Source organism: Rhodococcus sp. T9N (assembly GCF_024436645.1).
In the GTDB taxonomy this organism is placed as follows: domain Bacteria; phylum Actinomycetota; class Actinomycetes; order Mycobacteriales; family Mycobacteriaceae; genus Rhodococcus_F; species Rhodococcus_F qingshengii.
Genome location: NZ_JAMSKS010000029.1, coordinates 7,172 through 64,842 on the forward strand (window position 1 = coordinate 7,172; position 57,671 = coordinate 64,842).

Genomic DNA, 57,671 nt, shown 5'->3' on the forward strand with positions numbered 1-57,671 from the left:
GATTGAAGCATCACCGCGAGCGAGGTACGGCCGCTTCCCCACCATTGGCGGCCGCGCCGACTACGCGACCGCACGGCGGATCGTGACCAACTACAGGTCTCCGCGAATCCTTGCAGCCTGACGGCTTCGGACCGACGCGATTGCTGGCACTGTGTCTGCACACACAAAACATCAAATGAGTGTTTGCGTGTTTGAGTGTTTGGGCTTTGCGGTCGTTGCATGCATCCGGCGTAGTTGCGGGGAATGCGCAAAAATCATTGCGGGGAAATCAATTGGCAACTGAAACCGCTCCTTGATGGGCAAAATCCGCAATCGAGACTTGCACCATGACTCTCCGGCTCCCCCGTAATTGGTGACTTATATTCAGGCGCTCGATCGGCTCCCCTCCTGTCCGTGATCGATGTGACGAGGTTCTGGCGGCCGTCGCGCCACGTGCGCGGTTTGTGGCAAGTCCGGTCGGAGGGACTTTGCGGATCGACCAGCGATTTTGCGGACTTTGTTTTGCTCATTTACTCAAACACTCGAACACTCATACCCTCATACCCTCATAGACTGCTTTGCTCCGAGCCTGCAAGGAGCGTGCTCGCAAATGGGTGTCTGACCCGGTAACGCAGTGTCGAGTGCGACCCAAAGACACAAACACTCATACGAGTGTTTGTGTCTTTGGGTGATAGCGCATAAGATGTTATGAGTACGTCCGCAACGAATGCGGGCGCTGGTGAGTATCTACTCGGAGGTGGCATAGATGACGGTCATTGCAGTGCTGAACCAAAAGGGTGGTGCAGGAAAGACGACGATCGCCACTCACTTGGCGCGCGCATCCCAGCTTGCCGGGTACGAAACATTGCTCGTGGACTCCGATCCGCAGGGGAGTGCGCGAGATTGGGCGGCGGCCTGCGAGGAACAGCCTGTTCCGGTAGTCGGGATCGACCGACCAACGATCGAACGTGACCTCAAGAGGGTCACTACGCATCCAGTCATCATTATCGACGGAGCCCCTCAGGCGGCTGATCTGGCGGTATCGGCGATAAAGGCCGCTGATGTAGTACTCATTCCCGTACAGCCATCGCCGTACGACATTTGGGCGGCAGAGGATCTGGTCAAACTCGTGCTTCAGCGGATCGAGATCACCGACGGCAAACTCAAGGCTGCGTTTGTTATCAGTAGGGCGATCACCGGCACCCGTATCGGTCGTGAGGTGACAGGTGCGCTCCGCGACTACGGACTGCCCGTGCTTGACGCGCGGATCACTCAACGCATCAGCTACCCCAATACTGCAGCCACAGGTACGACGGTATTGGACGCAGAACCGGATTCGGTGGCGTCCGACGAGGTCAAGTCGCTCTTTCGTGAACTTGCGGCCTTTGCAGGGCTGACGGACGAGACAAAGGCGAAGCTCGTCGTATGACCGAGCAATGACGTCGAGGGGCGTAGATCCCCGGTTCATGCGAACTCAACTGGCAAACCACTTTCACTCATTAACTCAAAACTGGCTATGAGCGTATGAGTGTTTGACGAAATGAAAGGCCACGTCATGGCGACAGGCAACCTCCGAGCTGGCCGACCATCCGCCACTCGCGCTCCACAATCCATCGAAGACATGATGAGCGATTCCAGTGGACGGACGAAAAGGATCCAGGTGAACGTCGACGCAGACCTTCACCGACGTTTCAAGGAGTACGCGGTCCGCAACGAGACCGCTATGCAGGACCTGCTCATCAAGCACATTCATCAACTGCTCGAGGACGAACAGAAGTAGCGCTTGCAAGTAAAGGGAGCCCCGCCGGATGCACCCGACGAGGCTCCAGACCGGGAACCCCGCTGAAAGACATCTCACGGGGTGTAGGAGTCAAGCCGCGATCGGGAGGGGAGGTGGAAATGCGTGCAGTTCGTCGAAGAATTCGCGGGTGGTAAGGCAGTGGTGGAGTTGGCCGAGGAATCGGTTGAACAGGTGTCGTTGGGCTTGGTGGTTCCAGTCTCCGCCGGCGCGGCGAGCGTCGAAATGTCGTCGGGCGCCGGGGGACGCTTGCAGGGCGCTGAACGCCCAGATCGTTCCCGCTGCTGCCAGTCGCCGGTTCTTGACGTGCCGGTGCAGGACGAAGGTTTTCTTCCCGCTGGCACGGGTGATCGGGGCAGCACCGGCGTAGGCCTTGAGGCCGCGCGCGGTCGCGAACCTGTTTCGGTCGTCACCGATCTCGGCGAGCACGCGAGCACCTGCGAGCGGCCCCAGACCGGGAAAGCTGGTGATGATCTTCGCATCCGGGTGCTCGGAGAAGAGCACGCTCACGTGCGCGGCGAGGGTCTCGGCGGCTGTGCAGGCGGCGTCGAACTGCCGCAACAGGGTCATCAGGCTGATTCCCATCGCTGCTTCGATCTGCGGTGGCTGGCGAAGCGCCGGGGCGCGCATGATGGCCCGCAGTCGTTCGACGTCTCGGTCGAGGAATCGGGAACGTCCGGCTCTTTTGAGTGCTGCTTTGAGTTGGGGCCGGGTCAGGGCGGCAGCTGCGGTCGGAGTCGGAGCTGCAGCGAGCACGCTTCGGGCATCAGGGCGGGTCAGCCCGTCTTCGAGCGACTGAAACGCGGTCAACGCTGCCGGGAAATATTCCTTGAGCAGCGAGCGGATCTCGTTGCCGAAGCGTTGCCGAGACCAGACGGCGTCCTGCTGGGCGCGGGCGAGAACCCGAATGGCCAGAGCGCTGTCGGTATCCGCCGGCAGTGGGCGGTGCGCGACGGCGTCGGTGCGCACGATATTCGCCAGCATGACCGCGTCGGCGGAATCGGATTTCGATCCGGAGACCGAATGCCGGGACCGGTACCGGGAGGCCGCGAGCGGATTGATCGGGTAGATCACCCGGCCACTCGCGCGCAGTCCGGCAACCCACAGGCCGTGATCGGTTTCGATCCCGACTGGGATCGGATCTTCGGCGGTGTCGCCGGCTTCGGCGAATGCCTCGAGCAACCGGGCGAACCCGGCAGCGTCGTTGTCGACTCGTCCCCGGCTCACGACTTCGCCCAGGTCGTTGAGGATCGCGAAGTCGTGATGGTTTTCGGCCCAATCGATTCCGCAGTACAGTCCCACCGCGCCTCCCAATGTCGATGTGCAGGTTGCGAACCCGTGTGGTGCACGCGGCGACCTAATTGCAGGACTCGACGGTCCGTCATCTCACCAGCCGTTCGTGACACCAGCGCACCGCAGGGCGCTCGATCTGCCGAAGAGCTCACGGCTCGGGAACACAGAAGAAGAGATCATCCCTGCGGCGGGCTCGTACCACGACATTTCACCACGCCGAATGGTGCACTGCCCGGCGCTGCCTCTCTTCCAGAAGGCGTCGCATGCGCCGGGAAAACCCTGGAGTCCGCCTGGCAGTGCACCCGCAGAAACAGCAGACCAGCGTGAGCGTTGTTGCCCGTCGGTCCGTGCTTCTACACACCAATTAGGAAAGAACCCAGTCATGACCGACTTTAGCCTCCGGGCAGCTCGTATTCAGCTAGGCGCATTGCTCGCCGCACTCGCACTCGCGATTGTCATTGCACTCGGTATCACCACCGGCGCATTCGTACTTTCCTTCGCCGTGCAACGAGACCTCGCCAGGCAAGCTCTGATCCCAGAACACCTGACCTGGATTTTCCCTGCGATCGTCGACAGCGCAATCCTCGGCGCCACCATCGCCATCGTCATCATCAGCAAGCTCAACATGAACAAGCGCGACCGAGGCTTCTACATCGCACTCGCCGTCAGCGTCGTCGTGATCAGCATCCTCGGAAACGCGTACCACGCCTATCACGCAGCAATTGCCGCACGGGAGTTCATCGGTGGTGGGGGAGACCTCGGGTTCATCCCACTCGCACCGGCCATTGCAGCGGCCATAGCAATCATTCCGCCGGCCCTGGTCTTGGCATTCACGCACGGAATCACGATCCTGGTGAAGGCAGTTGGAATGGCCTACGCCGCTTACCGCTCGATCGTTGAAAACGCCACCGACAGTGACAGTGCAAAGAGCGTTGCGCCTGATCTGACTGCCGACTGGGGGTCGATCCGAAACCCTCGCCTCCGCGACCGGGCAGCCCGAAATATTGCGGAACAACTGGAAGCGAAACGCAACGAAGACGTCGCAACGGAGGATGTGCAGGCCGACCAGCACGACGTCATTGCGGACTTTGCGGAGCCGTTTTTCGTCGACGAAATGACGGATGAGGGCCTCGACGCCATTGATGCCCAAGACACCGTTACGGCATTCGGTCGCGGCCGAGATACCGAAGAAACGCAGACCGGCACGGATACCGGCATAGACGACCTCATGGCTTTCATCGCCGGGTCTGATCTTGCGGCGAACGTGAAGGACACAGCAGTCCGCAAGCTCACGAACCCGAACCTCACGTGGGAGATGATCGCTCAGGAGTCGAAGCCGCCTGTCGCAATATCGACTGCATGGCGCCGGTACGAGAAGTTCGATACCGCAGCCCGCGAAGCAGGATTCACAAGCCCGCCACTGCCCGACCTCCGGTCCGCCGAGAACATCGCCGACCGCGAGCTCACCACCGTCTGAACAAATCCCACCAATAAAGGTGGCCCCGACAGTGCGCTAACACCGTCAGGGCCGATGACCACAGAATGGACCTGTGACCAATGAACGATCATAACGACCTCGCAGAAAGCGTCGACCACGGAAAGACCGGCCGACCGCCTATGCAGCCACGAGCGAAAATAACCCGAGAAGCGATCCTCGAGGTTTCCGCCACCCTGTTCAGCCGAACCGGGTACGCGGGCACCAGCATCAACGACATCCTGGCGATCTCCGAGACCACCAAAGGTGCGATGTACTTCCACTTCTCGAAAAAGGAATCCATCGCGAGCGAGATGCTCCGCCGCTGGTCCGACGCAGTCTCCGAGACAGTCGGGAAAGCCGCCGCAACCGGACAACCCGCCGACCGGCAAATACTGATGATCTACCGCGAACTCGCCCGCCGCGCCCAAAACGAGGCGATCGTCCGCGCCGGACTCATCCTGAGCCTCGATCAGTCGCTCAGCGAGGCCCACGCCACCTACGAAGCGTGGACCGAAGCCCTCACGCCGATCGTCGTCGACGCGATCCGCTGCGGCGCTCTCGACTGCGCGGAAAGCATGTCCAGGCTCGCGGACACTCTCTGCGCCGGATTCGTCGGCGCTGTACAGGTTGCCGCTAGCCTCGACGAGAATCACTCCATCACCAAACGGGTCGACGATCTGCTGCTGATGTGGCGCGGAACCGATCCGGCCTCCGCCCGCATGGTCGAAGGAGCATCCCTGTGAACAGCCCCAACGAACCGGCACACACCTCGGAAAGCCCGGAAAGCACTGCCACCACGAGAATCCGTCCTCGGATCGGCCGCGCTCCCGGCAGTAAGAACTCGGCGCCCCAGGCCCGCGCAGTGCGAACACGAGAAGCGATCATCGCCGTTGCGGCACGGCATTTCGACACCGATGGCTACGGCCAGACCAGCATGAACACCATCACCCACACTGGAAAATTCGCCAGAGGCGCAATGTACTACCACTTCCCATCGAAGGAAGCGATCGCGCAACAGCTCATCTCGGACTGGAACCTGGCGGTCGACGAATCCATCAACGACGCAGCGGTAGATGCCGCCGTAGGGACCGGATCCGATCGGTTGACTGCGATCTTCTCTTCCCTTGCCCTCAAGATCGCTGACGACACCAACCTGCGCGCTGGGATGAAGCTGACCCTCGAACCCAGCATCGACAACGGTGCAGCTTTCGCACGCTGGGTCGATGCCGTCAGTGGCATCGTCGAAACGGCGATCAGCGCCGGTGAGTACGCGGACGGCCCGATCGCGCACCGGCTCGCATGGAACCTGTGCTCGGGCACTGTGGGAGCGGTCCAGGCCGCAGCCACCCTGCGGGAGGACGTCGACGTGGCCACGCGGGTCCAGGACGTCGTCAGCGCCCATCTGCGGTCCATAGGAACCACGTAGGACTCCACCTCTACCTGTCGCAATCGTGGCAGGTAGGGGGTGGTGCAAGGGCAACGATGACAGGGAAACGAATGTGGACGCTACCGGCGAGTAGGCATCTCGGTCCGCGATCCCCGACGCGGAGACCCGCCAAACGGGCCTACGGGTCGGTTACGGGCATGATGGGACCTTGTAGTGGTGCTCACCGCCCGCGGATCTGCTCGGGGCCGGCACTGAATCTGCTCGGTGTCGGTGAGTGCCGTGCGGGGGGAACTCGTGGGGATCTCTGCTGTGGCGTCCAGCAAGAACAACAACGATCAGTTCGACCTTTTCGACATGGAGGAACACAATGAGCGGACAGATATTCGCCGAGGTCAGTCGAGTGTGGACGGACTTGATCGGTCTTCCGGAGTCGATGACGGAGTCGGAGAAGCAGGAGTTCCTGCAGGAGCGGACCGCGGAAATATCGGCGCAGATCGAACTGTCGATGGGGACGGCGCAGGGACCGTTGGTGGCGAGCTTCAAGAGCGAGCACGGCCGGGAGCCGGACTTTCCGACGAAGCTGGCATTGATCGAAACGGCCCGAGCGCAGATCACCGCCCAGGTTCTACAAGAGATGCTCTACGAGCAGATCCCGGAAGCTCTGGATCCGTTCCCGGAGGAGGCGGACAGCGGGAACGTACCCGAGAAGTCGGCCGAGCAGAATCGCAACGATCCGCAGCGGTGGCGCAAGGCACTGGTTCGGAGCGAACCGCCGAAGGAGATCGAGGAACTGACCGATCAACTGTTCCCGACCCGTTCGACGCTCTACCGGGTGATGGCGGCCTATTTGATGCAGACACTCTCGGAGGATGGGCAGCCGATTCCGACGAGCAGCAGCGACCCGCTACTTCCGTCGTTCATCAGCCAGCTCGAAGCGGCAATGGTCGAGGACGGCCAGCCGCTCGACGGCCCCGGCGCACTCGTCGAGCGGAAGTAGAGCAGAGCCAGCTCGGGCTCTTCGACGAGGCCGGCGCCAGTCCTGTCGATCCCGCAGCCGTCGATCCTGGGGGCACACCGCTGCCTCTGACGGCCGCAGAAGCTCAACCCCTACAGAGTGTCGCCGAGGTGGAGCTTTTGGCGGAGACGGTATTTGAGACCACTGCCGTCGAGGTCTCGGAAGCGTTAGGTTCCGCGGAAGCGGGGGAGGAGACGCAACCGGGAACGGCCGCGCGAATCCTTCCCGAACCGGTTGATTTCGCCCCCGGGGTCGAGGTTCTGCCGCCGTCCGGAGAGAAGGCGCGGGCACGGGCGAACATCGCCGCTATCGAAATGCTCGGTGTCCTCGACTCCGAACAGCGCTACGCCACCGCAGAAGAGCAGCAGATCATCGCTCAGTGGTCGGGGTGGGGAGCTGTCCCCAACATCTTCGACACCTCGAAATCGGAATGGGCGCAAGACCGCTCACGCCTGGAATCGTTGTTGACCAGTCAGCAGTGGAATCAAGCTCGCTTCACCACCGTCAACGCCCACTACACCGATCCGGCCATCGTCTCGGTGATGTGGGATGCACTCGAGCGCGCTGGTTTCAGCGGTGGACGGGTACTCGAACCGGGTTGCGGTGCAGGCACGTTCATCGGGCACGCGCCGGAATCCGCGACGATGGTCGGTGTCGAACTCGACTCGACGACGGCCCGGATCGCGGCGGCGCTCTATCCGTCCGCGCAGATCCGCAACGAAGGTTTCCAACACACCCGCGTACCCGAGGACAGCTTCACCGCGACCGTGGGCAACGTCCCGTTCGGTGCGCTGCGCCTGCACGACCCCGCACACAACAAGAGCAACCTCTCGATCCACAACCACTTCATCAACAAGTCCCTCGCCCTCACCGCGCCCGGAGGGTACGTCGCGGTGATCTCGTCGGCATTTACCGCCGACGCCGCAGATCCGCGTGCGCGCAAGGAAATGGCCGAGCGGGCCGACCTGATCGGTGCAGTGCGTCTGCCGACCGGTGCATTCGCCCGAGTGGCCGGCACCGAGGTCGTCACCGACGTGCTGGTCTTCCGTGTTCGTGAAGAGGACCGCGAACGCTCGGAAGCGACAGCACAGTTCGTCGCCACCGGTGAGACGGGAGTCCGCGACGACGACGGCCGCTACCTGGATCGGTCCGTCAACGGATACTTCGCCGCCAATCCGCACAACGTTCTCGGTGAGATGGTCATCGGGTCCGGGATGTACAGCAACGAAACCCTCAAGGTGAACGGCCCGGTCGGTGCGCCCATGGTCGAAGCTCTCTCGCAGCGACTGACCGCGATTGTCGACCGCGCCCGCGCCGAGGATCTGGCGTTGACCGCCACGATCGAGTCCACGGCCGTCGCCGGGGTGAACGCCTTCGATCAGGGGCTGATCAACGGCGCCGAGCGCACTGGCGACGACATCGCCGTCGACACTCTGCGCTGGAACGAAGAAGAACAGCAGATCCAGGTCTACGGCCGCGGCGGATGGGAACAGGCCACCGTGCGAGGGGCCAAGAAGCACGACGAATGGCGCCAGCTCCTGCAGATGCGTGACGTCGCGGTCACCCTGGTGCGCTCTCAGCTCGAAGAGCGACCACGCAGCGAAAGGATCGCCCTTCGCGGCGAATTGAACTCCCGCTACGACGAGTACCTGGGCCGATACGGATTCATCAACCGGTTCGAGTGGAAGATCCCCGCCGACCTCACCGACGCCCAGCACGACCGCAAACTCGAAAAGAGCATCGAGCGGTGGAGGGCGAAGGAAGGCAACGAAGACGGACCGTGGCAGGGCGAGATCCCCGACGCCGTCTACGAACGCCTCAACGACGAAGCGTGGGAAGACAACCGCCGGCCGTGGAAGAAGCAGACCCACCTCGAAGGCATCCTCCGCAACGACCCGACCATCCACGTCGTGTTCGCCATGGAGAATTTCGACGACGAAACGATGCGCGGCAGCAAGGCCGCGATCTTCGCCACCGACGTGGTCTCTGCACGTGCCGAACGCCGCGAGGCCGAAACCATCGACGATGCACTCGCGATCAGTCTCGACGAGACTCGCAGCATTGATGTCGATCGCATCAGTGAACTGCTCAGCGTCCCGCGCCCTGACGTCGAGGAACAACTGGTCGGGCGAGCATTCCGCTCACTGCACGATCCGAACACCTGGATCCCCGCGACGTCGTACCTGTCGGGGAACGTCCGCACGAAACTCGCGGACGCCAACGCAGCGGCGGAACAAGATCCCCGGTACCGGCCCAATGTTCAAGCCCTCAACGAGATTCAGCCGCCGCGCAAGAACGACATCGACATCAAACTCGGTGCCCCGTGGGTCGATCCCGCCGACTACGCCCAGTTCATCCGGGAAACCTTCGAGGTTCCCGAGGGCACCACGATCAAGGTCGAACGCTTCGACGCCCAGTGGTCGATCCACGTTGCGGGTTATCGCGGCGACAAGGGCATGGCCGAGAAGTGGGGCGTCGTACCGAAGACGTGGACCGGGCAGGCCGGCGGCTTCAACTTCGAGGACGAGACCGCCGACCGATTGGGCATCAAGTACTCCGGATGCGCCCGCGGGGACTACGACCACATCACGTTGCTGACGTCGCTGTGCAACATGGAACCGATCCGCATCAACAAGTCCAAGGAATACGCCGAAGCAGCAGGTGGGGACTTGCTGCACGACAAGGCAACTCGCGCCGCGCAGAACAAGGCCCGCCGGATACAGCAGGAGTTCCGCACGTGGGCACTCGACGCCGATCCGGATCGCCGCGAACGGCTCCTCGACACCTACAACGAACTGTTCAACTCGACAGTCGCACCGCAGTGGGACGGCAGCTACCAGACCTTTCCCGGCCTCGGCGACAAGTATGCGCCCTACGAGTACCAGCGCAACGCCGTCGCCCGAATCGTCGGTGAGCCGTCCGTACTGCTCGATCACGTCGTCGGTGCCGGCAAGTCCGGAACCATGTTCATGGGCGCCATGGAACTCAAACGGCTCGGACTCGTCCGCCAGCCGTGGATCGTGGTTCCGAACCACATCGTCGAACAGATCGCCATCGAGGCATCGCACTGGTACCCCGGCGCCCGCATCCTCTCCGGATCCGCCGCAACCGATCTCGAATCCCGCAGGCGGTTGGTCGCGCAGTCGGCCACCGAGGACTGGGACATGGTCATCGTGCCGCAGTCCGCGTTCAAGCTGATCGGCGTCTCGAATCAGACCAAAGCCGATTTCATCCGCGACGAACTCGACAAGCTTTACGAGCACCGCACCACGATGGAGACCCGCGAGTCGGTCAAGAAACTCGAAATCGCGATCGCCAACGCCGAGGAACGACTCAACGACACCCTCGATCAAACCGGAAAAGACGCTGGTCTGAGCTTCGAGGAGAGCGGCGGCGACTACCTGTTCATCGACGAAGCGCACATGTACAAGAACCTGCGCCGTCAATCGAACGTCGACGAGCTGGCCTGCGCCAAGGGCGCCGATCAGGCCATGGACCTGTCGATGAAGCTGCACTACCTGCGAGGTGTGCGCCGCGCCGAAGCCACCTCTGCCGGTATCCCCGAGGACAACTACGTCGAACGAGTCGCGACCTTCGCCACCGGCACACCGGTGGCGAACAGTCTCGGTGAGCTGTGGGTGATGACGAACTACCTGCGCCCGGATCTGCTCGAGGCTGCCGGTGTTGCCGCGCTCGACTCGTGGGGCGCGACATTCACCGACACAGTCGAGAGCGTCGAACTGAACTCGAGTGGCAGCAAACTCGTTCCCAAGACCAGGGTCGGAGAATTCACCAACGTCGGTGACCTTGTCGCCATGACCAGTGTGTTCACCGACGTCGTCATGCGCGATCAAGTGCCGGTGACTCTTCCGGTCCTCGACGACGGGCAGCGCACCGTCATCTCCTTCGAGCCCAGCCAGGAAGTGCGGGACTTCATCAGCGACCTCGGTCACCGCGCCAGCGCCGCCGACCGCCGACGCCCCGACATCGACAACTCGCTCAAGATCGCGAGCGACGGCCGCAACGTCACCCTCGACCCGAGGACCGCGCACCTGGACGCACCCGAGACAGGCGGTCGAGCTCGTATCCTCGCAGATCAGATCCTCGAGGTCCGCGAAGACACCAAGGACAACGTCTACCTCGACAATCTAGGAAACGAGTCCCCCCTACGAGGAGGGCTCCAGATCGTTTTCTGCGACCGATCGACCCCGAAAGCCAAAAGTCGAGCGTGGAACATCTACACCGGAGTCAAGGACGAACTCGTCGCCGCCGGCATGGACCCCGAATCCATCCGGTTCATCCACGACTACGCGAAAGCATCGGAAAAGGCGAAGCTCTACGCGGACTGCCGAAACGGTCGCGTCGCCGTTGTCTTCGGCTCCACCGAAAAGATGGGAACCGGCGCCAACATCCAGCCACGCGCCGTCGCCCTGCACCACATCGACGTACCCTGGCGACCCGCTGACCTCGAACAACGAGAAGGCCGCATCATCCGGCAGGGCAACCAGAACAAGCGCGTCCAAATCTTCGCGTACGTCGCCGAACGCACCTTCGACACCTTCATGTGGCAGACCGTGCAACGCAAAGCGCACTTCATCGAGCAACTCAAACGTGCAGACCGATCCGTGCGCCGAGTCGAGGACCTGGGAGGGGACGACCTCGCCAAGAACGCAGCAGCGATCAAAGCGATCGCCACCGGAGATCCCCGCTACATGCGCCAAGTCGAACTCGACGGCGCCGTCGCCGACCTACAGGCCGACGCCGACGCGCACTTCGCCGCAGCTCGAAGCCGTGAACGCGAACTCGGAGCCCTCACCACCGCCATACCCGGACACCAGCAGGCAATCGCGGCACTGACCGCGGCCGTACCCGCAGTCGAAACGCACCTCGCGGCCGAAGGATTCTCGATGACCATCGCCGGCCAAACCTTCACCAAACGCACCGAAGCGTCGAAAGCGCTGGTCCATCACCTACGAGAGACCTACGGTCACCTCAAAGGGGCAGGACTCGACAAGGTCGTCACCGTCGCAACCAAGGGCGGCCTCGACATCGAGGTCCGCCGATCCATGGCCGATGCCGCGCTCTACGTCGGCGCGAAAGGACTGCCCCTCTCGACGAGAGTCATTCCCCAAGAAGACATGTACGTCAGCGTACGAGCGAACACCACCATGACCGAAGAAGAACGCGAAGGAGCATTCGGTCACCTCGCGAGCGGCATCATGAGCCGCATCGAACGCATGGTCGCCGAAGTGCCCGACAAACTCGACTCCCGCACCTGGCAACTCGACACCGCCACCGCCCGACTCGAAGAATTGCAGAAGCAGTCCAGCGAGGACTTCCCGCGAAGCGCGGAACTCAAGTCGATGTACGCCGAACTCTACGACCTCCAACGCCAGCTCCGAGAGGAAGAAAACAGCCCCGAAGCGATCGCCCGCCGAGCAGAACTGCAAGAGCGTCTCGAATACAAAGGGCGAGAACCCGGCTGGTCGCTCATGCTCAACGCGACACCGGCACTCGTCGAACAACTCGAATGCGTCGACGCCGACGAGGTCCGAGCGATCATGGCCCGCCGGGAAGCCGAAGCAGCCATGGAACGCAGCCGACTGGCAGCAATGGCCGAATCTGCAACCGTCTCCGACGCTTCGACGGAACAAGAACCGGCACCTGTTGCGGCAGAGCAGGAAACACCAGAACCCGGCAACGCCGACCTAGCTATCGCGGAGGCAGCCGAGTCGTCTCCGGAACCGGATTCACCGTCAAACGAGGCTCCTCCCACGGTGATCGACCTCGCGCACCCGACATCAATACGGGACATGCTCAACCGGCGCCGAGCATCACCCGACCGGCCCAATCCCGCCCGTCCGTCGACCGATCCATCTGTCGAACGTGACCATGGCCAAGAGCTGTAAACGCCATGCACAGGAATGCGCGAAGTGGTTGAGCGGTACGAAAAATGTTGAAATACAATCAATTTGAATTATTCGGCACTGAAATGGAGAAACAATGGCAAAGACCCGCGTATACCTGAACGGACCGATCCCAGGTCTCGAGAGGCACTTCACCGGGGAGGATCTCGCGGCGCTGACCCTCCTTGTCGCGGACCTGCGCAAGGGGCGTGCTGCCACCGATAAAGCTGCGTCAACGGCCGAGGGTTACATGGAAGTCGTAACGCAGGCTGCCGTGATCCTGACGGAGTCCACCGAGTATTCGTACATCGATGTCAACGTCAGTCCCGACTTCGTCACGGCAAACCCGGAGCCGGGATGGAACCGCGTACTTCGCGAGGAAGCAACCGACAATCCCATCCACAATGTGGTGTTAGAACTCAAGCTTGCCAGCGAATTCTTCGGTATCTCCGAGCTTGACCTCAAAACGATCGACGTGAAGGACTACCTCACTGGAACCGATGTTCGTGAGTTCTTCCTCCCGGACCGGGCAGTGGCCGCTCTCGAATTGATTCAGGCCTGACGGAGCACAGCAATTGAGAGACCCCCTCAGCCTCGGCCGATCAAGGGAAAGATCATGATCGGAAAGACCATGGTCAACTCTGCGATCGCGCGAGTTCATCGCCAGTAGCGCCGCAAGCACGGGCGATCACAGTAGCCAACCTGCACTGACGACGGACGGCGTTCCGTTCGTCGTCAGTGAGCCTGCTCTCGCCGGCAACCCGATCCTGCTCGCACGCGTCCCGAAGATTTGAGAGTGCTTGGTCCTTTGTCAGGTCGAGTACCGCCGGCGGGAGTTCGATCCCGTGCTCACCGTCGTAGATCAAGCACCACTCGTACACCTCGTCCAATCGTTTCTGCGACCCCCACCCGTTGCTTACCACCAGGTCAGCGGACTCCCCATCAGCAGAGGGGACGGGTGCGGTCGTCGACGGCAGCGCCGCGAGACGCCCGACCGTCGCCTTGCTTGAATCGAGCATCGCCGCGGTCTCCCGTATGGAGACACCGCTCGCGAGCAGCACTTTGATTGCCTGCATCAGCACGACATCGCTCGCTTCTTTCGCCTGGCGGGCGGCCTGCTTCGAGGTCGACACTGCATCGGAAGCGGCTTTGAACAGCTGATTCATACCGCAACCTTACCCAAAGACGGGACGCGCAGGACCATTGAAAGCCCGGTGCGTCCCACAGGTAGGACGTTATGGGCTACCGTGGGGACATGAAAGGTGACGAACCTGCTCAACTCGACCTGTTCGACTTTCCCTCCGACGCAGACCCGGCACTCGAGGAGTTCCTCGCAGACTCCGAGACCATTCCCGCCGCGTGCGTGTGCGACAAACACGTGGGACGCATCATCTGGCTGAACAGAGCCTGCCGGATCCAGAACTGGTGCACCGAAGACGACGGCTACACCGGCCGTGCAGTCCGCATTGAAGCAATTGCCCTCGACGACAACAGCTCTCACGTAGGGCGTTTCCTACTGGGTAGACCGCATTCCGTAGGTCACGGAAACACCCTGACTCTCAAGCGAGAAGAACAGTGAACAACACGGTGGGCCGCTCCGCCCGCACACTCACGACGGAACCCACATCTGTCGTAGGTGTGCCGCACAATGAGCCAACACACTCATACACAGTGCGGGGGAACGAACATGAGCATCCTGATTATCGGCGTAGTGGTCCTGGTGGCCTGGAAAATCGGATCATTCGTCGCCAGATTCCTCGGCGGCCTGCTCATCATTCTCACCATCGCCGGCCTCATCTGGGGCGGCCCCCACTTCGGGGAGATGAACGCACCGTTGGCCCTGGCAGTGGGGCTGGGCCTGTGGCTGTTCGGACACTGGTTGTTCGCCTTCAAACACAAAGGATGGCGCAGCTCCCTCGCCCTTCGAGTTTTCAGCTTGCCCATCCTGCGCCTTCTCGCACCCGTTCCCACCAATCACATCCCCGCCCAGCCTGCCTGGGTCGACTGAGAGCAAATCGACGAACGCGGCCCTGACCCAATTGGCTGTCTGAATACGGTCTTACCGCATCCGAAAACGGTCAGACATCGGTCTTTGCCTGTTTCGGGTTGGGTCGGACCTGTACGCGTCGATCTTCAGCATCGCCATCGAACCGGACCATCGAGGCGTGGATATTGCTTTCCGCTGGTTTGAAACGAACGGTTTTGTCGGAACTTTCTACAACCACCGCTCGCATCAGCGCTGCTTGTTTGCCGACGACGTGCCGGACGCCGTCGATTTCTATCTCGATATTACGGATTACACGCAAATCAACTTCATCTTCCAATCCATACTTGATCCAATCGGATTCGATATTGGGATCACGATTCACTTGGAAGGGTTGCCAGGTGGCGGAAATGGGCGTACCGGACAGTATTCGGGCTGCATCAAGAATTTCACGAGCCTGGTCCCCGGTGTATGACTTGGGAAAAGCGAGTCGAGTAGATGTGTGTTCCTGGATGGATGTTAATGCTCTCGCTATTCTAGCCCATCTAACGAAGTCAAGATCTTTCTCACGGTCTTCGTTAATCGTGCCGATGGTGAACTCGCGGGGTCCAAATGTTTGCGCGAGCCCTATCATGTTGTCGCTGTGCATGTTCGCCAAGAACTCCAGGCTGGTTACGATCTTGCCAGGATTTTTTCCTGCAACGTCGACCGTAATTGAGACATTGGCAGTGAGGTTAGGGTAATCCATCGCCAGGATTTCAATCGATATGAACCCTGGTTTATCCTTCCAGACTGTTCGGCGACCGCCAGCCTGGCCCACCGTCGCTTCATCCAGTTTCAACTCGATTTCTGCTAGCGATTCCCTTTCCGGAGACAACATCGCGAAGATGAGTTCTCGATCCTCAAAGTGGTCCGTGACCTCAGTTGATGCACCGAGGGAGACGGCTGCATCAAATAGATCGCCCCCGAGCCCACCTGGTAGGTCTAGTTTGACCTTGGCAGATCCGGGAGGTAAAGAGACTGGTGTTCCATAGTTGATGAACTTCTGGAACTCCTGCTGGTATGGTCCGTCGTCAGGAATTTGTAGTTGAAATTCCCCCGTGATTGGACGTTTTATTGTGGCGGCGAGAGACCGCGCAAAGATGCTGACATTTACCCAGCCATCATTACTGGACCCGTAACTAGCAACCCCGACAAGTCCTGGGGATTTTGGCGAGCTTTCCTGACTCGGTGGCTCGCTAGTCATTGATAGTTCGTATCTGTAATGCGGATCATACTCGTTCATTGCTTTATATATGTCGCGAAGGTCACCGATGGTGTCGAAGGGTTGAAGCGGTTCCCCTGACTGTCGGTCGATTCGTCCTGAAATTATCGCTGTTAGGCGATCTGTCTGTTCTTGAAGACGTTCACGGCCATCTCTAAGGTAGTAGTCGATCACCTGAGGGTGTTTTGCGGCGAGTAATTCTACTCGATTGAGTCCAACCCAGTGGGCATCAAAGGGTAGATCCTTCATCAGTTCGGTAAACCAAGAAAGATTACCGGGGGTTGGATTGAGGGGGACTACCAGCCACCATGATGAGATCGTCCAGTTCTCTTCTTTGGCAGTCTTTATTGATTGATGAACGGATCCGGCAATTTTCCTTTTCTGGCTGTTGGTCAGGTTCTCTGCATAGCGCTTCACCTGGTAGACGTCACGGCGTGACCAGTCTGCTGCGGCGGGCACGAACACATCAATGCCGCCATCACCTCTTCCGGGGCGGACCTGGGTAGCGTCAAAGTTCTCTCCGCACAACAGCATTGCGATAGCATCTTCGACAGCTTCGCCTGATAGCCGTGTCCACTCAATCAAGGGCATACGGTCATCGTCTCATGTCCCGTGAGAAGAAGGTTCTGGATTGGAGAAGGACCCCTTGCACTGTCGCAGGCCGTCTGTTCTCACTGTTAATCGGCCTGTATCGACGGCGTCTGGCTCCCAGAAGTGTTGTATCCCAACCGTCTAACCAAGATTGCGGTACAGGGTTGATCGTGCCACCCCGAGGGTTTCGGCAATGGTGGTCATCGAGACGCCGGCACCTTTCATCTTGCGTGCGATCGCCTTCTGTTTGTCGTCGAGTACGGGTGGTCGTCCGCCCGTGCGTCCCTGCCTTTTGGCTGCTTCCAGACCTGCAAAGGTTCTCTCTCTCAGGAGGTTTCGCTCGAACTCGGCGAGCGCTCCGAAGATCGTGAAGATCAGCCGGCCACCGGAGGTGGTGGTGTTGATTTCTTCGGTGAGTGAGGTGAACCCGACGCCGATCGATTCGAGGTGGGCAACCGTTTCCAGTAAGTGGGGAAGGCTTCGCCCGAGGCGGTCCAAGCGCCACACTGCGAGGGTGTCACCGGGTCGAAGGTATTCGATGACTGCGGCCAGCTGAGGGCGGTCGTCTTTGGAGCCGGATGCGACATCGGTCCAAATCTTGTAACAGCCCGCGGCTGTCAGAGCGTCCGTCTGCAGAGTCGGGTTCTGGTCGGCGGTCGAGACCCTGGCGTACCCCAAAAGTGTGCTCACAAGGGCACAGTTGTCAGTTTCAGAAGTGGGCGTCATAATTTCCTGGGGTTTTACCTCCGATTGCAGTCGTCTTCTGACATTCTGACTGCAGAAGTGGACTGCACAATCGGTCGATCACACAGGCCTGGCGTTCGGAGGCTGCGATGGACGCGGACAAGTTCGACGTCGCAGAGACTGGTGTGCTGACCGCGTCGGCCGAGCAGTGGGAGCAGGCACGGTCACGGTTCGCAGTGCTCAGCGAACTAGCGGATCGATCCTCGATCGGCACCGCAGTGGTCGAGGATGCAGCACAGCAGTTGGGGGTCTCGCCCCGGCGTGTGTACGTGCTGTTGTCCAAGCTCCGGAATGGGGGAGGGTCGGTCACAGATCTGTTGGTCTCCGCTCCTGCAGGCGGGCGCGGCCGTTCCCGCGTGCCGGCCGAGGTGGAAGAAGTGATCGCCGAGCACATCAACCGCGAGTTTCTGGCTCGCCAGAAGCTCAGTGTCGCCGCACTGCATCGACATATCGCGCTGGCCTGTCACCGTGCGGGACTCCCTATTCCAGCCCGCAACACAGTCGCCGCGCGGATCGCAGCAATGCACCCGGGCCGCGTCGCACGGTCACGTGGCGGACCGGATGCCGCTCGATCGCGGCAATCCGCTGGCGATGTCCCGCCGCCGGTGACGGCGGTTCTCCAGCAAGTCCAGATCGATCACACCGTGGTCGATCTGATGATCGTCGACGAATACGACCGGGTGCCGATCGGACGTCCTTATCTCACGATTGCTATCGATGTCTTCAGCCGCTGCGTGCCGGGCTTCGTGGTCACACTCGACTCGCCGTCCGCAGTGTCGGTCGGGTTGTGTCTGGGCCGGGTGTGCTCGGACAAAAGCGTATGGATCGACGCTCTGGGGCTCGGCGCGGATGTGCGGTGGCCGATGGCCGGAAAGCCGCGCGCCTTGTACGTCGACAACGCCGCCGAGTTCAAAAGTGAAGCGCTACGGCGGGGTTGCGAGCAACACGGTATCGACCTCGGCTACCGCCCACCCGGCAGGCCGCAATACGGCGGGATTGTCGAACGCATCATCGGCACCGTCATGACCCAGGTTCACGAGCTCCCTGGCACCACGTTCTCGAATCCAACGCAGCGGGGCAGCTACGACTCGGAGGGCGCGGCAGCTCTGACGTTACGAGAACTGGAACGCTGGCTGATTTTGGCGATCGCGGCCTATCACGCGGACGTGCACACCGGCCTGAGCCGGAGCCCGGCTGCGCAGTGGACCAGCAGCACCGACGCCGATACCGCTCTGGCGAGCTCGACAGTGGTGGATGAGACCGCATTCTTAGTGGACTTCCTCCCCGTCATCCGGCGCCGACTGACCCGGACAGGGTTCGTCATCGACCACATCCAGTACTTCTCGAACGCGCTGAAACCATGGATCGCCAGGCGAGAGAAGTTGGGTCAGTTCGTTATCCGGCGTGATCCACGTGATCTGAGCAGGGTGTGGGTCCTGGACCCCGACAGCGGCGGCGGGTACGTCGAGGTGCCATACCGGACGATGTCACATCCGGCCGTGACAGCGTGGGAACACCGGGCAGCGGTGGTGCGCCTTCGAGAACAAGGCCGAGCAAGTATCGACGAACACGCTCTGTTCGCGATGATCGAGCAGATGCGTCAGATAGCCACGTCCGCACAGAGGTACACCAAGCGGGCCCGCCGTAATCGCACTCGCCGTTCTCATCTGAGCAGCATCACCACACCACCGGACACGCAGAGCCCGCCCGAGCTCGGCCCAGGCACCGACGACGTGCCGGTTCCGATCTTCGACGACATCGAAGAGTGGTGAATGGATGAACCACGACCCCCGAAACGCTCCCGCCGGCGACGATGACGACCGTAGTTGCGAAGACATCGACGTCGTTCGTGCGGACCTCACCCACCTGCGAAGTTCGGTCAGATCGATTGCGGTTCTTCCTGCCGCGCAACGCATCAGGCATATTCGTACTGAACGGTGGATCGGGTATCCGCGTGCACGGTCGGTGATCGAGCATCTTGAGACGTTGCTGGTGTGGCCGGATCGGCAACGTATGCCGAACGTGCTTCTGATCGGACCGACGAACAACGGCAAGTCGATGATCATCGAGAAGTTCCGGCGTGCGCACCCTGCTGTCAGCTTGCCCGATCGCGAGCAGATACCGGTGTTGTGTATGCAGATGCCTCCAGACCCAGCACCCGCACGGTTCTACCTGGCGATGCTTGCTGCACTCGGAACGCCGATCCGCCCGCGGAGCCGAGTCCACGAACTCGAACAGCAAGCAATCTCGCTGCTGCGAGCGACCGGGGTTCGGATGCTGATCATCGACGAGCTCCACAATGTTCTCGCCGGCCGCGACAACGTGCGCCGAGAATTCCTGAACCTGTTGCGGTTTCTAGGCAACGAACTGCGGATTCCTCTTGTCGGAGTGGGCACCCGAGAGGCGTACCTCGCGATCCGTAGTGATGCACAGTTGGAGAACCGTTTTCACCCCATGACGCTGCCGATCTGGACCAACGACATCGACACCCGCTCCCTGCTGGCGAGCTTCACCGCCAGCTTCCCGTTGCGTGCGCCCTCGCACCTGACGTCGGCGGAGATGACCGATTACCTCCTCACCCGGTGTGAGGGCACCATCGGCGAACTGGCCACGCTGTTGACCGCGGCCGCAGTGACCGCAATAGAGGCTGGCGAGGAAGCGATCACCTCGCAGGTGCTGACGCAGACTGCCTACTCCGGGCCCACCGAACGCCGTCGCCACTTCGAACGGCATCTGGCATGACATCAGCCGATGCCTCGCCAGCGCCTACAGCGTTCGACCACAGTGGGCATCCGCGGTGGCCGCTGCACCCGCAACCATTACCTGGTGAGACTCTGATGTCGTGGCTTGCCCGGACTAGCAGACTGTATTCGTTGATCGGTACAGCGGATCTTCTCGACGGGCTCGGTGTCGACACTTCGGGCGTGGACCTCGACCGCTACACACCCGAGCCGGTGCTATCCGCGCTTGCCCAGAGGAGCACCTGCACAGCGGAACGGCTGCGTGAGATGACGTTGGCGGGCGGTACGCCCTGGCTGCTCGACAGCACCGACCCCGGCGGATGCGACTTCGACACCTACGTCCATCAGTTCTCTGTCCTACTACCGGCGGGTCTGGCAAGGTCAGATCGACGTCGACGCGCACCGCCCGCCGGCACGTGGCTTCCCTGGGTGAGCAAGCTCGATACGCGGGCATGCCCCTTGTGTATCGACGACCTCGACACAGACGCCGACATCGCGGTCATGATGGCTCATCAGTACCCGATGCTGACCAGCTGCACGAAACACCTCTGCCGGCTCGAATTCTGTGCTGTCATACCCGGCCGACTGGTCTTTTGGGACAGGACACCGCCAGGCTCGGACGAACACGCACCACCGATACCCGTACCGGCAGTCGTCGCAGAAATCGACAGACGCACCGCCGTCGCGTTGACGTGCGGGTCGGTCGAGCTCGGCGGAGGCCGTGTTCATGCCGGAGTGTGGTTCAGGCTGCTGCGTACCGTCGTCGACGAGGTATCGACACCGCTGGTCCGCACCGGATGGTGGGCGAAGCCACTGAGCGCGATCTGGAAGTCCACCGGCCATTCTCGCCCGCTGCGGACATCGTGGGTTCCGTTCGAGCAACTGCGGTGTGACGAGCAAGCGAAGGTTTTGTTTGCTGCCGCGACCGCGATCAATGCGGTCGAGAACGATGAGATAGCCGCGAGCGGTGCTGATGCCTGCTTGCTGCGGCCGCGACGGTACGAGCCGGTCGATCCGGGGGCCGCTCCGACGAGGTCTCGCAGTCCGGTACCCGCCCGCAGCGCTTGGGACGGTGTGATTGCGGCGATCGATGCCGCTGTCGCCGCCGCCCGCGTCGACAGCGATGCCGCCCGATCTTTGTTCGGATTCGCTCGAACGGGGTGCCGCACCGAAGATGACGTCGATGAGCTGGCCTATGCCTTCGTCGAGCTCGGTATTCGACTGGACTGGGACTGAAGCGCGCTAGATCGCAATCGCCACACGTTTCTCTGCGCTTTCAGGCGGAATTCGATCGCACCCTGTAGTCACCCACGGTTTGTGTGCGGTGACCCACGAGAATTTTCCTTCCCGCACCATGATCGCGAAAAGGCCTGCTCAGCGTGTTTTCGGCTCGAGAAGTCTGTCGGAGGTGCTCGCTACAGTGCTTGTCATGGCAGAACGGCAGCTCGGTGAGGTCGGGGACGCGGATTCACTCGTCTCGGTGGGTGGTGTGGCAGTGTTCCCGGACCTACCGGTCGAGGTCGCCGCTCGGATAGAACAGTCGATCGCAGCTTCTCGTTCGGCCGGAACACGCCGTGCCTATGCCTCGGCGTGGAGTCGATTCGAGAACTGGTGCATCGTCCTCGGGCACCAGGCTTTGCCGGCGCATCCCGCAACGGTGGCGGCGTACCTCGTCGGCGCCGCCGATACGCTCACCGTCGACGGGACGCGGGCGTATGCGCCGTCGACGTTCGACAAATGGATCGCGGCGGTCGCGGACCGCCACCGCGCTACCGGCCACGACAACCCGTGCGGGCACGAGATGGTCCGCGCCACTCTCTCGGGTATCCGGCGGGATTACGCGTCTGCGGGGGAGCGGCCCCGCAGACCCCGTGCCCCGCTCCTCACCGCTGACATCACTACGATCGTCGACCACGCCCGACGCACTGCAGCGGGCTGGGCGTCGGAGGTCCTCGAACGCCGCGACACCGCGCTACTGCTGATGGGCTACACCGGCGCATTCCGCCGCAGCGAACTCGTAGCGCTCGAATGCCGCGATGTCCACCGCGACCGCCTCGACGGCGCGCACGTACGTATCCGCAAATCGAAGACCGACCAGGACGGCACCGGAACCGTGAAAGCACTCCCGTTCACCGACCGCCACGAGTCATGTCCGGTCTGCGCGTGGGTGCGATGGCTGCAGATCGTCGCAGCGTTCGACACCGGCGGCAGAGTTGCTGTCATCCGAATACTCTCCCGCGCAGTGGAATTCGACTCCCATATCTGCCGCGGCACCCTTCCTGTAGTCGAGAAACGGTCCCCTCTGTTTCGGTCCGTCCGCAAGAACGGCAACCTCTCCGACACAGCCCTGTCCGGAGCCGCGGTGCACGCGGCGATCCGCCGCCGCGCTACTCGAGCTGGATACGGCCCCGACACCGTCGCCCAGCTCGGCGGGCATTCCCTCCGTTCCGGCTTCGTCACGCAGGCCTTCCGCAACGGTGCCGACGCGCATGCGATCATGCGCCAAACCGGGCACACCACACCCGCAATGGTCGAAACATACGCTCACGAGAATGCGCCACTGGTCGGCAACGCCGTCACCGAGCTCGGCCTATGACCAGGCACCCGACCGAACCAGTGAGCGGCGACGGGACGACAGGGGTAGATGCTGACCACGACGACCGCCCTTGTCCGATACGTGCATCGGACATCACGAACACGTCGATACCGAGGCGGGATCGGCACACGTGGTCACTGTTCGAGGACTGGTGCACCGCCCATGGCGAACCCCCATTGGCGGCCTCTCCTGAGTCACTTGCTCGGTTCCTGTATGCGCACCCCGCCGCGCCGACGACCCAACGCCGCCGGATCGCGGTGATCGACTCCGCTCATCATCGGCATCTATTACCTCCTCCAGGGCGCGCTGAGACCGTCCGGGCTGCGCTGGATGGGGCCCGCACGTCGCGCCTGCAGGAGGTGGCAGCCGTGATCGGCGGAATCATCGCCCGACTCCCCGAATACGGTTGGCCGTCAGCGTTGTTCGCGCGCAGAGACGCGCTGATCCTCACGCTCGCTACGACAGGTCTGCCGTACACGCAGATCGCGGCCCTGCGGGCATGCGATGTCACCGCCGATGCGGGTCTCGACGCCCTTCGCATCGAGACAGGCCGCGGCGTTCATACCCTCACCTCCCTCGCGCTGGCGGGGACGGGCATTTCTCCGCGCACGGTGTACCAGCGCTGGTGTGAGGTGCTCGGCCATCAGGCCCGGTATCCGAGCACCCGAATGCTCGCCGACGCTTTCGATGCCGTGGACGGCACCGGGCTCGGCGGATACGACCGGTATTTCGACCCGGCCGGTCAACATCCGCTGTCGACTGCGATCGACCGGTGGGGCCACACCCCGTTGGCTGCGACCCCGCTGACCGCCCGCGCGGTAGCGGGCATCGTGCGAATGCACTGGGACGGAAGGGCACCCACCCACCTGCAGCCCACTGCGCGGTCACAACAGCCGGAGCAGAGCACTGCACCGGATCCAGTACCGCGGGTCGTGCTCGACCCCGGCTACTACGAACGCGGAACGCTTGCGCGTAGACACGCCCACGGTCTTCTCGATGACCTGGACTCTGTCCTGGCCGATGTCGAAACCCGCGCGGACAGCCTGTTGGAAGCACTCGTCGACTTTCTCGCATCGGAGACCACACGCGTGCCGACCGACACCGTCGAGTGACTAGTGGTTGGTACTCCGGTTTGCACACACTCTTCTTCTCATGGCACGGAGGCGGCGACGTCTCCGTCATCTCCGAGACGAAGATCGATCAGGTTGCGGACGAACGGAGGCATCGATCTCGACCCCGTTCTGCGGGGTCTACGTCGAAACCGGGTCGTCTGAGAGTCGGGGATTTCGGAAATCTTTCGGAGAGCGTCCGGTCCAGCGTTTGAAGGCGTGAGAGAAGTTGGCGAGGTCGCTGTATCCGAGTTCGGTAGCGATCTCGCTGACCGAAACCGATCGGTCGAGGAGCCGTAGCATCGCGCGCTCGTACAGCAGCGAGTGGCGCACCTTGCTATAGGTGGTTCCTTCTTCGGCAAGCCGCCGTTTCAACGTGCTACTCGACATCGACAATGCTTGTGCAACATCATGGTTGGTTCGCTGTCCGAGGTCCTTTTCCAACTGTTGCCTCACCTTCTCGGCGGATGACATGGACCCACTCCGCTGGGCGAGTGTTCGCTGCAGATCAGCGATAGCGAGACGATATGCGAGGGGGTCCGAGAAGCGACAAGCCTTGTTGAGGGTCTCCTCGGGTACGTGGATGAAGGAAATCGGAGCGTCGAAGAACCGGCGATTCGCCCCCGGACCTTCGTCGTGGCTCACCTCGGCCGGCTCCGGCCAGCTCAGATGGAGTGTCACCGGCGATATGTCACCGGCGAGCATGTCCAGCAGTCGTAGTAACGCCGACCCACCGTAGGTGATGACCAAGCAGTCCAGTGCGGAATCGCCTGTGTGCGCAGTGAGCCCGACGATCAGACCGTAGTCGCCGGTGTGGAACTGCGACTTCAACGCCGTGGAGATCAATGGTAGGTATGTCAGGAGATCGACGATCTCGGCGACCGAACCAGCGCTGATCAAAGGTGAACTCAGAGGCCCGAACGATGTCAACTGGGCCTGCTCGGCAAACGCAAATCCGAGTCGAGTGGCCTGGGCGATATCGAGTTCGGGATAGACCTCCCGAAACCACCGTATCGGTGCCTGAACGTCATGCTGAATGAGCGTCGCTTCACTGGTTCCTTCGCGGTGCATGATCACACGAAGCCGCGCGGCGGCGTCAGGGTCGAGTGCGCGGCGTTCGAGCAACTGAACGAACGCAAGCGGTGGCACGCCCTCGTCGCTCAGCTTCACGGTGACCCCTTTGACCCGAATTCACAAGTTTATGACTCCACCGAACATAGCCGTCACCCGCGTTTGCGACGACACTTTCGTCAATCACGCCGGAAAACGAGGAGTTGACATGGCAGCTGTAATTTTCGTCGCCCACGATGGTGAGAAGCACGAGGCGGCTCTGGTCGAAGGTCGCTCGCTGATGCAGATTGCAACCGACAATGCTGTGCCGGGGATCGATGGAGACTGTGGGGGCGAAACGGCCTGTGGCACCTGCCATGTGATCGTCGACCCGCAGTGGTCAGGAGAGGTGGGTCTGTCCGGCGCCGACGAGGAGGAGATGCTGGCGATGAACCCCGAGCGTGAACCCACGTCTCGGTTGTCGTGCCAGATGGTGGCCTCGGAAGCGTGGGATGGCCTGATCGTTCGAACACCTGAATTCCAATTGTGATGTGCGAAAGGCAGGCACGACAGCATGAAAGTTTCTGAGTCGATCGCCGACAAGGTCCAGTCGACCATCCCGATAGGGCTGCAGATCCAGGGCGCTCATTTGTACGACAAGACCCGACGGTGGGTGACTGGCACGAATGGCAAGAAGATCTTCGTCGAAAGTCCCATCCCACCGGTCGAGGATGTCGAGCTCGCCGACATCGACCTCAGTAACCCCTTTCTTTACAGACAAGGGCGGTGGCAGTCGTACTTCGAGCGCGTGCGGAACGAGGCACCGGTGCACTACCAACCCAATAGTCCGTTCGGCCCGTTCTGGTCGGTCACGCGCCATGCCGATATCGTGGCCGTCGACAAGAATCACGCTGTGTTCTCGGCCGAACCGTTCATCGTCATCGGCGTTCCGCCCCGGTTTCTCGATATCGAGATGTTCATCGCGATGGACCCACCACGCCACGACAAGCAGCGCGCTGCCGTCCAGGGGGTTGTCGCACCGAAGAACCTCCGGGAGATGGAGGGACTGATCCGATCGCGCGTACGGGAGGTATTGGACGACCTCCCCTTGAACGAGCCGTTCGACTGGGTGCAGAATGTCTCGATCGAGTTGACAGCTCGGATGCTCGCAACTCTTCTGGATTTCCCCTACGAACAACGCCGCAAACTCGTCTACTGGTCCGATTTGGCAACCTCGATGGAGCAAGCCAACGGTGGGCCCTCGGACAACGACGAGGTGTTCGAAGGCATGCGTGACATGGCCCGTGGCCTCAGCGCTCTCTGGCATGACAAAGCAGCCAGGAGGTCTGCAGGGGAAGAGTCCGGTTTCGATCTGATCACCATGTTGCAGAGCAACGAGGACACCAAGGATCTGATCGATCGTCCGATGGAATTTCTGGGCAACCTCGTCCTGCTGATCGTCGGTGGCAACGACACCACGCGAAACTCGATGAGCGGTGGCGTTCTTGCGTTGAACCAATTCCCCGACCAGTTCGAGAAATTGAAGGCCAATCCCGATTTGATCCCCAACATGAACTCGGAAATCATCCGATGGCAAACACCCTTGGCGTACATGCGCCGAATCGCCAAAGCCGACACCGTTCTGAACGGACAATTCATCCGCAAGGGTGACAAATTGGTGATGTGGTATGCCTCGGGTAACCGCGACGAACGCGTTTTCGAGAATCCTGATGATTTCATCATCGATCGTGCCAATGCGCGCAATCACATCGCGTTCGGATTCGGTGTGCACCGGTGTATGGGCAATCGGCTGGCCGAAATGCAGCTGCGGATTCTGTGGGAGGAGTTGCTTCCCCGCTTCGAGAACATCGAGGTCGTCGGCGACCCCGAGTATGTTCAGTCGAATTTCGTGCGGGGCATCAGCAAGATGATGGTGCGCCTGACGCCTACTTCCAGCGCATGACATCGCAACGGGCGATCATCGTCGGCGCAAGCCATGCTGGGGCACAACTGGCAGCTAGTTTGCGCCAAGAAGGTTGGACAGGCGACATCGTCCTCATCGGTAACGAGTCTGCCGCTCCCTATCAACGCCCCCCGCTGTCGAAGGCATACCTGGCGGGCAAATGCGTACTCGACGATATCGCCATTCGCAGCACGGACTTCTACTCCAAGCAAGGTATTCAGCTCCTGAACGCGCAGGTGGAGACCATCGTTCGGTCGGAAGGCAACGTCGTTCTCGACACCGGGGAGAAGCTGGCCTACGACAAGCTCGCGCTGTGCACGGGAGCCCGCCCTCGTCGGCTCACCGTTCCCGGGGCCGATCTCCACGGGGTCTACTACCTGCGCACCGCAGCGGACGTCGAGAGGATCCGTATGGCCACCGGCCCTGGCCAGCGGGTGGTGATCGTCGGAGGCGGCTACATCGGACTCGAGACAGCGGCATCGCTGCGCGCACTGGGCGTACAGGTCACAGTCCTCGAGGCAACTGGGCGTGTGCTCGAGCGGGTCACTGCTCCCGAGGTATCGACGTTCTTCGAGCGGATACATCGCGAACAGGGAGTCGACATCAGAACGAACGCGATGGTTCAGGGCCTGTCCGGGGACCGTGAGGTTCGTGAAATCACCTTGGCCAGCGGAGAATCGATCCCCGCAGATCTGGTCATCGTCGGTGTCGGCGTCGAGCCGAACACCGACCTCGCCGCCGATGCGGGTCTTGTCATCGACAACGGCATCGTGATCGACGATCACACTCGGACCAACGACCCCGACATCATGGCGGCGGGGGACTGCGCGAGCCACGACATGGCCCGTTACGGCCGTCGACTACGGTTGGAGTCCGTCTCGAGCGCAGGAGAGCAGGCCAAAGTCGCTGCGTCGACCGCCTGCGGGAAGTCCAGAAAAATCGAAGCGTTGCCGTGGTTCTGGTCGGATCAGTATCACTTCAAGCTGCAGATCGCCGGCCTCAACACTGGATACGACGAAGTGGTTCTCAGCGGTGACCCCACCCGCGACAGTGATTTCAGTTGCTTCTATCTCCAGGCCGGTGAGCTCATTGCCGCCGACTGCATAGGTCGCCCGCGCGAGTTCATGTACAGCAAACGGGTGATCGCCCAGCGACTCCCCGTCCAACGCGAAGACCTGATGCTCGGCGGACTCGCGCGCAACTGACCGATCCTTCGGTCGTTGTGCACACAACAGCAACCGGTTTGCTCAGAGAAGGGAACATCAGCGATGACCATGACAGACCGCCCGCCCGGAGCACATACTACGCAGCCACCACACGCATACCTGGGAGCAACGGACTTCCTCGACATCGAGCACGAATCCGTGCGGGCGTTCACCGCCGCGGCAATCGGAGATGCGAGCAGCGACCGTGACAAGGCCAGACGCCTCTTCGCCGCCGTCCGCGACCGAATCTGGTACGACCCATACACCGTGTCGGACGATCCGGCCCACTATCGAGCGAGCTTCGTCCTCGAGGCCGGGCGCGCTTACTGCGTCCCGAAGGCGGTGCTGTTGACCGCAGTGTGCCGGGCGGCGGGTATCCCAGCACTGCTCGGCTTCGCCGACGTCCGAAATCACCTGCAGACCGAGACGTTGCGCACGCTGATGGGCGGCACCGACCTGTTCGTCTACCACGGCTACAGTCGCCTCTACATCGAGGGCCGGTGGTTGAAGGCCACGCCGGCATTCAATGTCGAGTTGTGCGCTCGTTTCGGCGTGCCGCCAGTGGAATTCGACGGCGATCGCGATGCTCTCATGCATGCCTTCACCGCAGACGGAGCCCAGCACATGGAGTATGTCCGCGAACGAGGAGTCTTCGACGACCTACCCTTGAACGCGATCTTGACGGTGCTTCGGCACGCCTACGGCCCCACGATCTTCACGGGCGCTCACCCACTCGATGATGTTTTCACCGGCCGCACCCGGCCGGACGAAACTCCCGGGGATCGAAACCTTCCGCGGGAGTCTCGATGAACACAAGCGGTGAGAACATACGTCTTGAACCCCGTATCGCGGCCGACTGCCGATCGGTCGGAGCTCTCTCCGCGAACAACCACGGCGTGACCACTCGGACTACCTCGGACACCTTCGAATCGGGTGAGCCGATACCTGCTGGCAGAGCTGTGCCGTATGACTGTCTCGTCGGCGCGGCCGTGTTGAGGCCGACACCGGAAGTTACACCGAACAGACGAGACTCGCTCTGCCGCTGGAATTGCGGCTGCGGGCGATGAACGACCGATCCGAACGCCTCCCCGGGCACGAGACGCCGCGCGATACCCATATCCCTCATTCGTGTGCGCAGCCACCACCGCGAGAGCGGCCCGAACGGCGTCTACCGATGTCTCTTATCTATGCAAGGAGCGCAGCAGATGACAAACAACGCACCTCACACCCCCGCCAGGACCGTGGCGATCACAGGTGGAGCTCGAGGCATCGGCTATCAGACAGCGAAGGAGTTGATTCGACGAGGCCACCGGGTCGCCATCGGCGACATCGACGAGGCACGTGCGAAGGAGGCCGCCGCCGAACTCGGGGTGAAGGTCGTCACCCGACTCGACGTCACCGAACCTGACTCGTTCACAACGTTTCTGGACCTGGTCGAACGTGAACTCGGACCCCTCGACATCCTGATCAACAACGCGGGCATCATGCCTACCGGCCACGCCCACGAAGAGGACGATGCAATAACCCGGAGGCAAGTCGAGATCAACATCCTGGGTGTCATCTTCGGGACCAAACTGGCTCTTCAGCGAATGCTGCCACGCCGCACCGGACACATCATCAACACTGCGTCATTGGCCGGCGAGCTCGCGGTACCTGGTTTGGCGACCTACTGCGCTACCAAGTTCGCAGTCATCGGATTCACAGAGGCCGCACGACTGGAGTACCGCAAGTCAGGGGTTCGACTGTCCACAGTCCGCCCGACGTTAACCAACACCGAACTCGTCGCCGGAACCGCCGGCGCAAAGGGATTACGCAACGCCGAGCCGGAGGAAATCGCCCGCGCGACAGCAGATCTGATCGAGAATCCACGCCCCTTCGTCCGCGTCACCCGTCTCGCAGGCGCAATGGTCGCGGCGGTGAAATTCGTCCCCCGGCGGCTGGCGACCGGACTGGGTGCGGCCCTGAACACAGATTCGGTGTTCCTCGCGGACGTCGACATGACTGCTCGCCGAACGTATCTCGACAGAATCCAGAACAGCTGAGCATGCCGACACGCGCGCTCGACCAACCACCCGAAAGGCAGCCACAGTGCCCCACACGACTCTGATCGAGAACTATCCCCACCGGATGGGAGGGCACTGCGGGTCAGGTGCAATGCGAGACCTTCTCCATTGGCACGGTCTGGGATGGGACGGACCACCCGACGAGGGGTTGGTGTTCGCACTGGGTGGTGATCTCGGTTTGTCCTACCTGCGATCGGACGACCTGGTCCCACCGATGTACCTGGTCGGCCGCGGTGCCGACTTCGAGATCGACTTACCGCGCAGGCTCGGCGGACAAGTCGAGGTTCTCACGACCGACGATCCCGGTGAGGGATGGTCATGGGTTCGCGACGACATCGATGCGGGACGACCCAGTCTGGTCTGGGCCGATATCGCTGAGCTGCCCTACTTACGGGTGAAACTGCAGATGAGTCGCCACGACATCGTGGTGATCGGCTACGACGAGATCGGGGGGACTGCCTCGGTCGTCGACAACGATCGGGCCGACGTGCAGAAGATCCCGCTCGACGCGCTGGCTCGGGCGCGATCTTCCACCTCGTTCCCGCAACCGACACGTCACTGCACGTACCGAATCACGTGGCCGCAGACACTGCCGCCCGTGTCGACTGCCGCGGCCGCGGCCTTCGCCCGATCCGCCGCCAGCATGCACGCCCCATCGACACCGGGAATAGCCGACCACATACCAGCAGCCGGTGCCGACGGTTTGGCCGCGGTCGACCAGCTGGCAACCGACGTCAAGAGCTGGGTCGACCTTCCGCCCGATGACCTCGAGACGCTGCTGTTCAGTCTCGGTATCTTCATCGAAAAGGCCGGAACCGGAGGCGGGCTCTTTCGTCGGCTTCTCGCCGACGGCTGTACCGAAATTGCACGTCTGACCGGTGATCCCGCTACCGCAGACCTCGCGGCGGCCGCCGATCACTGCGCCCAGGCCTGGACCGAAACTGCCCGCGCCGGAACACAACGCGGTCTCGATGCACGAACACGCGCAGCTGCGGTGGCCGTGTCGGCTGCCAGACTGCCTGCACTCGAGCTGATCCTGGCGGAGTCCCTGGAGTCTGCTTCACGCTCGCTGTCCGCCATCACGAGATGATGCCCACCGTCGTCCAATGGCGCGCGGTACACGGGGCGCATCGCACTGTGCTGCAGCTGTCGTCGCCGACACCGTACGCCCTGGCGACCTCACTGATCGGCTTGGAAGAGTCGATGACCTCTCGGCACAGTTCGTCTTTGAACTCGGTGCTGAACGATCGACGCGATCTGCTCATGCTTGTTGGACTCATGTCGGTAGATCCCTATTCCAAGCGGGTCCAGTGTCCGAATCCTTGGGCCGACCAGATCACGACGCCAGCCACTGGGCTGCGGGGTGGATGACCCTCATCTGCAACCTCGCCGACGTTTTCAACGCTCGACGAGGCGACCTTGGCAGGTCCCCGATAAGTCGGGCCACCGTGTTCTAGATCCACGGTGTAGTTGATTCAGCGACCTCCCAGCCCTCGACCGGTTGGTGGTTGTGGGTGCATCGGGCAGCGTACGCCCCCGCAAGCGGGAGGGACCCCCAGGACGGCGTGAGGTATCCGAGTGATGAGTGCCGGTGTCGATGGTTGTGGTGGTCTTTGAAGTCCTCGATCACGACCCTCGCTTCGAGCAAGCTCGTCCAGTGATTGCGGTTGAGGCCCTCCGTAGTCGATTGTTGACGGATTCGATGTGTCCGTTGTTCCACGGCGTCCCCGGCTGGATGTAGGAGATACCGACACGGTCGCGGCAGAAATGTTGCAGCACATGGGAAATGAACTCCGGACCGTTGTCCATCCGCAGCACTTGCGTCCCACAGCGCGAACGTCTTGTCGAGCTCGTCGGTAAGCCGCTGTGCGGTGATCGACCGCTCCACAATGTTCAACAGGGACTGCCGGGTGTGTTCATCGATCATCGACGCGATCTTGATCGCCTTACCATCGACGGTCGAATCGAACTGAAAGTCCGTAGGCCACACCACTTTCGGGGCATCGGCTTCGATCTGCGGTCATTAGCTGACGCCGGCGCGTTTGCGGGGATGGTAGATCCGAACCTGCAGACCCTCCTCCTTCCAGAGCCGGTGCACCTTCTTCTTGTTCACCGACAAGCCCCTCGTCGTGCCTCAGATGCGCCCAGTCGCGTCGGAAGCCGTGCAGTGGATGCGAGCCTGCGTACGTCCGCAACGCGGCCCTCAGGGCTGCGTCGGGGTCCGCGGGTGTTTCGGCGATCGGTGTTCGTGCGTAGGTGGAGCGGGTAAGCCCAGCAGCTTTGCACGCCCAGTCGTTTCGACAGACTCATGGTGTTCACGAGCATGTCGACAGCGCTGCGCTTGGCGGCTGGGCTCAGAATCTTCCCTTCGCTACCTCCCGCAGTGCATCTTTCTCCAGCTCGGCCTTGGCGAGCAACCGTTTGAGCTTGCCGTTCTGCTCGCGCAACTCTTTGAGTTCCTTCGCGGCATCGGTGGCCATCCCGCCGTACTGACGCCGCCAGTTGTACAACGTCGCCGCCGACACCTCGAGCGCCGCCGCGATCTCCTCCTGCGTCTTGCCCGCAGCGGTCAGTTCGTCGGCACTGCGCAGCTTGCGCACGATGTCCTCGGCAGAGTTGCGTTTCCGTCCAGCCATGTTTTCCATCGTCCTATCCGCCCAGCTCATGGGCAACAAGGCTCTAAATCGAGATGGCTCCGTTCACTTGGGGACACGCCAACCTGTCAGCTGATTAATCCGACGGAAGTTCCCGAAACCATGTATCAGGTACTGCACGTACCTGATACTGTGTGAACACCTTATCGCGACGAGCTGCGCAGACAGAAGAGGAGAGACCGGTATCTATACAGAAATTGCTGGTCGAGCGACAGCCAGTCTTGTGACCTTTGGAAATTCGATTGCCCTCGCCGGCCAGGCACTGCGGTGGGCCGTGCGCGATATTGTCACCGGACGGTTTCCGTTTCGGGAGTTTGTCACACAGACGTGGTTCGTCATCACCGTAACGACGTTGCCAGCGATCCTGGTCGCGATTCCCTTCGGCGTCATCGTCTCGGTGCAGGTCGGAAGTCTAACCCAGCAGGTCGGGGCCACATCTATCGCCGGAGCCGCCGGTGGACTCGGGATCATTCAGCAGGGGGCACCGATCGTCACCGCGCTCCTGCTCGGTGGTGCGGCAGGGTCGGCCATCGCCTCTGACCTTGGCGCACGCACCGTCCGTGAAGAAATCGATGCCATGGAGACGCTCGGACTAAATTCGACACGTCGACTCGTCGCACCTCGATTCGTCGCGGTTCTCATCGTCGCTCCGATGTTATGCATGCTCATCGTGTTTACCGGTCTCGTGGCCGGCTACATCCTTAGCGTCAACGTCCAGGGCATCACGCCGGGGAGCTACGTCGCATCGTTCGCATCGTTCGCATCATCGGCGGACATCCTTGTAGCGCTGATCAAGTCAGTGGTGTTCGGTCTCGTGGTCGTGACAATCGCGTGTCATCGGGGCCTGTCCACGAAAGATGGCCCTAAAGGTGTGGCTACATCTGTCAACGCCACCGTGGTCCTAGGGGTGGTGGCGTGCTTCGTCATCAACGTGTTCATCACCCAACTGACCATCATGTTCGTCCCGCAGACCATCGGATGACGGAGAACACGTGACCGCAGTACCATCCACCCGTTATACTTCGGTTACTCGTCCGATCGTGCGTGCTGTGACGCCCCTCGCTGAGGTCCCCGCGCAGCTCGGGCACATTACAACATTTACCATCGACACCGTCGCCGGAATTCGGCACGTCGCAACCACCTATCGACGACAGACGTTTTTATTCATACAGGAGTTTGCCTGGGGACGAGGCGCTGTACTGGTCGGCGGGGGTACCGCGATCGTGCTTGTGATTCTCGGAATGGCTGTCGGGGCGTCCATCGGCATCCAGGGCTACGCCTCGCTAGACCTGGTCGGGATGGGGTCTCTTACGGGATTCATTTCGTCATACGCCAACACTCGAGAGTTGGCACCGATGATCGCCGCGATCGGCTTCGCAGCCCAGGCCGGCTGTCGCCTCACTGCGGAAATAGGTTCGATGCGTATCGCTGAAGAGATCGATGCGCTCGAGTCGATGGCGGTGCGGCCGATTCCGTACATCGTCAGCACGCGTGTAGTCGCGGCGATCACTACCATCATCCCCCTCTACATCGTAACGCTGATACTCAGTTTCGGCGCGGCCAAGCTGGTCGTCATCCTTCTACACGGCCAGTCAGGTGGCACCTACGATTTCTATTTCAATGCGTTCCTCAAACCGCAGGATCTGGTGTTCTCGGTCATCAAGGTCCTCATTTTCGTAGTATCGGTCGTCATCGTCCACAGCTACCAGGGTTTCTACGCCACCGGTGGAGCAGAGGGCGTCGGCCGCGCGTCTGGTCGAGCGATCCGTAGCAGTCTCATCATCATTGTTGTGGAGGACATGATCTTGACCCTGCTGATGTGGGGCTTCGATTCGGGCGTCAGGATTTCGGGGTAGGGGTTGAAGTGGCTGTTTATAAAGATCCGTCAGGGCGCGCGCCATCAATAACAAATTTGACCCTGCGTGGGATCGGTGTCCTCGTCGTCGTGACGGTTGCCGGCTATCTTCTGGTGGGAAACGCGACCGGAAAATATGAAGACAACACGACAGTGACGATCACCACCGACGCGATTGGTGACGGGCTGAAGGGCGGATCGGAGGTGAAGTATCGGGGCTTCACGGTGGGCAAGGTGTCCTCGGTGTCGGGGCGCGACCAAAGTGTAAATGTGAAAATCGAGCTCACCGGAGCTAACGACGACATCCGGTTGCGTCAGGGCCTGGCCGTGAATTACACGTCCGCCAGCGCGCTGGGGCCAACGGCACTGGAGATTGTTGACCCCGGACGGGGAGAGTTAATCGGTGATGGCGGCAGTGTCTATGTCAACAAGCAGCAGTCCGAACAAACGTCGGTATCGACCCTGATTCGAAAACTCTCGAAGCTGGTCGATGCTCTCGATCAGCCGGCGTTCAATTCTGTGGTGAAGTTTGTCGTCGATGATTCCCAAACGTTTGCCGACGCCGGCAAGCTCATGTTCCAGATCGCGCAGCTCACTCGGGACGTTCAACAGCGTCCAGTGGGCCAGGATTTGGCGATCGCAGCAGACCTGTCCCAGGGTGTAGCCGATTTCATGACGCCGTTCGTTCCGGGCATCCTCATAAACGTCGACGTCGCTGACTTCTTCGCCACCGACGAGGCCATCAAACAGGCCACAGGCAACCTCAACAGCACCGGCGAGGTTCTGTTCGGGGGACTGGGAGGACTGTTGAGCGAAAACTACCCGGCGTTGAGTTCACTACTGGACGTCGGCCTCGATCTGGCGAGGCCGGTCGCCAGATCGGCATCGGGACTCGCGCAGACCATTTACACCATCCCGCAGATCCTGGACAGCATCGACAACGCCACGCCGCAAGTCGGCGAGCGAGTACAACTTCAGGTCGCCCTGGTAGTGCAGACGTCACCTGCGCTGCAGAGCGCGCTTGCAGCAGGAGGACCAAGAAGATGAAGCTCAAGTCGTTAACTCCCACCATCGTCAAGATCGTCGCGTTCGCCGCAGTCATCGGCGTTCTCACCTACGTGATCATCGCCATCCTCGAACCCAGCTCGGACGGACCGAGTTCTGAACGATCTGCGGTCTTCTCCGATGCATCCGGGCTCAAGCCTCGCGACGGTGTGCGGTTGGCGGGAGTCAAGGTCGGATATGTGACGGCGATCGACCTGAAAGGGCCCACCGCGGTCGTTCATTTCCAACTGAACAACGACGTCGCGATCACGTCGAGCACTACCGCCGCCGTGAGGTATCAGAATCTTCTCGGACAGCGATATGTCGAATTGATCGGTGCGGCACAGGGAAAGACACAGGGGGCGGCGCTTACACAGGTGGCGCTCGACAAGACCGTTCCCTCATTTGATGTGTCCACCTTGTTCAACGGGTTCAAGCCGGTGTTCGACACGCTTAACGCCGACGAGATCAATGAACTGCAGTCCAACTTGTTGCGCGTTGCTCAAGGTGATGGGAGGGGTATATCGCCTGTTCTGGAGCAGGTCGCCAACATCACCGCCTACGGGGACCAGCGGTCTGAGATCATCACGAATATTGTGACGAGCCTCGGCCAGGTCTCCGACCAACTCGAAGGCCGCTCGGCGCAGCTGGTCGAACTCGTCGACAAGCTGGGATCGATCGTCGACGCCTTCAGCCGCGTGAGTGACCGGTTGCGGGAGTCGCTAGGCGAGGTCAACCGGTCCATGGAGAAAACTGTCATCGCCGGGGAGCAACTTGAGTCAACGTACGACCAGAGTTTCGCGACGATCTATCAGCGTCTGGCGCGAGAACCCGGGGAGTTGGAGGGGCTACTGAATGGCGCGGTACTGCTCAAGCCCCTTATGGACTCGCTGAACGCTTCGACGAATTCCACGCCGACTGAGGCACGATGTTCGAAAGGCCTTCTGCCCCTGCCGGATACAGCTACGATTGCGCTTATGGGGCAACGATTGGTGGTGTGTAAGTGAGGTTGTTCAGTCGAAATCGACCGCATCACCAGTCCGAACGCAGACGCGACCTCATCGTCGCCGCTGTGGTGGTGGTGACCGTGGTGGTCGGTCTGGTAATCGCCGGGACCGTGTATATCGCACCGCCCGGCCAAAAGGTGTACTCGGCGCAACTGGTCAACACCGGAGGGCTGGAGTCGGGTGATCAGGTGCGTATAGCGGGGATAAGACAGGGAACGGTGTCGTCGGTGGACCTCGCGGGAACGTTTATCACAGTCGAATTTCGACTCGACGACTCAGTGCCAGTCCGTTCGGATGCCACCGCAGCGGTTCGCCTGATCACGCCGATCGGCGGGCGAGTTCTGGATCTGGACCCAGGGTCAGGACCGACCTCGCTGTCGGGGGCGATCCCCCTTGTTCAGACATCGAGTACTTACGACATTTCGGACACGCTCGAGACGACGACGCCGGTGTTCCGCGATGTAAAGGGCGTCGATCTCCGTCAGACTGCGTCGCTGCTGCAGAATGCGTTCTCCGACGGCAACACAAACATTCCCGACGCACTGAGGAACACCAGCAGTTTGATGGAACTCTTAGAGCGACAGTACGGTCAGCTCGACAAAGCGGTCGCTCTATCCGATGAATACGTCAACGCTTTCGCCGATCAAAAGCAGGTGCTGGTCGACTTTCTCCGTCAACTCAGCTTCCTTGCCAGTACGCTGGGACCTGATATCGAGAACGTCCGCGGCGGGTTCGACCTTCTCAGTCGTCTGTTCAAACTTCTCACGAGGCCGCTCGTGGCTTACAGCGATGGAATCGAACCGTCTGTCCAACAATACAAGACGCTCCTCGACAAGGTGTCGTCAGAGCTGCCAGGCTACTCCGATGCCCTGGCCCAGGTTGATCAGATCACTCAGCGCCTCGGCGTCCTCCTCCAGGCGCCGGTCGGTGCGTCGACTACCACAGAACCAGAGGTTCGTGTGTGCATTCCGAGTGGTGACGACAAATGTTGACTACATGGATCCGAAGACTGTTGCTCCTGATCGCCGTGGTGGTTGTGGTGGTCGCTAGTGTGGAAATAGGGGGGAGGGTGTCCGACGACACGCGCTCCCTGTGTGCCGAGTTCACCGACGCATCGGGCCTCTTCGAAGGCAACACAGTAGCCATGCTCGGCAAGAAGATAGGCAGCGTCGTCGGGGTGCAACAGAATAGTGATCAGTCCGGTGTAAGGATCGAAATGCGGATCGACAAGAGCGTGCCGCTGCCCGCCGACGTCGGCGCGACTATGGTGTCGACATCCATCGTGACCGAACGTCAAATCGAGTTCACCAAGCCGTACTCCGGTGGAGCCCGATACGAGACGAATCAGTGCATTCCGTTGAGTAAGACGAGAACCCCGCTGGGAATCAGTCAGACGCTCGACTCGATCAGCAACTTGTCCGAGGACCTGGTCAAGGACAACGGCAGGAACACCGACGCGATCTTGCAGTCCCTCGAGCTCGTCTCCCGCAATCTGGAAGGAACGCAGGGCGACGTGGCCGGGATCATCAAGGACTCAGCCACGCTCATCAACGACCCGGCCAAGCGGGATGGACAGATTCGCAGGATCGTCGGGAACCTCGCAACACTGACGGGGGTGGCAACCGAGAACGACAAAGAGCTGACCGCCCTCTTCGACAACTTCGTCGGTGCCATCGAGGTCATCATCGCGTTCGGCCAGACCTTCGGCGCGGCAGTCGAGTACGCGGGGACGTTCGTACCGATCCTCTCGCGGCTCGCAACAGATTTCGGTCCCCCGATATTCGCGATCGGTGATGCTGCCGTTCCGCTCATCGCCGACATGGGAGAGCAGCCGGACATGATGGCAGCAGTAGCAGCCCGCACGGCAGACCTCATCGTGAAACACCCCGATGCCAAGTCAATTGTGCAGGCGTTCGCAGTGTCGCTGCCTTTGCGAAGCCTGGTCGGTGGCTGCGCCGCGCCGGTGGCAAACGGCGTCTGCAGGTCCAGCGATGCATCAAGGACGATCGCCGGGATGATGGGTGGAGGGGCCTGATGATCTCGGTCAACCGGGCACGCCTCGGACCCACGATAGTCGCACTGATGGCAACGATAGTTTTCGTAACATCGTGTGGGATCAACGCCGACAATCCGCCGACGATAGCGACCTCCGACGCGGACGGCTACGACATCCAGATGGAGTTCACCAGCGCACTCAACCTGCCAGCCCTCGCAAAAGTTCTCTCGGGGGGAATCAGCGTCGGGTTCGTCGAAGATGTCACGTACGAGAACGGGCATGCGGTCGTGAAAGCTCGCATCGACAACACGACTCAGCTGCCGGGCGAATCGCGAGCCGAGCTACGTCAGGACACTCTCCTTGGTGAGATCTACGTTGCCATCCTTCCCCCAGCCGAGCCGTCGACGGGTGCCTTGCTGCGGTCGGGTTCGGTGATCCCGCTGGCACGGACCGAGCCGGCAGCAAATGTCGAGGACGTCATGCGCGGAATGGCGAATGTCCTCGGCGGCGGTGAGCTCGACAAGATCCACACCGCCATCTCGACATTGAACACCACGTTCCCCAAGGACCCGCAGCAATTCGACGCCCTGTATCAGACAACGCTGGAGACCGTCTCGGAGGTCTCCTCGAATACCGACAAACTCGACGTAGTGTTGAGGTCGGCTGATCAGACTCTGAAAGTGATCTTGGACGATCCGTCGGGAATCGACCGGATGCTGACCAAGGGCGGACGCAACTTTTCTGGCCTCGGCTACTCCCTGATCGAGGTCGCGTTACTCATCGCCAACTTGCGTGATTTCGCTGTGTCCGCGGGCAGGATCGTGGATCCGGAGTACTTACGGATCAAGGAGTCAGTGGCCGGGATCGCCCCGGTGATCGATTCGATCGCCAACTCCGACATCTACTCGAAGTCCGTCACGGAGCAGGCAACGAGCGTCATCCGCGACAAACTCATTCCATTCGTGCGGTCGCCCGACATCAACCTCTCGGACATCTCCATCGATGGTCGGGACCTAGCGCGGCGTGACGCCGAATCCTTCATAACCGTGTTGAGATCAATCGGAATGATGCCGTGAACCGCAGCAGCACGCTCATATCGATACTGGCTCTCGCCGTCGTGTTCGTCGTAGGGCTCGGCTACCTCGTCGTCGGCGTGGCACACATCAACCCCACCCGCTCCGAGTACTCGTTAACCGCCATCATCGACAGCTCAGGCGGTCTGCTGGACACATCGCCGGTGATGGTGCGGGGGGTACCCGTCGGAAAGGTGTCCTCGATCAACGTCGCGGATTCGGCAATTAAGGTCGAGATGACGATCGATTCCGACCACAAGATCCCCCAGGACAGCGAGATGTCTATCCAGAATCTGTCGCTCGCGGGGGAACAGTACATCAACTTCGTGCCCGCGGGCACGGCAACCGGTGGGTACTTCGATAACGGAGACGTGGTGCCCGCGGACGCGGTGCACGTGTCGCAATCGGTTCCCCAGGTGTTGCCAAAGTTGGCTGCAGTGGCAGATGGGCTCGACCCGGAATCGATCGAGTCCATCAACAAGACCGTCGCCGAGGCCGTCGCCGGACGGCAGGACGACCTCGACACGATCGGCGACATGATGCACCGTGTAGTCGATTTCGTCGGCAAAGATGGGTCCGTCCGGGTGACCGCGGACAACGCCGAGTTCCTGCTCGGCCTCTTGTCCAATGCCGGGGACGTCCTCACTACGGCATCTGTACGCACCCCTGACGCCGTGAACGGGCTGGCGCGGATTCAACGGGCGTTCATCAGGTTCACAACCACCTCGTACGACAAGTGGCCTCCCGTGTTGAAGCTTGTGGAAAAGCTCAACGGCTATATTCAGATCCTGCAGCCGGATCTGCTGACGATCACCCGGGCGGTGAAACCGGCGACCGAGAAAGTTGCCGACACATACGTCGACTTCGGGTCGATCGGCGACCTCCTCGGCCGAACTTTCCCGGCGTCGCGACCAGGTCGCGCCGAGGTCCCCGTCACCGTGTCGCCGCCACTACGGTGACGCCCCGTCCGCAAGCGACTGTCACCGTAAGTACACAGAAGGTCCCACATGACAAATGACGACCGAACGAAACCGCACCCCGAGCCCACTGAGGTCGAGGACAGCGCGGCAGCAGCGACGCCGGATGGCGATCTACTGATGGACGAAAACGCCCCAGCCGCGTCCGCCGTAGCCACGGCTGGGGCTGGAGACAGCGACGTCGAACCCCCCTCGCCAGGTGGGCACCGCTGGTCAGCATCGCCGCGATCACGTGCCGTGGTGGTTTCGGCCGTGATCGTGGTGCTCGCTGTGCTGGCCGGCGTGTTCGCCTACCTCTACCTCGAGGCCGACGAAGCGAAGTCGGTATTGGAAAACGACGCCGCGCAACGGGCCGCCGCGGCGAAGGCCGCCTCGGATTACACGACCAGATCCCTGACCTACAGCTACCAGAACACCGACGCCTTTTTCGCGGCAGTCAAAGAGGACGCGGGTGAGGCTCTAGTCAAGCGGTATGACGAGGTTCGGCCGACGCTGACCCAGATTATCCAGCAGGCCCAGGTGCAGGCGTCGGGACGCGTTCTGGCCACCAGCGTCACCAGCGTCACCGGTGACACCGGTGACACCGACGAAGAATACACGGTGATGGTCTTCGCGAGCCAGAAGACGCAGAACGTGCAGAATCCACAACCGAGTGAACTGCCGACATTGTTGAAGGTGGTCGTGACGAAAACCGCCCAGGGCTGGCAAATTCAGGACTATGGCCCAGCTGAATGAGGCGGCGGCTCCGCAGAAGGAGTTCCACGAAGAGCAAGATGCAGGACGGTACTCATTCTTCGACGCGGTCGCAGATGTCGGAGATGTCGGCGGGGTCGACGCCGGTGAGGAGTTGGGTGATCTCTTCGGGTTGCGGGTGCCACTCGATCGGGTCAGTTTGCGAGTGGTCGAACACCGACATAATCGGGAATGTCGGGATTTTGCAGGCCTCCTCGCCGTGCCGACGGTCAAAGACACAGCGATGGTCACCACGGCGCTGAAGATGGCGTTGTGACGACGAGATCACGGTGGACGCCGCGTCGGCTCAGGGCTCATCCATCACAGCGGTGCCGGCAGTCAGGGCGGATTCAACCTGTCGTCGCAACACAGTGCCGTGAAGCCGAGCGTATCTGCTCTGCAAGCACTTCCGCTGGGGTTCGCCACCCATGTGTTTTGCGCGGGCGGTTGTTGAGTGCATCCGTCACGGCCTGAACGTCACTTCGACGGTATCGAGCGAGATCGGTTCCCTTCGGAAAGTATTGTCGCAGCAATGCATTGGTGTTTTCGTTCGGTCCTCGCGGCCAGGGGCTGTACGGGTCGCAGAAGTACACACGGATCCCGGTTTCTGCGGTCAACTCCGCATGACGTGCAAGCTCCGCCGCGGTCCCAGGTCACCGATCTGCGCAGGTGCTCCGGCAGCGGTGTCATCGCAGCCTGGAGTGCATCGCGGACCGACTCCGATCCGTAACCGGACAACGCCGGCCCGTTCTTCACCGGGGGCGCATCCCCGTACCCATCCTTACGTGGCAGATGCAGCAACGTGGTGAATCTGCTGGTGCGTTCGACAAGCGTACCCACTGCGGACCTGCCCAGCCCGATGATCAGACCTCACCGTTTTCGTCGCGGATCACGCCCGAGAGCACTTCCTGCACGTACTCTCGAAGAGGTTCGTGTTCAACGAGTTTGGCTACCTTGGGTCGCCTTGCCGCAAGATCGGCTTTCCATTGCGCCACTGATGTGCGGTACTCGAGCTTGCCGTCGCGGGTGGCAGCGTTGCGAGGGGATTGCGGCATCGATCCGCTGTGTCGGGATGCGTACGACAATGCGTTGGCCGAGAGCACAATTGGGTTGTTCAAGACCGAGGCAGTATCGAAGAGAAGCCCGTTCCTGAACGGCCCGCTCAAGACCATCGACGATGTCGAGTTCGCCACGATGGGATGGGTCGACTGGTTCAACCAACGCCGCCTCCCACAGCACCCTCGACTACCTCACACCAGACGAATTCGAGAAGGCCTACCGCAGTCAAGAATCGGCTGTCTGGTGGCGTTGCTTCACCCGCCTGGGCGCTATCGGACTGGATGCTGGGGAACGCCCAGGGCGCAAAGCGGGTCGGTCAACCCTGATGTTCACTCTCTGCTATCGACTCAACTTCCTCGAGCGTGGTGGGGATGTGGTACGGCGGTCTGCTCGTGCCCGAGATGCGATAGCGGTCCCAGAAATCAGGGTCGCCCACGACGCACTCGGCGCGTCCCTCTGGTGTCGCAAAGACGGCAACCGTGCGCCTTCCCGAGAGGGCGGCGTGGAGCGCATCATTCTTGTCGATCCTGCCGTACCAGGTGTATAAGCCGTTGAGGGGCTGGAAATAGCCTTTGATCTTCACCCCGACAGCAATCTCCTTGCCACGGCACACCAAGGTGCCCTCGCCGGAGTAGTCGAGATCGTGGTCGTCAGACACGCAAGGCTCACTTTCTTCACTTCGAACATTGACAAAAGAACGCATTGGCGCAGACACTATCAGTATCTGGTACCCGGAGTACGGGTATGAAGTCGAGACTCAGCTCGGCCCGGAACGCAACGGAGGTCACATGACCGTTCAAAATGTGGAGACCAAGCCCGACGTCTCAACGGAAGGCGCTGCGCGTGTCAGCGCCCGCAAGCCCGTCGACATGCAGAGATCTGCCGGCCGACTGCTGCGGGCGGCGGCCGAAAAATTCTATGACGCGGAGATCGACATCGATTGGGACTCACCCTGGGAGGAAGGAAAGTACTACCTGCCAGAGCATCGGGTCTCGCTCTACGGCACCAAGCTGTGGGAGAGAATGAGCGATGAGCAAAAGGCGGAACTCGGGCGCCACGAAATCGTCAGCATCCTCAGCTTCGGTATCTACGCGGAGAATCTGCTCAGCTCGGCGCTGCTCCGAACATCCGCCAAAGGCGCCCTGACAGATCAAAGGTCCCTCTACGCCCTTAACGAGATCGGCGACGAGGCACGTCACTCGACGATGTTCGCCCGACTGATCAACAAGACGGGCCTGGCACCGTACAAGTTGCCGAAGGGGTTCTTGAGCATCGCGAAGATCTTGCACTTTGTGCCTCTCGGCCCGTCCGTGTCCGGCGCGACTCTGCTCATCGAGGAGATCCTCGACCGCGCTCAGCGCGAGGCGATGAATGACCCGAAAATGCAGCCGCAGCTGCGCCAGCTCATGAAGATCCACGTTCTCGAAGAGGCCCGTCACATCACGTTCGCGCGGCTGGAAATGGTGGAAGGGATGCAGCGTCGCGGACGCATCTCGCGCGCCTGGCATAGAGGCACGTTGGCGGCCATTGCGAACTTTGCATACCCGTTGCTCATCAATCCGAAGGTATATCCCGATGTCGGAATCAGCCGTCTGCGCGGCCTGTGGGCGCAGCAGACGAGCCCGAACTATCGCGTCAACTTGCAGTTCATGTCCGAGCCGATGATCCGATTCTTCCACGAGGCCGGAATGATGGAGGGGAAGTTCACGATGGCGATGTGGCGCGCAACGCGCAGCCTGCCCGACGATCTGCGCTAACACGCCCGGCCCGGTCCGCGCGTCCCACAGCCCATTCCTCGACCCCACGACCGGATTCCTCGGTTCGTGGGCTTGGGCGGATGACATTCCCACACCTGCCACGCGTCACGGCGCGCCGTGCGGGTCCGTTTTCTGCATTCGATCAGGAGTTTTTCACAATGCCGTCCTCCAACGCCAAGTCCGCCGCCACGGCGACAGACCCGGGAATAACCGAGCCCATCACTACCAAAGTTCTCATCATCGGCAGCGGCTTCTCTGGCCTCGGTATGGCCGTCCAGCTCCGACGACGCGGGTACAGTGATTTCATCGTTCTAGAAAAGGCCGACTCCGTCGGTGGGACGTGGCGCGACAACACCTATCCGGGATGCGCGTGCGACGTACCGTCACTGATGTACTCCTACTCGTTCGAGAGTCGCGGTAGCTGGTCGAAGGTGTGGTCCTCGCAGCCCGAAATCGAGCAGTACCTGAAAGATATCTCCAACAAGCGTGGTGTCACTCAGAAGATCCACTTCGGGCAGAAGTTGGTCTCCGGATACTGGAGCGAGTCCGAATCTCGGTGGCACCTGCGTACCGAGTCGGGCCGGGAGTACGTCGCGCAGTACATCGTGTCCGGTGTCGGCGCTCTGCACATCCCGAATTTTCCGAATATCCCCGGAATCGACGAGTTCGCCGGTCAGGCGTTCCATTCGGCACAGTGGGACCACACGGTGGATCTCCAGGGCAAGCGGGTGGCCGTCATTGGCACCGGTGCCAGCGCGATTCAGTTCGTGCCGTTCGTGCAGAAGGACGCCGGCACACTCACGGTCTTCCAGCGAACCCCGGCTTGGGTACTTCCACGCAAGAACTTCGCGGTGCCGCCGGTACTTCGGACGCTGCTCAGCAAGATCCCTATTACTCGCCGCCTCGCTCGGTGGTCGGTCTACTGGGGCGCAGAGAGCCTGGCCTTCGGGCTTAACGGCCACTCCAACCTTATGCGACCGATCGAAAAGGTGGCGAAATGGAACATCGAGCGTTCTATCACCGACCCCGAGCTCCGCCGGAAGCTGATGCCGTCCTACCGCATCGGATGCAAGCGCATCCTGGGATCGAACGACTACTACCCTGCGCTCGCCGCCCCCAACACGACAGTGATCAGCGATCGGATCGAAAAGATCACTGCCGATTCGATCGTCACCCCTGACGGCGTGTCACACCCTGTGGATGTGATCATTTACGCCACAGGGTTCCATGTCACGGACGGGTTCGATCAACTCGCGCTCAAGGGCGCTCGGGGCGAGGACTTGCCGTCGCACTGGCACCGGACGGGCATCAATACCCACCTCGGCATCACCACCGAGGGCTTCCCGAACCTGTTCTTCCTGCTCGGACCTAACACGGGTCTTGGGCACAACTCTGTCGTGTTCATGATCGAGCAGCAGATCAAGTACATCATGAAGGCCATCGACGCCGTCGACAGTCGAGGTGCGGAGCGTGTTGATGTGCGGGCCGAGGTTCAAGAACACTTCAACAAGAGCATCCAACACAAGCTCGCCAAGGGCGTGTGGACCAACGGCGGATGTACGAGTTGGTATCTGGACTCGCAAGGTGTCAACCGTACGGTGTGGCCCGGGTTCACCTGGCAGTACTGGCGAGCGACGAAAGACTTCGATCCCGCCGAGTACGAGATCGCCTGACAATCCAACCGTAGGTCATCGAGAAGTGAGTATCCGACAGTGAGTAGTTCGACAGCAGGCAATTACGCGACCCAGGTCGCAGTCGTCACGGGAGCCGCCTCAGGGATCGGTCGGTCCCTTGCCCTCCAACTGGCCGAACGCGGGGCCAGCCTTGCCTTGTCCGACGTCGACGAAGTGCATCTCGAGGAGACGGCGGACATGTGCCGTACCGCGCATCGTGCGACCGTGGAGACCGCGGTGTTGGACGTGGCAGATCGTGCTGCGTTCCAGGTTTACGCAGAGAGCGTGCAGTCGTCTTTCGGGCGCGTCAACATGGTGTTCAACAATGCCGGCGTCGCCCTCGGCGCCGACGTTGTCGACATGTCCTGGGAGGATTTCGACTGGCTGATGGGCATCAACTTCGGTGGTGTCGTCAACGGGACCAAGGCGTTCCTGCCTTATCTGATCGCCTCTGGTGATGGTCATCTGGTAAACACCTCCAGCGTCTTCGGTCTGGTCGGGATCCCCAGTCAAAGCGCTTACAACGCCGCGAAGTTCGGTGTGCGTGGCTTCACCGAAGCGCTTCGGCAAGAGATGAAAATCAGTCGGCATCCGGTCACGGTGACATGCGTTCACCCCGGCGGCGTCAAGACTAATATCGTCAACAACGCTCGTGGTGTATCCGGTATGGGGGCAGATACCGCCACCATTGCCTCGATGTTCAACAACATCGCCAGGACCACTCCGGAGAAAGCTGCGTGCGCCATCCTCAAGGGAATGGACAAGAAGAAGCCCCGAGTGCTGATCGGCGCAGACGCACGTGGCTTCGACTTTGTCGCACGCGTTGTCGGTCCGCGCTACCAGGACATCTCTGCGCCTGTCACACGCGCGGGCTACGCCTTGGCTCGTAAGCGGGGGATCATCAAATGACCCTCGAACAGGAGAATCGGCCGGGCACCACCGCGCGATCGCGAACGCTGACCGTGTCGGAGGTCGTGCAGGAGACCAAGGACTCCGTGAGCATCGCCTTCGAAGTGCCTGACGAGATCGTCGACGATTTCAAGCATCTACCCGGGCAGTTCATTACGTTGAAGATCCCGTCCGACCAGACGGGCCACGTCGCACGATGCTACTCGCTGAGCAGTTCGCCTCATGTCGATGACTTCCGCCTCGAGATCGGGGTGAAGCGCACCGCTGGGGGGTATGCGTCGAATTGGTTGTGTGACAACGTTTCCATCGGCATGGAGGTGACCGTCCTCACGCCATCGGGAAAGTTTACCGCTAAGAGCCTCGACGTCGACTTGCTCTTCTTCGCTGGCGGAAGCGGCATCACTCCGGTTCTGTCGCTGGTGCAGTCGGCTCTGGTGTCGGGCAGTGGGGAAGTTGTCCTGTTCTACGCAAACCGTGACTCCGATTCGATCATGTACGAGTGCCGGCTTGAGCAGATTAGATCTGAATTCGCCGAGCGGTTCACTTTGGTTGACTGGCTTGAGTCGGAGAACGGGATTCCCACATCAGAGGCTGTAGAAAAGATTATTCGTGAACACAAGGGATCGGCAATTTTCACCTGCGGGCCCTCCCCTTTCATGGATCTTGTGGAAAGCTCTGCCGCCGCATGCGGAGTGGATCATTCGGATGTACATCGAGAGGTATTCCAGTCGCTGACGGGTGACCCGTTCGACACCGCAACACTGCGTCGACTCAGTGACGACGAGGGTGTAGCTACGGCCACGGTTTACCTGAACGGAGAGTGCATCACCACGGAGTGGCCACGTAACACGCCTCTGCTCGATGTGCTGCTCTCGCGAGGGCACAATGCCCCGTACTCGTGCCGAGAGGGCGCATGCAGCGCGTGTGTGTGCAAGCTCATCGATGGCGATGTCGAGATGGTGCAGAACAACATCCTCGTAGACGACGACATTGAGGACGGCGAGCGACTCGCGTGCCAGGCACTTCCGCTCACCGACGCTGTGACGGTGAGTTTCGATGACCTCTGACTCCTCGAAAGCTGGCCTATTGTCGCGGCGGTCGCGGGAGGTTCTCTCCAGTGACGGCACGAGGCTGTTTGTCGAGGAGTACGGGCTCGGTGATGATGCGCCGCTGCTGGTGTTCAGCCACGGGTGGGCTTGCCAAGGTCGGTTCTGGAGACCTCAGATCGAGCACTTCGCCACCACACACCGTGTGGTGGTGTATGACCAACGAGGGCATGGCTGGAGCGACCGGGGTCGCGCGCCCTTCTCTTCGTCGGTGCTCGGCGACGATCTCGAGGCTGTCTTGCGCGCTGTTGTCACGTCTAATCGTAAGGCATTGGTGACCGGTCACAGTATGGGCGGGATGTCCATCATGGGTTGGGCTGCCGAGCACCCGGAGTCGGTGCCCGTCTTATCCCGCGGTGCCGTCTTGGCGAGTACCGGCCCCTCGCAGTTGGTGAGTAAATCGACGCTAATTGGGTCGCCACGTCGATTCCGCGCCTCACTGGAGCGGGCCTTCGCAGCCGGGCTCGCCACCGCGGGACCGGAGATGCTTGACACTCGCTTCAACCGACGGTTGGTGAAATACGGGACGATGGGTCCACACGCGCCAGCAGACGTTGTGGCTGAGTGTTCCGACATAGTACTGCGGTGCCCCCCTGCGGTTCGGGGAATGTGGGGCAGGGTCCTGGCCACCATCGATGTAAGCAAAGGAATCGACTCACTTACGGTTCCGACGACCGTGATCGTGGGCTCGGCCGACAAGTTGACACCCGCGGTTCATTCCATTGATCTCGCCGACCGACTGCAGCAGCGCCGCCGGTTGCATGAGTTCGTGGCGTTGCCACAGATCGGTCACATGATCAACATGGAGGCACCAAACTATTTCAACGAAGCAGCGGCCCGATTGGACGCAGCCACGGTAGGCGATGGCTTTTGAACCGTCGACCGGACACACATGAGCTCGTGAGACGGCCACGATCGTCGACAGGCCGCGCGTGTCCGAGTTGGGAGGGGTCCATCGAGGCGTACAGCATCGATGGCATCGCCACGGTGATCTTTTTTGCGTCGATGGTGCGCAGCACCTCGGCGGATAAAACTTCGGCAGCACCATCATCGGGCCGCCTTTCGTCAGGGTCGGCACGAAGAACGCAGCCCCAGCATGCGACAGCGGGGTGCACAACGAGAATTTAGGGTACCCGGCCATTCTCACTCCGGAGAGTTGAATCTGCGTCATCGTGAACAATGCCGAAGCCTCCGATGGCTCCCTTCGGCTTTCCGGTCGTGCCGCCGGTGTATGTGATCGACACGGTGCGATCCGGCGGCCGATCGGCTGCTTGAGGGAGGGTGCCGAACCGCTGCGAGCGAACCGAGAGGTTTCAGCGAACGGCTCTCCAGCCCGACTCGCTTGAGAGGACCCTTCAGGGTATTGTTAACCCCACAATGTCATTCGTCCGCCGCGTTTCATTTACTCCATCTCAGGTGCAGCGTCGAGTTACCGATGCCCGTAGCACCCGCTGGGATGAGCATAGAGTCGAGGTACGCGCGCAGCTGGTCGACGCGACCATACGGATCATCGAACGGTATGGTGCAGGCGTCAGCATGGACGACATCGCTGCGGAGGCCCGTGTATCTAAACCAAAGCTGTACCGCTACTTTGGCGACAAAGCGGGCTTGAACGCGGCGGTGGCGGCGAAACTCGGTGCGTTGATGTGGGATTCGGCGAAAGCCACTATTCTCGCCGACCAAGATTATGCTTCGGTTGACGACATGGTTCGCTCGTCCGTCCAGAGCTACGTCACGATCGTCGGGCGGTATCCCACGGTCGTCAGATTCCTTATGGCGAATCACTTGTTTCAGTACTCCGGATCGGGAAATGGCGGAGTTGCTGACGAACTGAGGTCGGTGATGGAGGTCGTCGCCGATCGGTTCAGTGAAAGTCTTCAGCGTGTTCACGCAGATACTTCGGTCATTCCCTTGGCCGTGGCGTCCATTCTGGGTTCTGGTCTATCTGCGACTCAGTGGTGGATCGACAACGGTCGTGAGCAAGGGGTGGACGATACGTTCTTCGCCGCACACCTATCAGAGACGACGTGGGGGATCGTCGACGGCGCGGCCGCAACCGTAGGCGTGGCCTTCTCACGCAGTCTGCCATTCAGCCATCCCGGTTTCGCGTCCCGCCACAAAATGGACTGAATCACCCTAGATATCCCAGAATTGTACCTTGTCAAGCTGCGTCGGGTTGTTGCGCGGTGCGGTATGCCCAAGCGGTGTGTTCGTCGTATTCGGTGCAGTGGCGTACGCACCCGTGCAGTGGCCCGACAAGTCTGTTGGCGAGTGCGCGGAGCGCTTGGTGGTGGAGGTCTCCGGTAGCACGGTGTTGGTCGTAGAACGCGCGAGCGGCCGGACTCTGGCTGAGGGCGCAGAACGCCCACCGGTCGATGGCATCGTAGAGCCGCCCGTTGCGGATATGTCGAGCCAGTACGGCCCGCTTCTTGCCCGACGAAACTGTAGGGGTGACGTACCGGCGTAATTCTTGCGAGACTCGGCGTTGGTGTAGCGGTCGACGTCGTCGCTGAATTCACCGAGCCCCGGGCGGCGAGGATGACACCGATTCCTGGCAGGGAGAGGTAGACGGCGGCGTTGCGTGTCAGCGTCCGGGTGTGTTCCAAAATGGCGGGTCAGTTCGGCTTCGAGGTCGCCGATCTGACGGTTCAACTCCGCGATCAGCGCCAAGAGTGCGCCGGCATCGCGCTCGACCTGCGCTGCGAACGCCTGCAACCACGAAGGGCGAACGCTACCGAGCCCGTTTCTGCGCCCGCTGCGCACTCCGCGACGACCTCCATGCAATCTTGATATTCGATAACGAGGACATCGCGCTGGACGCGCTCCTTCAAGCGTTGGGCGCAACAAATCGACCTCAGAGCGCGGTCATCTTGATGCGAGGCGCGCGGGCCTCGCCTGCCGCCGCGGAGCGGCAGAGATTGGGGTCGTCGCAGCATTCGGCCGAGGCAGGTCGGGTGTGAGATAGTTGCATTCGCGAGATGCCCTTCGTGGTGGCTGGAATGTTCCCTAGACAAGAACTCAGTTACGGGCAGTCCGCAAACGCGGCCTCAGAATAGTCATCTCCAGGTCCGAAATCCTCGCGGGAGATCACTTCTCTCTTTAAAGCTATGTCGGCTTGGTCGATCCTTTAGTGCGGTTCACTTCTGACATAGTGCAGTTTATCTTTCGAAACTGACAGCGGTGCAGGCCGAGCGCACGAAGACGCGACAGACTCGGCACAGTTTTTTCACGACAGAGAGGTCCGACCATGAAGAGAATTCCGGACGAGGTCAGCGGGTCGGCCGGCCCCACTATCGAGAACTGGGTGCGCTCGTTCTGGGGCACGACTTCCGAGTCGCCTGATTTACCGCCCCACCACCCCGACTGTCTTGGTTGTGGGCCGCAGAACCCGCACGGCCACGCCCTGTCGGTCCAGCGTGACGAGAACGGCGTGGTGGCTCACCATGTGTTCGATCAACGTCATGTCGGGGCACCCGGGATAGCACACGGCGGCGCGGTGGCGACCGTTCTCGACGATCTGTTCGGCTTCCTGCTCTACACAGTGGGTGAGCTCGCCGTGACGCGGCGTCTCGAGCTCGACTATCTAGCGCCGGTTCTGCTCGGCACTCCCTACGTGTTGCGTGCTGCCGTTCGGTCTCGTGATGGGCGCAAACTGGATCTCACGGCCACGATGGACGATGCGCAGGGCCGCTCGGTCGCCACCGCTACTGCCCTGTTCGTGGTGGTCGAGGTCGAACACTTCATGCAGTCCCAAGCCCGAGCTCAACTCCGGGCCACAGACACGAATCACACCGAAGAATAGACACCCTGGCCGACCTCATCGACGTCCATCACCCGCGGTGGCTGTCGTTCGGCTGCGTCTACCTGGCGCAACGACGGCGAGCACGAGTGCCCCAGCGGCGGTCAGGGCCGCCAACGCCAGTGTCGCCTGACCACTTCCATGTACGAATGCGGCTTTGGCGAACTCGGCCAGCGGCTGGCCAGCTGGTCCTGCGCGGTCGGCGACCTGCAATGCGGCGGCCAGAGAATCGGCCACCGGACCACGGGCTGGCTCGGGTAGCTGGGGCAGAGCCGGCTGGATGTGCTGAACGTAACCGGCCGCGAGCACGCTACCGGCTACCGCAATCCCAATCGCGGCACCGATTTCGCGAGCCGCGTCGTTGACCGCGGCAGCCACCCCGTGCTTGGCCTCTGGAGTGTCCGAGACGATGGCGAAAGTCGCAGGAGCGGTACACAACCCCAAACCCGCGCTCATGATGAGCAGGGGCCACAGCAGGTCAGGGTAAGTCGCAGCGACGGTCAGTCTGCTCACCATCACCAGTCCCGCCGCGATGGTGAGCAGACCTACAGTGGTCATCACCCGCAGCCCAACAATGTTCGACAGCCAGGGTGCAATCACCGAGATCACGATGAGCGGCACGACCATAGGGGTCAACGCCAACGCGGCGGTGAGCGGTCCATAACCGAGAATCAACTGCAGATACTGCACCAACAGCAAGAACACCCCGAAGGTCACCAGAAATTGGATACAGACAGACAGCGCGCCGGCACCGAAACCACGGCGGGCGAACAACCGGACATCGAGTAGCGGTGCCGAGGAACGTAGTTCTACGACGACGAACACCACAACTGCGAACAAGCCCACCGCAGTGCTGATGGCGACGAGCGAATCCGACCAGCCACGGGCCGGAACCTCGATCACAGCGAAGACGATCGCCCCGACTGCCACAACTACGGTCACAGCGCCCACCCAATCGACCGGTGGATGCTCCTGCTGGCGGGACTCCGCGATACTGCATGCCAACCCGGCCAGAACCGCTCCGGCGACGGTCAACCCGACGAACACCGAGGTCCACGACCACTGCTCGAGCAGCACTCCAGCCCCGAGGATGCCCAGGACCGCCCCGGATCCAGCAACCCCGGCCCACACCCCTACAGCGCGACCGCGATGCGCCGGTGGAAATCCCGCGGTCAGTATCGACAGCGTCGAGGGCATGACCAGCGCCGCACCCGCCCCAGCCAACGCGCGAGCAGCGATCAGCCACGCCGGGTCAGCAAGAAACAAGGGCAATGCCGACGCGAAAGCGAACAACGCCAACCCCGCCACGAGCACCCCCCGGCGACCGTAACGATCACCGATCGCACCGGCAGGCAGAACGAAGCACGCCAATACCAACGTATAACCGTCGACTATCCAGGTAAGTTGAGCTTGCGTCGCCCCTGTCGCGACCGCGATCTGTGGCAACGCTGAATACAATGCCGCCATTGCGGCCACCACCAACGCGACCGCCATGCACGACACAATCAACATCCACCACTGGGCGCCGCTCCATCGAGCGACGCCGGCAGAGTCGGATCCACGTTCGTTCATGGCCAGCCTCCCAGTTCGAGACCGGTCGTCTCGGTACGAGACTATTAGTATCATAACTCTGTGGGTGTGACAGAATGGTCATGCGAGGAGATATTTTGTCAGTCAAATGGAGCGGAGCCCGTTCATGGTCGACCCTCTCGTTGCAGCCGAGGGCCCGGCCGATCCCCGGCTGGCGCGCTCACGTAACCGGTTACTCGAAGCTGCCGGTCAGCTGCTGTCCACCGGCGGTGTCGAGGCGGTCACCGTGGAGGCGGTCACCCGCATGTCGAAGGTTGCGCGTGCCACGCTGTACCGACACTTCGGAAGTACCACCGACCTGCTCGCGGCAACCTTCGAGCGACTACTACCCCCAGTCGACACCGATATCGATACCGGTCCGCTACGCGAACGTCTGATTTCGTTGCTCACCACCCAAGCCGACCTCATCGACCAAGCTCCGGTGCAGATGACCACGCTGGCGTGGCTGGCAATGGGACCCGTCAACAGCGGCGACGCCAGTCGGCGCGATCTCGATCCTGGCGCGGTGGTCTCACTTCGGGCACGTGTCATAGAGCAATACCGCAAGTCCCTGGATCAGATCCTGACGGCCCCTGACGCCCGCGATGTGCTCGGCGAGCTCGACACCACCTTCGCCCTCATTCAGCTCCTCGGACCGATAGTGTTCGCTCGCCTTACAGGACTGCGTCACATCCACACCGACGACTGCATCCGCATCGTCGACAACTTTCTCGCCGCCCATGCCACAAGTGTCGGATCGAGCACTTCGCGCGACAATAGTCGTACGTGGCCGGCCACGACGCCAGACCCGCAGTTCAACGAAGGCCAGTAAGGCTTGACGGAAAACCACACCATCACTGCGCTAACCAGTCAGGGATCGCGGCGCTCATCGGATGCAACCTAACGTGGGCATAAGAACTCAGAGTTGCAGGAGACTTCTGAAATCGTGCAGCCGACTTCTGAAACTGACAGCCCAAAAAGTCGCTCACAAGGGCACAGTGTTGCAGAACTCACCGACAGACGAAGTTTCGGGACAAAAGCAATGGGACAGGTTTTTGCAACACTCCCCTGGCTGGTCGCTTCGTCTGATCGTCGTCGTCTGTTTCGTGTCCGAGAAACGATCCATTGACGGACACGCCACCTGAGACGCGAACGACTCGGTCCACCCCCTTGTCACTGTCAGGGTTTCCTGACAGGCTGGGTAGACGTCAGGGAACCCTGACACTCGTTGATTACCTGACAGAAGGGCCTGAGATGACGTGGGACTACGACGGGCACGAAGGTTACGCCGCAACGATCGCGGCGGGCGACAGGAAAGTGAGGGCCCACGTCACCGAGGGGATGGAGCTGGAAGATGGAACACTCGTACCCGATTCCGACACAGTGGGCTGGCGGACAACGTGCTCATGCGGCTGGAGAGCACCGCTGATGTTCGAACGCGTCACCGATCCTTCTGTCTCACTTGCCGAACGGCAGGTATTCGACACCGAAGGCGACGGATGGCCACCACGCGAAGTCGAGGAACTTTGCCGCACCGAATGGCACGAACACATTCGCCCCGCGGAGAACCTGGCTGCGGTACGGCAAGCAGCTGAGGACCACCGTTTGAGCGGGGAACGACTCGACCGTGCCGTTGCCGGCGCTCGCGATGGCGGCGCATCCTGGACGGACATCGGCAGAGCCGCTGGGGTGGCCCGGCAAACCGCTCACGAACGATGGAAAGCCTTGTCGCACAACGTCGATTCCAGTTAGTGGCAGCTACCCCCGGACCACGAAGGAACGCGTATCTATTCCGGTCCGGGCGTGCCGGGATCCTCACGATCGAACCAGCCCCACGCTCTTGTCCCACATTGGGACAGATGCTAGTGTCCCAGCATGGGACAAAGTCGAACATACCTCGATGTCATCGCTTGGCAAGACTCACTGACGCAGACTGAGCGAGAGGCACGCGGCCCATTTCAGTCGGCATTCGGTGTCGGCCATGGGGAGTCCGCCGGCGATGCAGTAGCAACGGCACGTCGTGCCGCGACGATCGCCAATCAGGTGTTCGATCAGGTCAAAGAGCAAGCTGTGTACGCACTCCTGGCCGACAACCTTCCCGTACGGGCGATTGCGGCTCGCACCGGAATTCCTAAAAGCGAGGTTCACCGTATATCTCGGCGACTCGGTCGAGATGGCGATTTACCAGGTTCGGTTGCGACTGTGCCTGTCTCGCGGGACGAAGTGCGGGATCAGGTCCGCGCTGCGTGGGGCCACCGATAGCGTCCCCCCAAATTGCGGAGTACCGATGGTGACTCCCCATATGCTCATGCGAAACCGTTCGACGCTGGTCGACACATTCGGAGATGCCGGGGGCGAGATGTCGAGATTCGTGCAGTTCATCGACAGTGAGATCGTTCAACGTTGGTCATCTACCATCGCCACAGTCTTGTTCCCCCTGCTGGTTCTACCTTCTGCCGTCGACGCCGCAGTCGAGGACGCCTCCGCTTTGAACTGGGCAATCCTCCTGATCTTCGTCAGCGGATCCGTCGCCCTCGCCGCGACCGCCTTCACCAAGTGGCGCAAACACTTTGCTCGTCGGACCGATACCTGATCACGGAAACTTCCGGTGCACCCGACCGTTGCCGGCGCTCGCGATGGCGGCGCATCCTGGACGGACATCACCTCGCCTGAACTGCGGGTTCTGAGTGCACACACCCCGTTGTGGTGGCGAGGCGATTTCTGCTTTCATTCGCGGCATGAATTGGTATGCGGTTCTTTTGGTCGTTGTCGGTGTCGCGGTTGCGGCGTTCAGTGTTGTCGTCGAGAGGAATGAAGGTGCAGGGAGGGCAGGCAATGTTTTGTTGGCGGGTGGTTCGATTGCTGCGGTCGGTCTCGTCTGGGTGTTCTGGTGAGTACAACCGAGTGAGTGTTCCCCGATAGGTGAGTGTTCTCCCAGCGTGACGGGTGCCCGACCTGATCGAGGTCGGGCGCCTCACCCGCAACATTCAGGATCGTTCGCTCTTGTTCGGAATCACGAACAGGATGACGGCGATGGCGCCAAGGATCACGACAGCGGCGCAGATCGCGATGATGTTTCGTGCCTGGATTCCGTTGACTGCCAAAGCGATCACGGCCACTGCGGCCAGGACCCACAGAAGTTTTGCAAGTAGGACTTGGCGTAGGGCCAACGCTCCTGCTCCGAGAAAGAGAAGAACTGTTGCGGCGACTGTGGATATAGGCATGTCGGGCTCCTTGAGATAGGTCTGTGTTCGCCCGATCGTTTCGAGCCTTGCAGTCTCACATACAGCACCGACACATATGCGCTGCCAGGGGTTAGGCGGTGCCTTCCTTTGGGATGACGCCTGCTTCGTCGGCGAAACGCTTGAGGCTGCGTCGGTCCGATCGGGAGAGGATCTTCTCGCCGGCGTCGTTGTAGCGCTCCCCCAACATGGACCCGGTCAGTTTCTCGACCGCATTCTCGAGCGTGACGCCGGCATTGCGCCACCGCGGGGTGGCTCGGATTGCGATCCACAGCGGGGCGATGTGTTCGGCGGCGTCCGGGTCGAATCGCCCGAGTTCGAGGTTGTACGGGGTGGTATTGATCGCCAAGGCGAGTAGTCGCTCGTCCTCGCTCCTGGACCATCTGTCGAAGAACGGCATTTCGTCTCCTGTCCTGTCTGTTTCGCGACGATATTGATGTGCCGTCGAGCTAGTTGGTGGTCCTGATTGCGTCGATCATCTCATGCGCTCACGGGCTTGATGTGGGCTGCGACGGTGTCACCGATACGGGTGACGAGGTCGATGTCTTCACCCAAGGATGCGGAGGCGTGGGCCGCTCCGACGGTGCCGGCGCACAAGTTCCAGGCAAGTCGATGTGTGGTGGGAGTGTCGGGGATTTGGCGGGCACTGATGGCGGTGTCGACGATCTTGCTGATGGCGTCCACCCAGTGTGCAAAGCCGTCGGTGTTGTCGATGGAGGGTTCGAGAGTGAGCTTCATGCCAGCACGCAGGTTGATGTCCTCGGTGATCTGTCGTGCGAGGGACGTGAAGATCGCTGTCAGTTGCTCTGCTGCTGTCATGCTCGGACCGGCCGTTGCGTCAGTGACGGTTTCGTCGACGGTGCGCGTCCAGTCGGAGAGGAGTTGGTTGCCGATCGCTTCTTTGGATGGAAAGTGGTAGTACATCGCGCCTTTGGCGAATTTTCCAGCGCGGGCGATGGTGTTCATACTGGTGTGGCCGTACCCGTCGGTGTCGAAGTGACGGGCCGCAACGGCGATGATCGCGTTCCGTGTTCGCACTGCGCGAGCCTGGGGC

Annotated in this window: 52 protein-coding genes and 6 pseudogenes (1 of these 58 cut by a window edge); 43 read left to right on the top strand and 15 right to left on the bottom strand. The window is 61.2% G+C overall.

Annotated features, from left to right (window positions below; genetic code table 11):
* Window positions 1-745 precede the first annotated feature (745 nt).
* On the top strand, window positions 746-1,408 hold the full coding sequence (parA, locus tag M1L53_RS30095; RefSeq protein ID WP_030537278.1) for a ParA family partition ATPase: 663 nt from the start codon (window positions 746-748) through the stop codon (window positions 1,406-1,408).
* Between the two features lie 195 nt (window positions 1,409-1,603).
* On the top strand, window positions 1,604-1,759 hold the full coding sequence (locus M1L53_RS30100; protein WP_178377345.1) for a plasmid partition protein ParG: 156 nt from the start codon (window positions 1,604-1,606) through the stop codon (window positions 1,757-1,759).
* A 90-nt stretch (window positions 1,760-1,849) separates the two neighbouring features.
* On the opposite strand, the gene M1L53_RS30105 is transcribed toward M1L53_RS30100, so the two are convergent.
* Window positions 1,850-3,079 carry an IS110 family transposase gene (locus M1L53_RS30105; RefSeq protein WP_044480144.1) on the bottom strand — a complete coding sequence of 410 codons (1,230 nt, stop codon included), beginning with the start codon at window positions 3,077-3,079 and terminating at the stop codon, window positions 1,850-1,852.
* Between the two features lie 373 nt (window positions 3,080-3,452).
* Between M1L53_RS30105 and M1L53_RS30110 the strand changes: the two genes are divergently transcribed.
* From M1L53_RS30110 to M1L53_RS30135, 6 genes are all read left to right on the top strand, one after another.
* Window positions 3,453-4,547 carry a DUF2637 domain-containing protein gene (locus M1L53_RS30110; protein ID WP_142006789.1) on the top strand — a complete coding sequence of 365 codons (1,095 nt, stop codon included), beginning with the start codon at window positions 3,453-3,455 and terminating at the stop codon, window positions 4,545-4,547.
* 80 nt (window positions 4,548-4,627) lie between these two features.
* Window positions 4,628-5,290, top strand: a complete 663-nt coding sequence (locus M1L53_RS30115; protein ID WP_142006791.1) for a TetR/AcrR family transcriptional regulator — start codon at window positions 4,628-4,630, stop codon at window positions 5,288-5,290.
* Window positions 5,287-5,973, top strand: a complete 687-nt coding sequence (locus M1L53_RS30120) for a TetR/AcrR family transcriptional regulator (RefSeq protein ID WP_142006793.1) — start codon at window positions 5,287-5,289, stop codon at window positions 5,971-5,973. The genes M1L53_RS30115 and M1L53_RS30120 overlap by 4 nt, the downstream gene beginning before the upstream one ends.
* Before the next feature lie 328 nt (window positions 5,974-6,301).
* The gene (locus tag M1L53_RS30125; RefSeq protein ID WP_142006795.1) at window positions 6,302-6,931 is read left to right on the top strand and encodes a hypothetical protein; all 630 of its coding nucleotides are present in this window, start codon (window positions 6,302-6,304) and stop codon (window positions 6,929-6,931) included.
* Between the two features lie 128 nt (window positions 6,932-7,059).
* Window positions 7,060-12,858 (top strand): helicase-related protein, encoded by a 5,799-nt coding sequence (locus M1L53_RS30130; RefSeq protein WP_142006797.1) that lies wholly within the window; start codon window positions 7,060-7,062, stop codon window positions 12,856-12,858.
* Window positions 12,859-12,952: 94 nt separating this feature from the next.
* Complete coding sequence (locus tag M1L53_RS30135; protein ID WP_142006799.1) at window positions 12,953-13,417, top strand: hypothetical protein; 465 nt, start codon at window positions 12,953-12,955, stop codon at window positions 13,415-13,417.
* A gap of 73 nt (window positions 13,418-13,490) precedes the next feature.
* Here M1L53_RS30135 and M1L53_RS30140 read toward each other — a convergent pair whose 3' ends face one another.
* Window positions 13,491-14,021, bottom strand: a complete 531-nt coding sequence (locus M1L53_RS30140) for a hypothetical protein (protein ID WP_142006801.1) — start codon at window positions 14,019-14,021, stop codon at window positions 13,491-13,493.
* 89 nt (window positions 14,022-14,110) lie between these two features.
* On the opposite strand from M1L53_RS30140, the gene M1L53_RS30145 reads away from it, so the two are divergent.
* Together M1L53_RS30145 and M1L53_RS30150 are read left to right on the top strand one after the other, a co-directional pair.
* Window positions 14,111-14,434 carry a hypothetical protein gene (locus M1L53_RS30145; RefSeq protein ID WP_142006803.1) on the top strand — a complete coding sequence of 108 codons (324 nt, stop codon included), beginning with the start codon at window positions 14,111-14,113 and terminating at the stop codon, window positions 14,432-14,434.
* Window positions 14,435-14,542: 108 nt separating this feature from the next.
* On the top strand, window positions 14,543-14,863 hold the full coding sequence (locus tag M1L53_RS30150; protein ID WP_142006805.1) for a hypothetical protein: 321 nt from the start codon (window positions 14,543-14,545) through the stop codon (window positions 14,861-14,863).
* Window positions 14,864-14,933: 70 nt separating this feature from the next.
* Here the strand turns inward: M1L53_RS30150 and M1L53_RS30155 are convergent, their stop codons facing one another.
* Together M1L53_RS30155 and M1L53_RS30160 are read right to left on the bottom strand one after the other, a co-directional pair.
* Entirely contained in the window at window positions 14,934-16,694 is a 1,761-nt protein-coding gene (locus M1L53_RS30155; RefSeq protein ID WP_142006807.1) for a restriction endonuclease, read from the bottom strand.
* 141 nt (window positions 16,695-16,835) lie between these two features.
* Complete coding sequence (locus M1L53_RS30160; RefSeq protein ID WP_369293742.1) at window positions 16,836-17,420, bottom strand: recombinase family protein; 585 nt, start codon at window positions 17,418-17,420, stop codon at window positions 16,836-16,838.
* A 107-nt stretch (window positions 17,421-17,527) separates the two neighbouring features.
* Here M1L53_RS30160 and M1L53_RS30165 point away from each other — a divergent pair, with 107 nt between their 5' ends.
* The 5 genes from M1L53_RS30165 (at window position 17,528) to M1L53_RS30185 (ending at window position 23,887) form a co-directional block, all read left to right on the top strand.
* Window positions 17,528-19,210: a Mu transposase C-terminal domain-containing protein gene (locus M1L53_RS30165; RefSeq protein WP_054827568.1), complete on the top strand. Its 1,683-nt coding sequence runs from the start codon at window positions 17,528-17,530 to the stop codon at window positions 19,208-19,210.
* Between the two features lie 4 nt (window positions 19,211-19,214).
* On the top strand, window positions 19,215-20,180 hold the full coding sequence (locus tag M1L53_RS30170) for a TniB family NTP-binding protein (protein ID WP_054827569.1): 966 nt from the start codon (window positions 19,215-19,217) through the stop codon (window positions 20,178-20,180).
* Entirely contained in the window at window positions 20,177-21,415 is a 1,239-nt protein-coding gene (locus M1L53_RS30175) for a TniQ family protein (protein WP_256670145.1), read from the top strand. Before M1L53_RS30170 ends, M1L53_RS30175 begins: the two co-directional genes overlap by 4 nt.
* Before the next feature lie 193 nt (window positions 21,416-21,608).
* Window positions 21,609-22,775 carry a site-specific integrase gene (locus M1L53_RS30180; protein WP_024793402.1) on the top strand — a complete coding sequence of 389 codons (1,167 nt, stop codon included), beginning with the start codon at window positions 21,609-21,611 and terminating at the stop codon, window positions 22,773-22,775.
* A 368-nt stretch (window positions 22,776-23,143) separates the two neighbouring features.
* Complete coding sequence (locus M1L53_RS30185) at window positions 23,144-23,887, top strand: recombinase (RefSeq protein ID WP_238704818.1); 744 nt, start codon at window positions 23,144-23,146, stop codon at window positions 23,885-23,887.
* A 138-nt stretch (window positions 23,888-24,025) separates the two neighbouring features.
* On the opposite strand, the gene M1L53_RS30190 is transcribed toward M1L53_RS30185, so the two are convergent.
* Window positions 24,026-25,054, bottom strand: coding sequence for an AraC family transcriptional regulator (locus M1L53_RS30190; protein WP_118606494.1), 1,029 nt, complete (start codon window positions 25,052-25,054; stop codon window positions 24,026-24,028).
* Between the two features lie 109 nt (window positions 25,055-25,163).
* Between M1L53_RS30190 and M1L53_RS30195 the strand changes: the two genes are divergently transcribed.
* The 6 genes from M1L53_RS30195 (at window position 25,164) to M1L53_RS30220 (ending at window position 31,255) form a co-directional block, all read left to right on the top strand.
* Window positions 25,164-25,484 carry a 2Fe-2S iron-sulfur cluster-binding protein gene (locus tag M1L53_RS30195; protein WP_024793405.1) on the top strand — a complete coding sequence of 107 codons (321 nt, stop codon included), beginning with the start codon at window positions 25,164-25,166 and terminating at the stop codon, window positions 25,482-25,484.
* A gap of 24 nt (window positions 25,485-25,508) precedes the next feature.
* Window positions 25,509-26,897 carry a cytochrome P450 gene (locus M1L53_RS30200; protein ID WP_094643793.1) on the top strand — a complete coding sequence of 463 codons (1,389 nt, stop codon included), beginning with the start codon at window positions 25,509-25,511 and terminating at the stop codon, window positions 26,895-26,897.
* Window positions 26,894-28,102, top strand: coding sequence for an NAD(P)/FAD-dependent oxidoreductase (locus tag M1L53_RS30205; RefSeq protein ID WP_032370840.1), 1,209 nt, complete (start codon window positions 26,894-26,896; stop codon window positions 28,100-28,102). The genes M1L53_RS30200 and M1L53_RS30205 overlap by 4 nt, the downstream gene beginning before the upstream one ends.
* A 69-nt stretch (window positions 28,103-28,171) precedes the next feature.
* A complete protein-coding gene (locus M1L53_RS30210; protein WP_032370982.1) occupies window positions 28,172-28,912 on the top strand; it encodes a transglutaminase family protein in 741 nt (246 codons plus the stop codon).
* Between the two features lie 395 nt (window positions 28,913-29,307).
* On the top strand, window positions 29,308-30,144 hold the full coding sequence (locus M1L53_RS30215; RefSeq protein ID WP_142006809.1) for an SDR family oxidoreductase: 837 nt from the start codon (window positions 29,308-29,310) through the stop codon (window positions 30,142-30,144).
* A gap of 46 nt (window positions 30,145-30,190) precedes the next feature.
* Window positions 30,191-31,255 carry a BtrH N-terminal domain-containing protein gene (locus tag M1L53_RS30220; protein WP_142006811.1) on the top strand — a complete coding sequence of 355 codons (1,065 nt, stop codon included), beginning with the start codon at window positions 30,191-30,193 and terminating at the stop codon, window positions 31,253-31,255.
* A 55-nt stretch (window positions 31,256-31,310) separates the two neighbouring features.
* On the opposite strand, the pseudogene M1L53_RS30225 reads toward M1L53_RS30220, so the two are convergent.
* Window positions 31,311-31,430: pseudogene (locus M1L53_RS30225) on the bottom strand (transposase); the annotation flags it as partial.
* Between the two features lie 188 nt (window positions 31,431-31,618).
* Window positions 31,619-32,801, bottom strand: a pseudogene (locus M1L53_RS30230) (IS3 family transposase).
* A 241-nt stretch (window positions 32,802-33,042) separates the two neighbouring features.
* Here M1L53_RS30230 and M1L53_RS30235 point away from each other — a divergent pair.
* From M1L53_RS30235 to M1L53_RS30280, 10 genes are all read left to right on the top strand, one after another.
* Entirely contained in the window at window positions 33,043-33,801 is a 759-nt protein-coding gene (locus tag M1L53_RS30235; RefSeq protein ID WP_181881569.1) for an ABC transporter permease, read from the top strand.
* Between the two features lie 10 nt (window positions 33,802-33,811).
* Window positions 33,812-34,675, top strand: a complete 864-nt coding sequence (locus M1L53_RS30240; protein ID WP_118606243.1) for an ABC transporter permease — start codon at window positions 33,812-33,814, stop codon at window positions 34,673-34,675.
* Window positions 34,676-34,683: 8 nt separating this feature from the next.
* Complete coding sequence (locus M1L53_RS30245; RefSeq protein WP_118606241.1) at window positions 34,684-35,721, top strand: MlaD family protein; 1,038 nt, start codon at window positions 34,684-34,686, stop codon at window positions 35,719-35,721.
* Complete coding sequence (locus M1L53_RS30250; protein ID WP_118606239.1) at window positions 35,718-36,725, top strand: MlaD family protein; 1,008 nt, start codon at window positions 35,718-35,720, stop codon at window positions 36,723-36,725. The genes M1L53_RS30245 and M1L53_RS30250 overlap by 4 nt, the downstream gene beginning before the upstream one ends.
* Window positions 36,722-37,717, top strand: coding sequence for an MlaD family protein (locus tag M1L53_RS30255; RefSeq protein WP_032370848.1), 996 nt, complete (start codon window positions 36,722-36,724; stop codon window positions 37,715-37,717). The genes M1L53_RS30250 and M1L53_RS30255 overlap by 4 nt, the downstream gene beginning before the upstream one ends.
* Window positions 37,711-38,760 carry an MlaD family protein gene (locus tag M1L53_RS30260; RefSeq protein ID WP_118606237.1) on the top strand — a complete coding sequence of 350 codons (1,050 nt, stop codon included), beginning with the start codon at window positions 37,711-37,713 and terminating at the stop codon, window positions 38,758-38,760. The genes M1L53_RS30255 and M1L53_RS30260 overlap by 7 nt, the downstream gene beginning before the upstream one ends.
* Window positions 38,760-39,797 (top strand): MlaD family protein, encoded by a 1,038-nt coding sequence (locus tag M1L53_RS30265; RefSeq protein ID WP_118606234.1) that lies wholly within the window; start codon window positions 38,760-38,762, stop codon window positions 39,795-39,797. The genes M1L53_RS30260 and M1L53_RS30265 overlap by 1 nt, the downstream gene beginning before the upstream one ends.
* A complete protein-coding gene (locus M1L53_RS30270) occupies window positions 39,794-40,753 on the top strand; it encodes an MlaD family protein (protein ID WP_230593002.1) in 960 nt (319 codons plus the stop codon). The genes M1L53_RS30265 and M1L53_RS30270 overlap by 4 nt, the downstream gene beginning before the upstream one ends.
* Before the next feature lie 258 nt (window positions 40,754-41,011).
* A complete protein-coding gene (locus M1L53_RS30275) occupies window positions 41,012-41,506 on the top strand; it encodes a hypothetical protein (protein ID WP_238704807.1) in 495 nt (164 codons plus the stop codon).
* On the top strand, window positions 41,490-41,780 hold the full coding sequence (locus M1L53_RS30280; RefSeq protein WP_032370852.1) for a hypothetical protein: 291 nt from the start codon (window positions 41,490-41,492) through the stop codon (window positions 41,778-41,780). The genes M1L53_RS30275 and M1L53_RS30280 overlap by 17 nt, the downstream gene beginning before the upstream one ends.
* Before the next feature lie 73 nt (window positions 41,781-41,853).
* Here M1L53_RS30280 and M1L53_RS30285 read toward each other — a convergent pair.
* Window positions 41,854-42,543, bottom strand: a pseudogene (locus tag M1L53_RS30285) (IS30 family transposase); the annotation flags it as partial.
* A 31-nt stretch (window positions 42,544-42,574) separates the two neighbouring features.
* On the opposite strand from M1L53_RS30285, the pseudogene M1L53_RS30290 reads away from it, so the two are divergent.
* A pseudogene (locus M1L53_RS30290) lies at window positions 42,575-42,782 on the top strand (integrase core domain-containing protein); the annotation flags it as partial.
* Between the two features lie 96 nt (window positions 42,783-42,878).
* Here the strand turns inward: M1L53_RS30290 and M1L53_RS30295 are convergent.
* Entirely contained in the window at window positions 42,879-43,220 is a 342-nt protein-coding gene (locus M1L53_RS30295) for a DUF4873 domain-containing protein (protein ID WP_027498244.1), read from the bottom strand.
* A gap of 130 nt (window positions 43,221-43,350) precedes the next feature.
* Between M1L53_RS30295 and M1L53_RS30300 the strand changes: the two genes are divergently transcribed.
* The 5 genes from M1L53_RS30300 to M1L53_RS30320 all read left to right on the top strand — a co-directional run bounded on the left by M1L53_RS30300 (window position 43,351) and on the right by M1L53_RS30320 (window position 48,881).
* A complete protein-coding gene (locus M1L53_RS30300) occupies window positions 43,351-44,319 on the top strand; it encodes a diiron oxygenase (protein WP_027498243.1) in 969 nt (322 codons plus the stop codon).
* A 158-nt stretch (window positions 44,320-44,477) separates the two neighbouring features.
* Window positions 44,478-45,992 (top strand): NAD(P)/FAD-dependent oxidoreductase, encoded by a 1,515-nt coding sequence (locus tag M1L53_RS30305; protein ID WP_032370853.1) that lies wholly within the window; start codon window positions 44,478-44,480, stop codon window positions 45,990-45,992.
* Between the two features lie 39 nt (window positions 45,993-46,031).
* Window positions 46,032-46,901: an SDR family oxidoreductase gene (locus M1L53_RS30310; RefSeq protein WP_115304720.1), complete on the top strand. Its 870-nt coding sequence runs from the start codon at window positions 46,032-46,034 to the stop codon at window positions 46,899-46,901.
* Complete coding sequence (locus M1L53_RS30315; protein WP_115304719.1) at window positions 46,898-47,968, top strand: ferredoxin--NADP reductase; 1,071 nt, start codon at window positions 46,898-46,900, stop codon at window positions 47,966-47,968. The genes M1L53_RS30310 and M1L53_RS30315 overlap by 4 nt, the downstream gene beginning before the upstream one ends.
* Entirely contained in the window at window positions 47,958-48,881 is a 924-nt protein-coding gene (locus M1L53_RS30320) for an alpha/beta fold hydrolase (protein WP_027498239.1), read from the top strand. Before M1L53_RS30315 ends, M1L53_RS30320 begins: the two co-directional genes overlap by 11 nt.
* Before the next feature lie 30 nt (window positions 48,882-48,911).
* Here M1L53_RS30320 and M1L53_RS30325 read toward each other — a convergent pair.
* A pseudogene (locus M1L53_RS30325) lies at window positions 48,912-49,278 on the bottom strand (AMP-binding protein); the annotation flags it as partial.
* A 106-nt stretch (window positions 49,279-49,384) separates the two neighbouring features.
* Here M1L53_RS30325 and M1L53_RS30330 point away from each other — a divergent pair.
* Window positions 49,385-50,137 carry a TetR/AcrR family transcriptional regulator gene (locus M1L53_RS30330; protein ID WP_054827597.1) on the top strand — a complete coding sequence of 251 codons (753 nt, stop codon included), beginning with the start codon at window positions 49,385-49,387 and terminating at the stop codon, window positions 50,135-50,137.
* Between the two features lie 31 nt (window positions 50,138-50,168).
* Here the strand turns inward: M1L53_RS30330 and M1L53_RS30335 are convergent.
* Window positions 50,169-50,683 (bottom strand): annotated as a pseudogene (locus M1L53_RS30335) (transposase); the annotation flags it as partial.
* 571 nt (window positions 50,684-51,254) lie between these two features.
* Between M1L53_RS30335 and M1L53_RS30340 the strand changes: the two are divergent.
* Window positions 51,255-51,809 (top strand): PaaI family thioesterase, encoded by a 555-nt coding sequence (locus M1L53_RS30340; RefSeq protein ID WP_115304718.1) that lies wholly within the window; start codon window positions 51,255-51,257, stop codon window positions 51,807-51,809.
* Window positions 51,810-51,824: 15 nt separating this feature from the next.
* Here the strand turns inward: M1L53_RS30340 and M1L53_RS30345 are convergent, their stop codons facing one another.
* Complete coding sequence (locus M1L53_RS30345; protein ID WP_054827582.1) at window positions 51,825-53,378, bottom strand: MFS transporter; 1,554 nt, start codon at window positions 53,376-53,378, stop codon at window positions 51,825-51,827.
* 124 nt (window positions 53,379-53,502) lie between these two features.
* Here M1L53_RS30345 and M1L53_RS30350 point away from each other — a divergent pair, with 124 nt between their 5' ends.
* From M1L53_RS30350 to M1L53_RS30365, 4 genes are all read left to right on the top strand, one after another.
* Window positions 53,503-54,207 (top strand): TetR/AcrR family transcriptional regulator, encoded by a 705-nt coding sequence (locus tag M1L53_RS30350; RefSeq protein WP_054827583.1) that lies wholly within the window; start codon window positions 53,503-53,505, stop codon window positions 54,205-54,207.
* A 422-nt stretch (window positions 54,208-54,629) separates the two neighbouring features.
* Complete coding sequence (locus M1L53_RS30355) at window positions 54,630-55,127, top strand: AsnC family protein (RefSeq protein WP_142006780.1); 498 nt, start codon at window positions 54,630-54,632, stop codon at window positions 55,125-55,127.
* A gap of 123 nt (window positions 55,128-55,250) precedes the next feature.
* The gene (locus M1L53_RS30360; RefSeq protein WP_041814308.1) at window positions 55,251-55,637 is read left to right on the top strand and encodes a helix-turn-helix domain-containing protein; all 387 of its coding nucleotides are present in this window, start codon (window positions 55,251-55,253) and stop codon (window positions 55,635-55,637) included.
* A gap of 25 nt (window positions 55,638-55,662) precedes the next feature.
* Entirely contained in the window at window positions 55,663-55,968 is a 306-nt protein-coding gene (locus M1L53_RS30365) for a hypothetical protein (RefSeq protein WP_257207823.1), read from the top strand.
* Between the two features lie 394 nt (window positions 55,969-56,362).
* Here the strand turns inward: M1L53_RS30365 and M1L53_RS30370 are convergent, their stop codons facing one another.
* The 3 genes from M1L53_RS30370 to M1L53_RS30380 form a co-directional block, all read right to left on the bottom strand.
* Complete coding sequence (locus tag M1L53_RS30370; RefSeq protein ID WP_011331226.1) at window positions 56,363-56,599, bottom strand: hypothetical protein; 237 nt, start codon at window positions 56,597-56,599, stop codon at window positions 56,363-56,365.
* Between the two features lie 91 nt (window positions 56,600-56,690).
* The gene (locus M1L53_RS30375; protein ID WP_011331225.1) at window positions 56,691-57,017 is read right to left on the bottom strand and encodes a hypothetical protein; all 327 of its coding nucleotides are present in this window, start codon (window positions 57,015-57,017) and stop codon (window positions 56,691-56,693) included.
* An 80-nt stretch (window positions 57,018-57,097) separates the two neighbouring features.
* A protein-coding gene (locus M1L53_RS30380; RefSeq protein WP_011331224.1) for a TetR/AcrR family transcriptional regulator crosses the window boundary here: on the bottom strand, window positions 57,098-57,671 show its 3' portion. The gene runs 95 nt beyond the window's last position; only the last 574 of its 669 coding nucleotides appear in the window; its start codon lies beyond the right edge, outside the window — the gene reads right to left on this strand; its stop codon occupies window positions 57,098-57,100.

Bases quoted from the DNA above. Each gene is read 5' to 3' on its own strand.
- parA (WP_030537278.1), top strand. From the start codon at position 746: ATGACGGTCATTGCAGTGCTGAACCAAAAGGGTGGTGCAGGAAAGACG.
- M1L53_RS30100 (WP_178377345.1), top strand. From the start codon at position 1,604: ATGAGCGATTCCAGTGGACGGACGAAAAGGATCCAGGTGAACGTCGAC.
- M1L53_RS30110 (WP_142006789.1), top strand. From the start codon at position 3,453: ATGACCGACTTTAGCCTCCGGGCAGCTCGTATTCAGCTAGGCGCATTG.
- M1L53_RS30115 (WP_142006791.1), top strand. From the start codon at position 4,628: ATGAACGATCATAACGACCTCGCAGAAAGCGTCGACCACGGAAAGACC.
- M1L53_RS30125 (WP_142006795.1), top strand. From the start codon at position 6,302: ATGAGCGGACAGATATTCGCCGAGGTCAGTCGAGTGTGGACGGACTTG.
- M1L53_RS30135 (WP_142006799.1), top strand. From the start codon at position 12,953: ATGGCAAAGACCCGCGTATACCTGAACGGACCGATCCCAGGTCTCGAG.
- M1L53_RS30140 (WP_142006801.1), bottom strand. From the start codon at position 14,021: ATGAATCAGCTGTTCAAAGCCGCTTCCGATGCAGTGTCGACCTCGAAG.
- M1L53_RS30145 (WP_142006803.1), top strand. From the start codon at position 14,111: ATGAAAGGTGACGAACCTGCTCAACTCGACCTGTTCGACTTTCCCTCC.
- M1L53_RS30150 (WP_142006805.1), top strand. From the start codon at position 14,543: ATGAGCATCCTGATTATCGGCGTAGTGGTCCTGGTGGCCTGGAAAATC.
- M1L53_RS30155 (WP_142006807.1), bottom strand. From the start codon at position 16,694: ATGCCCTTGATTGAGTGGACACGGCTATCAGGCGAAGCTGTCGAAGAT.
- M1L53_RS30160 (WP_369293742.1), bottom strand. From the start codon at position 17,420: ATGACGCCCACTTCTGAAACTGACAACTGTGCCCTTGTGAGCACACTT.
- M1L53_RS30165 (WP_054827568.1), top strand. From the start codon at position 17,528: ATGGACGCGGACAAGTTCGACGTCGCAGAGACTGGTGTGCTGACCGCG.
- M1L53_RS30170 (WP_054827569.1), top strand. From the start codon at position 19,215: ATGAACCACGACCCCCGAAACGCTCCCGCCGGCGACGATGACGACCGT.
- M1L53_RS30175 (WP_256670145.1), top strand. From the start codon at position 20,177: ATGACATCAGCCGATGCCTCGCCAGCGCCTACAGCGTTCGACCACAGT.
- M1L53_RS30180 (WP_024793402.1), top strand. From the start codon at position 21,609: ATGGCAGAACGGCAGCTCGGTGAGGTCGGGGACGCGGATTCACTCGTC.
- M1L53_RS30195 (WP_024793405.1), top strand. From the start codon at position 25,164: ATGGCAGCTGTAATTTTCGTCGCCCACGATGGTGAGAAGCACGAGGCG.
- M1L53_RS30200 (WP_094643793.1), top strand. From the start codon at position 25,509: ATGAAAGTTTCTGAGTCGATCGCCGACAAGGTCCAGTCGACCATCCCG.
- M1L53_RS30205 (WP_032370840.1), top strand. From the start codon at position 26,894: ATGACATCGCAACGGGCGATCATCGTCGGCGCAAGCCATGCTGGGGCA.
- M1L53_RS30210 (WP_032370982.1), top strand. From the start codon at position 28,172: ATGACAGACCGCCCGCCCGGAGCACATACTACGCAGCCACCACACGCA.
- M1L53_RS30215 (WP_142006809.1), top strand. From the start codon at position 29,308: ATGACAAACAACGCACCTCACACCCCCGCCAGGACCGTGGCGATCACA.
- M1L53_RS30250 (WP_118606239.1), top strand. From the start codon at position 35,718: ATGAAGCTCAAGTCGTTAACTCCCACCATCGTCAAGATCGTCGCGTTC.
- M1L53_RS30260 (WP_118606237.1), top strand. From the start codon at position 37,711: ATGTTGACTACATGGATCCGAAGACTGTTGCTCCTGATCGCCGTGGTG.
- M1L53_RS30265 (WP_118606234.1), top strand. From the start codon at position 38,760: ATGATCTCGGTCAACCGGGCACGCCTCGGACCCACGATAGTCGCACTG.
- M1L53_RS30280 (WP_032370852.1), top strand. From the start codon at position 41,490: ATGGCCCAGCTGAATGAGGCGGCGGCTCCGCAGAAGGAGTTCCACGAA.
- M1L53_RS30300 (WP_027498243.1), top strand. From the start codon at position 43,351: ATGACCGTTCAAAATGTGGAGACCAAGCCCGACGTCTCAACGGAAGGC.
- M1L53_RS30305 (WP_032370853.1), top strand. From the start codon at position 44,478: ATGCCGTCCTCCAACGCCAAGTCCGCCGCCACGGCGACAGACCCGGGA.
- M1L53_RS30315 (WP_115304719.1), top strand. From the start codon at position 46,898: ATGACCCTCGAACAGGAGAATCGGCCGGGCACCACCGCGCGATCGCGA.
- M1L53_RS30320 (WP_027498239.1), top strand. From the start codon at position 47,958: ATGACCTCTGACTCCTCGAAAGCTGGCCTATTGTCGCGGCGGTCGCGG.
- M1L53_RS30330 (WP_054827597.1), top strand. From the start codon at position 49,385: ATGTCATTCGTCCGCCGCGTTTCATTTACTCCATCTCAGGTGCAGCGT.
- M1L53_RS30340 (WP_115304718.1), top strand. From the start codon at position 51,255: ATGAAGAGAATTCCGGACGAGGTCAGCGGGTCGGCCGGCCCCACTATC.
- M1L53_RS30345 (WP_054827582.1), bottom strand. From the start codon at position 53,378: ATGAACGAACGTGGATCCGACTCTGCCGGCGTCGCTCGATGGAGCGGC.
- M1L53_RS30350 (WP_054827583.1), top strand. From the start codon at position 53,503: ATGGTCGACCCTCTCGTTGCAGCCGAGGGCCCGGCCGATCCCCGGCTG.
- M1L53_RS30355 (WP_142006780.1), top strand. From the start codon at position 54,630: ATGACGTGGGACTACGACGGGCACGAAGGTTACGCCGCAACGATCGCG.
- M1L53_RS30360 (WP_041814308.1), top strand. From the start codon at position 55,251: ATGGGACAAAGTCGAACATACCTCGATGTCATCGCTTGGCAAGACTCA.
- M1L53_RS30365 (WP_257207823.1), top strand. From the start codon at position 55,663: ATGGTGACTCCCCATATGCTCATGCGAAACCGTTCGACGCTGGTCGAC.
- M1L53_RS30370 (WP_011331226.1), bottom strand. From the start codon at position 56,599: ATGCCTATATCCACAGTCGCCGCAACAGTTCTTCTCTTTCTCGGAGCA.
- M1L53_RS30375 (WP_011331225.1), bottom strand. From the start codon at position 57,017: ATGCCGTTCTTCGACAGATGGTCCAGGAGCGAGGACGAGCGACTACTC.